The sequence below is a fragment of the Pedobacter sp. NJ-S-72 genome (assembly GCF_053890575.1).
Map to the genome: position 1 here is coordinate 5579635 of NZ_CM132681.1, position 55078 is coordinate 5634712.

The following is a 55078-nucleotide window of genomic DNA, read 5'->3' on the forward strand; positions in this document are numbered from 1 at the left end:
CTCAGGACTATATCAAAGAGAAGTTAGGATTAACAGCTGAAAAACCAATTAACTTTGTATTCCATGGGGGATCAGGTTCTTCTCAGGAAGAAATCAGAGAAGCTATCTCTTACGGTGCGATCAAAATGAATATTGATACTGATATGCAATGGGCGTTATGGGAAGGCGTATTGGATTATTACAAAGCTAATGAGGCTTATCTTCAGGGACAAATCGGAAATCCTGATGGAGATGATAAACCTAACAAGAAATATTATGATCCTCGTGTTTGGTTGCGCAAGGAGAAGAAGCATTTGTTAAACGTTTAACTCAGGCTTTTGAAGATTTGAACTGCAGAAACGCAAGTGATAAATTATAAATAAAGAGAATTCTTTAGAAAGCGCTTCAGGTTAATCCTGAGGCGCTTTTTTCTTGAAGGTATTTTTTATGTTTCCTGTTTAAACTGCATTTTAATTAAGAACTTTAGGTAAAAAAATAATATGGGATCCACAGGAAAGAAACATAATTTATTTGAGACTTTCTCAAATGCAGCAACGAAGTTTACAGGCAGTTCTTCTGCTTTTATCATTGCTTTGCTCATCGTCATTGTATGGGGGATCAGCGGCCCGCTTTTCCATTATTCGGAGACCTGGCAGCTGGTCATCAATACGGGGACAACAATTATTACTTTTTTAATGGTTTTCTTAATTCAGAAAGCTCAGAATAAGGACGGTAAGGCTATACAGCTTAAATTAAATGAGCTATTAGCTGCACATGAACGGGCAAGTAAACCGGATGGTTGATATTGAAGACCTGACAGAGGCCGAATTAGATCAGTTACATAAGTTCTATGTCACATTATCGGCTCTTGCAAAACAAGAAACCGATATTCATTGTTCTCATTCTATTGATGCTGCGCAAGAAGTAAACTTGATTAAATCGAAGCATCTGTTTAAACCTAAGCACCATGGAACTACTTCAGGTAAATAAAATCAGAACACAGGAAGAACTGGAAAGTGCATTCGCGATCCGCAAACAGGTATTTGTGGAAGAACAGGGATGTCCACCAGAGCTGGAATGGGAAAATGAAGATGTTTCTCATCATTTCCTGGCTTTAATGGATAATCATCCTTGCGGGGCTTGCCGTTGGCGGAAAACTGACAAAGGATATAAATTGGAACGTTTTGCTGTGTTAAAAGAATACAGACGTAAACGTGTAGGACAAGCTCTTGTAGCCGCTGCTTTGGCTGATATACCAGATAGTGCCAATGCAATCTATTTAAACGCGCAGGTGGAAGCTGTGAGCTTGTATGCTAAGTTTGGCTTTGCAGTTGAAGGTGAGCAGTTTGAAGAAGCCGGTATACAGCATCTGCGAATGGTTAAGAGATAAACTGAAAAAACTGATGAGGGGTGTGTGATTTACATCCCTTTAAAAACTTCTGATGACAATAGGATAGCCTGCTGCCATTTATCCATATTCAGGGTCAGTGTTTCTCCTTGTTTTTCCAGATAGGCAATCAATCCTTCGGTAGCCAGGTTACCAGTTAAATCATCGGCAGCCATCGGGCATCCTCCAAATCCTTTTAAGGCACTATCAAAACGTCTGCACCCACTATGGTAAGCTGCTTCAATCTTCTTGTTACGCGTATCGGGAGTGCTGTGTAAATGCAGCCCTATTTCTGTCTGTGGGAAACTACTGACCAGCAATGGAAGTAATTCTTTGATTTTTTCTGGTGTAGATACGCCGGTGGTATCTGATAAGGAAAGTATTTTAGTCCCTCTTTCTACCAGGGCAGAGGCCCATTGTTCTACAATTTCGGTATGATAAGCGTCTCCATAAGGATTTCCAAAACCCATAGACAAATAAACTACAGCTGTTTTTTGATGTTTGTAACACAACTCCAGCATTTGTTCTACTGTTGCTAAAGAATCTTTAATACTGGAATTTGTATTCCTTTGCTGAAAAGTTTCAGAGATAGAAAATGGGAATCCTACATAAGCTATTTCCGGGAAGAGCATGGCGTTCTCAGCACCCCGAAGATTGGCAACAATAGCCAGTAATTTACTTTTGGTATTACTAAGGTCCAATTGTGCTAGGACTTCTTTAGTATCAGTAAGCTGAGGAATAGCCTTTGGCGATACAAAACTGCCAAAATCTATTGTATCAAAACCAACCTGCAAGAGTAAATTGATATAAGCTGCTTTTAAATCAGTTGGAATAAAATCATGGATACCCTGCATGGCATCTCTTGGACATTCGATTAATTTGATAGCTTTCTGACTCATATTCTTAAAACCCCTTATTTGATTGTAATGGGCTCAATGTAAGGAAAAATACGAAATAAGAGAAATGGGGCAGCTTTTCAAGATGAAAAACTGCCCCATTATTTTAAATTGTTTTTTAGCGTCTGTTTTGATTTATTGAAGTATCAGTTCAATTACCGGAATAGAGAAATCTGGTTTTTTAGCTGGTAAGGTAACCACAATATCATTTGATCCTTTTTCTTTATACAAGAGTTCAGAACTATCATTCAGGAACTGGGCATATTTAATTTTACCATTATAGCCCGGTAAAGTCAGTTTACCATTTGATGGATACTCGAAAAGATGTACATATAATCGTTTTGTTTTTGGATTATAGGTGAGTTTAGTGTTCTCTGGTGTATTGTATCCGTCTGGTGCATAAGTACAGTTGTAAACAGACTTGTCATTGGCATGCATCCACCGGCTTAAACTATCCAGGGCATTGGTTGCCCTGTGGTCAAATTCTCCTCTGGCTGTAGGACCAACATTCAGGACAGGTTACCGCCATTACTGACCGAAGTAATGAGCAGATCTAATAACTGTCTATGTGTCTTCCATGTATTTTCATCGCGGTGATATCCCCATGAACCTGAAAATGTCTGACAAGTTTCCCAGGTTTTTCCTTTGTATTTGGCAAGCTCTGCAGTCCCAACCTGTTCTGGTGTTTCGAAATCGGCACCATCTTTATATTCACCAAGGTCTAACCTGTTATCTACAATAATACCCGGTTGTAATTTTCTGATCATTTTAAGCAATTCAACAGAAGCCCAGTCATCTTTGCCTTTACCTCTGCCATTTGGTTTAGGGAATGAGAAGTCCAGCCAAAGGATATCTATCTTTCCGTATTTAGTTAACAGTTCAGTGATCTGATTACGCATATAGGCACGATACTTAGCCATGTCTCTGCCTTTATTTAAGCGGGCATAAGCTTCGTCACTTTTGTCTTTTTTAGTCAGTGGGTGGTTTTCATCCATTGTGTAATCAGGATGGTGCCAGTCTAAAAGCGAGTAATAAAAACCAACTTTGATACCTTCTGCTCTGAAAGCATCTACATATTCTTTCACCAGGTCACGTTTAGCTTGTGTATTGGTTGCTTTGTAATCCGTAAATTTTGTGTCAAACAGACAAAAACCCTCATGATGTTTGGTAGTCAGGACTGCATATTTCATACCCGCTGCTTTAGCTTGTTTAGCCCATTTCTTTGGTTCAAATAAATCCGGGTTAAACTGATCAAAGTATTTTTGGTATTGCTCATTGGAGAGTCCTTCCATACTTTTTACCCATTCATGTCTGGCTGGCTGCGCATAGAGGCCCCAGTGGATAAACATTCCAAAACGGTCTTGTGTCCACCATTCCATACGTTTTTGTTTTTGTGCTGCGGTTTCGTTACCAATCATCTTTTGTGCAAAGAGACTTGAAGAGGTAACCAGGATAAGCAGTAGTAATAGCTGTAGTTTTTTGGTTATCATTTTCTGAGGTTTAGGTTCTGTATGATAGGTTGTTTAATGTAAAATGATTTAGCTTCCTTACAAAAGAAAAGAAATCTGACCTGAAATGATTAATGGAAATTAGCTAAATGATGAGCTTTTTTGTGATGCATATAATCTTCTCTGAAGACTGGGGGATACCCGCAAAAAAAAAAAAACCTCCTTCTGTTTAATCAGAAGGAGGATTTTAATAGAATGTATTTTACTTATGCGTGTTTCTTTCCTAAGTCAATTACAATTGGAGTAGAGATACATAATGAAGAATATGTACCGATAACACGGCCAATTAATAACGCGAAGATAAATCCACGGATACTTTCTCCACCGAAGATGAAGACTACAAGTAATACGAAGAATACTGTTAATGAGGTTAAGATGGTACGACTTAATGTACTGTTTAAAGCGAAGTTGATTAAAGTATTACGCTCTTCACCATATAAGTCATCTTTACCAGTCTCGGCTAATTTCTCACGGATACGGTCAAACACAACTACTGTTTCAGTCATCGTATAAGACATAACCGTTAAGATCGCAGCGATGAAATCCTGACCAATCTCTAAAGAGAAAGGTACAACACCATCAAGGATCGTATAGAAAGATAGTACCAGTAAAACATCATGGAATAAAGCGATAACCGCACCTAGACCATAGTTTAGTTTCTTGAACCTGATGATGATATAAACAAACATCAGCAGACAAGAGAATAAAATTGCGAAATAAGCACTTGAAACAAGGTCACTTGCAATAATTGGCCCTACTTTCTGGTTACTTTCAATAGTATATTTGCTACCTGTTTTAGCTAAACCAGCTTTTAAGGCATCTTCAACTATTTTATCAGCACCAGCATCCTGGTCAGCAATATGATAAGTAGTTGTGATTTTTAATTCATTATCAGCACCAGCAGTTTTTACCTGAACTTCTTCATTCTGGAAACTTGGAGCCAATTTCTCTTTTACATCTTCAGTATTCATTCCTTTATCGAAATGAACGATGTAAGTTCTTCCTCCTTTAAAAAGTCAATACCTAATCTTAATCCACCGTTTTTGAAGTAGAAAATGATACCTAGGATAATGATGATAGAAGAAATAGTATAATAGATCTTTCTGCGTCCAACAAAGTTGAAAGCGATATTTTTAAAGGCGTGGATCGTTGCTTTGTTACCAAAAGTGATATTAGCATTTTTGCTCAATAATGAATCAAATACTAAACGGGAGATTAATACCGCACAAAACAGAGAAGATAAGATACCGATACATAATGTAGTTGCAAAACCCTGAACCGGGCCGCTACCGAATACGTAAAGAATAACACCTAAAATTAATACCGTAACGTTTGAGTCAATGATAGAAGGCATTGCATGTTTGAAACCTTCACTAATTGCAACAGCTGTTGATTTACCATGATTTAATTCTTCTCTTACACGTTCGAAGATCAGGATGTTCGCATCAACTGATAAACCGATTACCAGGATGATACCAGCAATACCAGGTAAAGTCAGTACAGCACCCAGTTGAAACCAGGATACCCATGATGAACAATAAGTTGATCACCAAAGCAAGGTTAGCTACCCAGCCAGCTTTATTGTAATACAAGGCCATGAATACAAGGATCACAATGAATGCCAATACGAATGACATTAAACCATCGTGAATTGCAGCCTCTCCTAATGATGGACCAACAACAAACTCACCAACAATACGTGCCGGCGCTGGTAATTTACCTGCTTTTAAGATGTTTGCTAAATCCTGTGTTTCATTCACTGTAAAGTTACCAGTGATTGAAGAGATACCATTAGGGATTTCATTCTGAACAGTAGGAGCAGAGTAAACTGCGTTATCAAGAACGATAGCAATAGATTTTTTGTTATTTGGATCAGCAGAAGCTTCTGCTGTGATTTTTTTCCATTTCTGAGCACCGTCACCAGTCATGTACATGGTCACTTCAGGTTTACCTTTCTGATCGTAATCATGGCGGGCATCACTGATTGCTTCACCACCTAAATCAGGTTTTCCATCCGGATCCGGAGCAACAGATTTGATTGCATAAAGTTCAAAAACTTTAGTACCATCCATTGGTCTTACACTCCACATGAATTTGAAACTCTGAGGAACGATTGAAGCGATTTCTGGTCTTCTGAAGTAAGAATTTACTTTAGCAGTATCTTTTTGTGCAACCCATCCAACAGTTGGACCAGGACGTAAAGCAGGCTGTCCTTGTGCATTCTGATAAGTAGGGATATTTAATAAAGCGAACAATGGGTTCGATTTAGAAAGTTCTTTAGTTTTTAAGTCTGTAGAATCTTTTCCTGTAGTTTTCTTAGCTAAATTAGCTAAAGCACTTTTCGCTTTTGCGGCAGTGTCTTTTACAGTGGTTACAGCAGCAGTATCTTTCAACGTAGCAGCAAGAGTCTTGTTGATGTTCTCCATGATAGAGTAAACCTCTTCATTTTGATACACCTGCCAGAATTGTAATTCTGCAGATCCTTGTAGTAGTTTATGAACCCTTTCTTTATCCTGCACACCTGGCATCTCAATCAGGATACGGTTAGTACCTTCTTGTTTCTGCATGTTAGGACTCACTACACCAAATCCGTCAATACGGCTTCTGATAATAATGAATGAGCGGTCAATTGCGCTGGTTGCTTCTTTTGATAAGTAAGATTTAACTTCAGCATTGCTTGCGTTAGCTTTTAACTGCTGTGCATTATCCTGGTTAGAGAAATAATCTGCAAGTTTTACATTCGGGCTGATTTTTTCAAATTCATTAACAAACAAACCGATGAAATCTTTACCACCTGCATTTAACTGCGTTTGAGCAGTAGCTAATGCTTTGTTAAAGTTAGCATCATCAGTATGGTTAGCTAAAGATTTAACCAGTTCACCTAACGAAATTTCCATCGTTACGTTCATACCGCCTTTAAGGTCAAGACCTAAGTTGATTTCTTTCCCTTTACAGAACTGATAGTCAAACCCGAATATCGGATAAACCGGGACAGTTGACATGGAGTCCAAATAAGCTTTTTTCCTTAGCCGGATCGCCTTTAGCATACGCTTTAGCGTCTTTTTCTACCTTCGACGTAACGAAATTGAACGAGAGGGAATACACGCAGACAATACCTAATAGTATTGCCATAAATTTAATGAAACCTTTACCTTGCATTTTTGTTTGTAATTATTTGTCTATGCTGTATATTTTTTTCAACAAGTCGGCAAATCTAATTAATTTTTTAATTAATAGTCAGCCTTATATAATATTTATTGAGGATTGGGAACTATTTTCGAACAAGGGTTGAAATTGTATAACCAATGAGGTTTTTTTCGTCCGGTTCATAGCTGTTGCTACTTTCCTCTTTCCATATATCAGGGTCTATTGCCGGGAAAAATGTATCTGCCTCAAAATGGCCTTTAACCACAGTCAGATAGATTTTATCGGTTATGGCCATCGCCATATTATAGATTTGTGCGCCGCCTACAATAAACACTTCTTCATTCGGATCACAAAGTGCGATCGCAGCATCCAGTGTAGTCACCACTTCGACCCCTGGAATTTCAAGAGAACTATCACGGGTGATTACAATGTTACGGCGATTAGGCAGTGGTTTTCCTACAGAATCGAATGTTTTACGGCCCATAATAACGGTATGGCCACTGGTTGTGTTCTTAAAGTGTTTGAGGTCAGCAGGCAGATGCCATAGCAATTGATTATCTTTTCCTATTCCATTATTTTCAGCAATGGCAACAATGATAGAGACGATCATACGGCAACAGCTCCTTTAATGTGCGGATGTGGTTCGTAGTTTTTAAGATTAAAATCTTCAAACGTGAAGCTGAAAATGTCTTTCACTTCGGGATTAATTTCCATGACAGGTAAAGTTTTGGTATCCCTGCTTAATTGCAGTTTTGCCTGTTCAATATGGTTATTATATAAATGTGCATCACCCAGCGTGTGGATGAATTCGCCATATTTAAGATTACATACTTGTGCGACCATCATCGTTAACAAAGCATAAGAAGCGATATTAAAAGGTACACCTAAAAAATATATCAGCACTGCGCTGATAAAGCTGACAGCTTAATTTACCATCGGCCACATAAAATTGAAATAGGGCATGGCATGGAGGAAGAGCCATCTGATCAATATCAGCTACATTCCATGCAGAAACAATAATCCTTCGTGAATCCGGATTAGTTTTGATCGTGTTGATGACATTACTGATCTGATCGATAAGCCTGCCGTCAGGTGTTGGCCATGATCGCCATTGCGAGCCATAAACCGGTCCTAAGTTGCCTTGCTCATCTGCCCATTCATCCCATATTTTGACATTATTGTCTTTCAGGTATTTGATGTTGGTGTCACCTTTCAAAAACCAGATCAGCTCATGGATGATTGATTTCAGGTGTAATTTTTTTGTGGTCACCATAGGAAAACCTTCCTGGAGGTTAAAACGCATCTGATAGCCAAATGTACTGATGGTCCCTGTTCCCGTCCGGTCGTGTTTCTGTGCCCCATGGTCCAGCACGTATTGCATTAAGTCCAGATATTGTTTCATGTTGGAGGATAATTTCGCTTAAAATACAAAACTAAAACAAATTATATACAAGCTGTTTAAATTTATCAACCGAATTTAGGCAGGAGTTTGAAAATAGACGAATTTAATAGAGTAAAATATTCCTTCCTTTTGTAAGTTTGTGCTCCATACCTTTAAAAACCAGACGATGCTTGCATTTGCCAATGCTAAAATTAATCTCGGCTTAAATGTTATTGAGAAAAGAGCTGACGGATATCATAATCTGGAAACAGTTTTTTACCCGGTAAAGCTATATGATGCATTAGAAATAACTGATGCCGAAGAGACTTCCTGTCAGATCAGAGGAATTGATATTCCTGGCGAAATGACTGATAATATCTGTTTGAAAGCATTTAAATTGCTTCAACAGGATTTTAAGATACCTGCTCAGCAGATTACTTTGTTGAAAAATATTCCTGTTGGTGCGGGGCTTGGCGGAGGGTCTGCGGATGCCGCTTTTTTTAATCAAATTGTTGAATACTAAATTCAAATTAGGTTTAACGATAGAAGCAATGGAAGATTATGCCAGAATATTGGGGGCGGATTGTGCTTTCTTTATCAGGAATGAACCTGTATTTGCGACAGAAAAAGGAGATCATTTCTCTCCATTAACGATAGACCTTTCTAAATACTTCATAGTTTTGGTGAAACCTCCGGTGCATGTAGCTACAACAGCAGCATTTGGTACGCTCAGCCCTGCTTTTCCAGAAACAGGATTGAAGGAACTGATCAAACTTCCTGTAACTGAATGGAAAAATTCTTTGAAAAATGATTTTGAAAAGCCTGTTTTCTCAAAATATCCTGAAATTTCTCAAATAAAAGATCAGCTTTATCACGCGGGTGCTACATTTGCACTAATGAGTGGCAGTGGTTCGAGTGTCTTTGCGATATTTGAGAGGGCAGTAACTTTACCGCAACTGGAAAAAGATAATAAAGTGTTTTACAATATTTAGCTAACAATGGAAATCAACCTAATACGTAAGAGCGGACTATTCAATTTTGAAGCCGAAAATTCGGGAGGAAAAACAGTCGAACTGGATGCAAATCCTAAAATAGGTGGGGAAGGCAAAGGTTTCAGACCCATGGAAATGTTACTGGTTGGCCTGGGCGGATGCAGTGGTATTGATGTTGTCAATGTATTAACTAAACAGAAAGAGCCATTAGACGACATTAAAATCAAAATAAATGCAACACGTAAGGACGAGGAAGTACCTCCGATATTCGATGTGATTGATATCCATTTTAATCTATACGGTAAACTGAATGAACAAAAGGTAGAAAGAGCTTTGGCGCTGACTTTTGAAAAATATTGTTCGGTTTCAAATATTTTAGGCCGTTCGGCCGCTATCAAATTTTCGTACACTATCCATAATTAATATCATGCAAGAAGATAATTTTGAAACCCTGGCCATCCGTTTGCAAGCAGAGCGCAGTCAGTATAAAGAACACTCTGTACCACTTTACTTAACTTAACTTCCAGCTATAAGTTTGACGATTCCGAAGAAATGCGGGCATTGTTTGCGAACGAAAAAGAAGGAAATGTTTACAGCCGTTATGCAAATCCTAATACTTCAGAGCTGATTGAAAAGATGGCAGCACTCGAAGGTGCGGAGACGGGTTGGGTAACTGCTACAGGTATGGCAGCGATTTTTACCACTTTCGCTACTTTTTTAAGTGCAGGAGATCATATTTTATCGAGCCGTTCGGTTTTTGGTTCATCACATCAGTTGCTGAATGGAATTTTTCCTAAATGGAATATTTCCTATACTTATGCTGATCTGGATAAAAAAGAGCAATGGGAAAATGGTATTCAGCCAAACACGAAAATTATTTTTGTAGAAACACCTTCTAATCCGGGAATTGATATTATTGATTTGGAGTGGATAGGACAACTGGCTAAAAAAAAAACATAATATATTACTGATTGTTGATAACTGTTTTGCAACTCCATATTTACAGCAGCCACTAAAAAATATGGTGCTGATTTATCTATACACTCTGCTACGAAATTTATCGATGGACAGGGACGTACTTTAGGTGGTGTAATTTTGGGTTCTGATAAACTGATCAGACAAATTGAAGGTTTCGCAAGACACAGCGGGCCGGCGATGTCACCATTTAATGCATGGATTCTTTCTAAAAGTTTAGAAACACTGGCTGTTCGTATGGACAGACATTGTGAAAGTGCTTTGAAGGTGGCTGAATTTTTAGAAGCACATCCTAAAGTGAAACAGGTTAGATACCCATTTTTACCTTCTCACCCGCAATATGATATTGCTAAAAAGCAGATGAAGCTGGGTGGTGGTATTGTAACGCTGATCATCAATGGTGGTGTAACAGCAGCAGGTAGCTTTATGGATAAACTGAAAATGTTCTCTATTTCAGCAAATCTTGGAGATACACGTTCAATTGCTACACATCCGGCAACGAGTACACATGCAAAATTAACTGAAGAAGAAAGATTGCAGGGTTGGTATTGAGCAGGGAACAGTTCGTCTTTCTATTGGACTGGAACATATCAATGATATTATAGCAGATATTGAGCAGGCATTAGTCTAATCAATTCATACAGATTTTAAAAAGACCTTTAAAAAAAAAAAACATCCTTTTGATTAAAGGTCTTTTTACTTTTTGCCTTTGAATATTTTGCTTTTGAATATACTGATGAGCTTATTCAGAATTTTTTTTTTTCATCTGCTACTTCAAGTCCGCAGGCTTTGGCTTTTTCTTTATATGCTGCGGCCAATACTTTATCTTCAAAACCCGGAACAGAGGTATATAGCTTGTATAATTCAAGGTATGCTAAATTATATCCTTTTTCTACCGCTTTTTTATAACGTTCAAGGGCCAGAGGGATATTTACTTCCATCTCTATTCCATCTTGTGCATAGGTGCCCAGTTGCCAGTAAGCATAACTTTCATCATCGGCAGCAGCTCTCAATAAATAAGGTAATGCGCTAGCCGTTTCATTAAAATAGTTATGTAACCATCCCAATTCAATATTTAAGTTTTCACCTTCTTTTTCTGCGATAGTATAATATTTCAGGGCCAGTTCATAGTCTTCATTATCATCATCGTAATAGTAATTTCCTAGTTTTAATGCAGCAGCAGTATAACCCGCATCAAAGGCTTGCGTGTACCAATGGATCATTTGCACAGTATCGGCAGGAGTACCCATACCTTTTGAATAACAAAGGCCTGTATTGTACATCGCAATAGCGTTACCTGCTTGTGCGGCTCTCAGAAAGAGTTGAAAAGACTCCTGAGGATTTTTATGTTCAGGATACTTGTCGGCATGATCTTCATAAATAACAGCCAGTTCATTCATTGAAAAGATGTGGCCCAAAGTTACGGCCTCCTGAAAGAGTTTTACAGCTTTTGCTGCATCTGTTTTTCTTCCACTCTCCAGCAGTGCTGTTGCTTTATTATAAAGCAAATCTTCAGGAGCAAGACTCTTATATCAATATAATTGTATTTGAGTAGCCTAGCCTGATCGACATCAAAATAATAATACCCTGTATCTTTATTTAAATTGATATAATATTGTAAATTTTGAGGGTCGGCATCAGTTATAATACCAGAATCAATGAGATATACATGATCGCCTTTACAAGCATAACACGAATTCTCTGAACCGTGGGTGCTGATGATAAAATCGTAAGAAATAGTGGGAAGAGATTTTTCAAATACATCAGTAAGACCCCATAAATCACCTTGTTTAACAGCAATTGTAGTATGGTCTAAAGGCTTAATATCATTATAAATCAACTCAATGATTTGTTGATTGAAATTACCCACTGAAAGATAAACCCCGCATTTCTTACCTTTTTTGATTTTGAAAAATGTGCAATATTCATCTTTCATTTCCTCTGGTATTGCCGGATATAAATTCTGAAGCGGTTCGTTTAAAACCAACTGAAACTTTTCAATTTTATCATAATCAAAATCAAGCAGCAGCTCACCCTTATAATTTATTAAGCCTTGTTTTTTCTGCTTTTTGAGGATAAAAACTGTATACAGGTTTTCCTTTATCTTTTCATAACCACTCGTGATCAGCAGTGCCTGATCATTGTATAGCAAATTCTCTGTTGTCTTTTCTTTTTTGGTTATTTCATAGAGATAGGATTCTCCGGGGATACTTAAACCGGTTACAAATTTTGGGTCACATTCAGTCAGGAATACAAAACGATTAGTATAGATTAACTTTTCTGTTTTATCCGGAACAGGAATAGTAAAGGTCGATCCGTAATCATCCGAACTTATAGACTCTTCCTGTTCAAAAGGAAGAAGTATCTCGTTTTTTACATCAATTACTCCCCATTTGTTATTTAGTTTTGCCGTAAAATATCTGCCGTCCGAAACAATATCTATCAGGTCCTGATATTGAAAATCAATAACAACTGATCCTTTTTTATCAATCAGACCATACTGTTCTGCTTTGATCACTGTGGCGTAACCCCCTTCAAAAACAAAGGCGTCATCAAACTGAGACTTGATAATCTCCTGACCACTTTTGTTCACATAGCCAAACTGACCATTGGTGGAGACTACTGCAATATCGTCATAACTGAAATCGTAAATTTTATCATAAACCGGGGCAATCAGGATTTTTCCATCTCCATCTTTTAATCCCATCAGTCCGTTTTCTTCGAAGATCTCGGTATCTTCGGGCTCAGGATGATCAATCATCGCCCAGCCATAATCGTAATCCTCGTAATTTAGCAGTGCTTTAAAATCCTTGAAACCCAGTCCGGTATGTTTGGTGAATAAGGAAAGGTTTAATTGCGGACTATCATCTGCATCTATAGCATTGCTGATAACCGAATTGTTGTGTCTGATGTTTTCCATCCACTCTTGTGCCTGATCAAAATGATTTTCCTCGCTCATATTAAATACATCCGAAGCATTGAGCAGGAAGTAGGGCTGGTCTAATTCATCCAGATATTTAAAGAGACGTTCTTTAGCCAGTTGAAATTTTTCGGGGTTATCAATTAGTTCATCCTGATGTTTTTCGATGAAATTATAAAACCTTTTAAAGTTTTCTATACCTGCCGCAGCGTGATAAAAAAGAACGGGACTATTTTCCGGTTCGTCAGGATTAAGGCTGATATGCACATCAAAACTACCGTCTTCGATGATACGACCATCACTAACCAGTAAAGGGTGAAGCAGGATAGAAAGTTCATAGCCCCATTCCATCATCATCACGCTTTCCTCATTATAAGCATCGGGCTCATTGGTGTTATACAAGTATACTCTGTGGGACATCGGTTAAATTATTTTTTTTCTCTACTTTGGCTAAACTAAAAAAATATCATCTGCTATAGTACTATTATCTCTGATTTTTACTCAGGTAAAAGGACAGTCAATAATTCATCCGCAAGCTAAGTTGAAAGTAGTTGTGCCATCCATTATTGTATTGGGCAATGTTCAGGATGGAGGATCACCGCATATCGGTTGTACCAAAGCATGCTGTAAAGATTTGTTTGAACATCCGGACCCAACCCGTATGGTTTCTTCCTTAGGGGTAATTGACCCTGAAAATAAATTAAACTGGTTATTTGATGCAACACCGAATCTTCCATTTCAGATCAAAGCATTAAAAAAAGCCTCTGAATTTAGCAGTAAAGAAGTTCCGGATGGAATTTTTATTACCCATGCACATATCGGGCATTACGCGGGTTTGATGTACCTGGGCAGAGAGGCGCTTAATGCTAAACAAGTACCTGTTTATGCGATGTCAAAAATGAAGTCTTTTTTAGAACATAATGGCCCCTGGAGCCAATTGGTTAGTTTAGCTAACATCAGTATCAAACCAATTGAAAACGAAAAAGTCAATGTGCTTTCATCCAATATCAAAGTAACAGCCTTTAAAGTTCCCCACCGTGACGAATTCTCTGAAACAGTAGGTTATCTGATCGCGGGCCCTAATAAAAAAGCACTTTTTATCCCTGATATTGACAAATGGTCCAAAGTGGAAAAAAATATTGTTGATGAAATCAGGAAAGTGGATTATGCTTTTATAGATGCTACTTTTTACGATGCCACTGAGATGAACAACAGGCCAATTACTGAAATTCCGCATCCATTAGTTGTGGAAAGTATGGAGTTATTTAAAAATCTTTCCAAACAGGATAAAGATAAAATTTACTTTATCCATCTGAACCATACCAATCCTTTATTGAATCCGGAAAGCGGACAAACGAAAATCGTCCTTAAAAATGGATTTCACATTGCCAGGTATAGTGACGTATTTGAACTTTAAGATTAGCTGATATAATCTCTGTCTTCGTCGCTCAAAGCATTTTTGTTTACTTGCGGAGGATTGACCGGAAGAATATCATCTTCATTTCTGTCATAAGTGCTGATTACAGTTCTTGGACGACCGGCCCAGTAACCCAGCAGAAAACCCGCAAAAGTGCATATTCCGACAACCAGTAATTTAGAAATGTCCTTTTTAACGAATATAAAATCAAATTGAACTGCGTCTGTATTCATCATCAAAAAAATGGTGATTAATACAGTGAGAATGATAATCAGGATGGTTTTAGTACGCATGAGCTTAGAAAGTATAGTTAACAATTAATTCAAAGATAGGATTACGATGGTATTCTTTGTTTACAAACACAAATCTTGTACCTAAATCAACGTTTGGCTGATAACGCAGCAGGTTCATGTTGCCATGTAATTCAAAGCCATAAGTTTTAGGCTGAGATAAATTACTGTCTGAGCCCAGGTTTTCATAATGACAGAACACACCGCCACGGAGATTTCTGATATAAGCCAGCGGGCCGATTTCTGCATCAGGAAAAGCAATAGGAAAACGATAATTCAGGAGCAAAGTGTTTTTAAGCCTGCCTTTTGCTATGATATTATTATACCCATAAACGGTATTGATTTCATTGTTATAGGCGCGGATCCCATTAGCTTCCTGAAAATTGAAATTGGCCAGGAAACTATGATTTCTTGCCCAGTCCGGGAAAATAAAAGAAACCTGCTGCTGCAAATAAATCACCGCTCAGTTGTTTATCGAAAGGCTGACTAAAATAATTGAACTTTAACACCTGTGCCCATCTTGGGGCAATATCTCTTTCAGCAGAACGGATAGTATGTGTAAAAGTGAACCCGGTTTCTAAAGGGAACCTGATAAAAGTCACAAAGTTGGAAGGCATGTTTTGTGCATCGTACCTTTGCGTATAACTTGTTCCTGCATTAACGGAGAAATTATAATTATGATTCTGTGCACTCAGATTAAGCGGGACTATCGCCTGTAACTTCACATAGTTTTCTCTCCAGTCCCCTTGTTTTGTACCCGTGCCCATATTATAAAAAGTTCTGCGCGGTCTGTTTGTGAAACTGACATTGAATATAGGATAAAGACTTTTGAAGCTTGCACCGGCATTATATTCAAATCGGCCAAGATCACGCTGATAGTTTACACCTGCATAAGCATCAAAAGTATTCAGCAGATTATTTGATCTTAATTGTAACCCTCCTTTGTATTCATCTGCAATCACTGGAATTATGCTGTGTATGTTAATCAGGTGGCCTAGTTTCCGGTAAGGAGCAGAAGTAAAGCTGCTATCAGGGATGTTGTCAAATACGTTTCCGGTATTCTCCTGCTTTTCGGCAGCTTCGCCAAAAAAGACAAAGTTGTCTTTACCAGTTTTTTGTTCTTCAATCTTTGTTTTGGTGACTTCATAACCAAACAGATTATAACTATTAAATAAAATGCTGTCCGTTCCGTTAATTACAGAAGGATTGAATGCCCCGTATTTTGACGCGCTCAGGGCATTTATCTTTTTTGAGATGGGATTGATGTCGTAAATGTTGTTGATTCCGTTGTAATGGGCGTTAAACGCGATATGTGAACCAATGAATACCGGTCTGCTTAACTGTTGCTGTGTTTCGCTGATAATTTTTTCTGTCTTGCCCTCATTGTCAACTGTCCAGAGGGCTTTTCCCTTTTCAGTAACACTGATGATATAAGTGATCATGGTTCCTGTACTGTTGAAAGCGGGTGTTTGCAATAACAGGTTTCCAGGGTTCGGATAGCTCCGGATGATTTTTCCGCTGGCAGCATCCATGACAATTAATTGTACTTTGTTGCTCAGATCAATTTCTACTGCAACAATCTTAGATCCATCAGCAGAAAGGGTAGGAGAGAATATTCTGGATCTTTTGCTCAGTTGTCTGACTTTTTTTGTTTGCAGGTTATAAGTGCAAATTACACTATAACTTCTTTGCTGGAACCTGGGGTCATACCTGATCTCATCCCAAGCGACTATATCCTTCGCATAACTGAACCAGGGCTGTTCCTGCTGGCCGATTCCTTGTATTCTGTGCTCTTTTTTATCTTTGTCTATCAAGGTAAAAGCTGCGGGTAAAGCTTTACTTTGTTTAAGTACCAAAATTCTTCCATCGGATATTTGTACCGGAAGGGAATAATCCGTTGCATATTTTACCTCCTGATTAAGCACAGGGTAATCTTTGGAAGGGCTGAGCTGAGCTTGTTTTTCCCAGTCTGCTTTGAGCTTTGCCGAAGTATAGCTGTACCACTGTTTACCTGTTTTACTACTGAATTTTTTTAAGCTTCCAGCGAATGGGTAAATACGCAACGGCCGCTTTTTGATATCTGTAAGGACACTATCGAAGACGAATTTTCCGGAAGCTGCACGAATGTGGGAAGCCAGCAGATAACCGATCTGGTAATAACCCGGAGTTACATCTTTTTGAGAACCGAAATTTGCTTTGCTGTAGGATAAGTTTTTACCCTGTAACAGGGCTGTTCTGTAAGGCATAATCCAGCTGGGCTGACGTCCGCGACCTGCATGTGTAAGAGAGGTTTCATTAGATACAGCGTCTCCTTCAAAAAACCATAGCGGGATACTCACGCCCATCCAGGCAAAGTAAACTTCTTCGGGAAAGGGATAAGGTCTGCCATTGGTTAATTTATCAAACTGGGCTACATGACGAAGAAGCTCGTGAACAGCAAGATTATTCAGCCAGTCCTGGCTGTCAAAAGATTGGGGAGGAGTGGTGTTGAATTCTGATTTTTTAGGGCCAAGCTGAACAAAACCATTGGCAATCACACCCTGATTTTGAAAGATAATAGGAATAGTCGTTTTTTTAACGTTCAGACTGCGCCCAACCTTAGGGAATATATAGCGGATATTATTGGCCATCCGCTGTGCCTCAGATTCCATCTCTACCGGGTAAATTATTTTAAACCCTGAGGTGTTGATTTGTCTCCAGTTTACACTAAATGGGTTCTGTTCTCCCCCAAAAATCTGTGCATATGCCTTACCTGGTATTGATATTGAACTTATTAATGCTAAAATACTGATTATAAGTTTATAGTTTATCTTTTGATGCATTATTTTGTATGACTAAAATAATTGGTTTTTCAGGTGATCTTAATTTGTCTGCTCTTTTGACAATTTGATGAAGATACACTTATTCCTTTCAAAATAAAATGGTTAGCAATAAAATTATTGAGTGCTGAATTAGCTTTTGCTCTGGCGCTTTTTGTAAATAGGATATAAAAATACAGCGCCTAAAATCAGGGCAGATCCCATATAAAATCCAACCGACATCGTTTCCTTGTGGCCAAAGAAAAGGAAGGCCAGGATGATACCGTAAACGGGTTCAAGATTACTGATCAGAGCTACCCGGAAAGCAGACAGGGTACGCATGACTGAGACGCCGGCGATGTAGGCAAGTGCAGTACAAACGGTACCAAGTATCATTAGGTAAATCCAATCCGAAACACTCAGATTGAAACTCTCGTTGAATAAGCTATGGTCAAATAAGCGATAAATTGTAATCCAGAAAAAAGCACCTGAAAGTTCATAGAAACTAATCACTTTGGCATCACTTTTTTGAGCAAAATTTGAATTGATAATGGAGAATAAACTCGAAGCTACGGCCGCGGAAAGACCGAAAATTATGCCTTCTGTATAGTTAGATTCAAAATGAAAGATCAGGTAAATTCCGAAAATGATAACTATTCCTAAAAAAATATCACTGAGCTGTACCGCAGTCTTCTTGATGATAGGCTCAAGGATAGCAGTGAATAAAGTGAAAGAGGACAGGCATACCAGTGTTACTGAAACAGTGGATACTTTGATCGCCTGAAAGAATAAAATCCAGTGGAGGGCAACAATACTGCCGGTGAAAAAGAATTGAAGAAATTCTTTTCGGGTTACTTTAATACTGAATTTAGTGGCTTTAAAATAAATGAGGAGTGTGATACTCGCAATCATGACTCTGTACCAGACCATTTCTACCGGCCCTACTGAAATTAAAGCTCCCAGGATACCTGTAAAACCCCATATGAAAACTGTAAAATGAAGAATAAGCAGATTTCTATTGATCGCAGAAGGGGAGAGCGTCGTCATTATTTTGGTGCTTTTTTTAACAGGTAAAGACCTAGCAAGCCGAAAAATATAGTAGGAATCATTACCGCAAGCAGCAGGGTGGAAATACCACCTTTAAGTGAAAACATTTTAGCGAACTGATTCATTACGATGTACAGGAAACTCAGAATAATCCCTATACCCAGCGGAAGCCCAACACCTCCTCTTACCTTGCGGGAGGATAGGGCAACACCAATAAGTGTCAATACAAATGCCGATAAAGGTTGCAGCCAGCGTTTATACAACTCAAAAAGCAGGTCGTTTTCAATACCTGTTCCTCTTGTCTTTTCTTTCTTAATCTTATCAGAAAGCTCTTTGTTAGGGAGGATTTCGTAAATATTATCATAAGCAGAAAAATCATCCGGACGCATATCCAGTATTGTGTCTTTAGGCTTGTCTATACTCTTAAACATACTTTCTTTCAGTCCATTAACTGTTCTGATAGAGTAGTTGGTTAATTTCCAGCTGTGTTTTACAGAATCCCATTTGATTTGATCAGCAATTATCTTTTTGACCAATACATCACCTCTGAAATTGTCCAGCATAAAACGATATCCTGACTTGGTTTTATTCTCAAAACTTTCCATGTAGATGTAAGTGTTATCATCCAGCTTCATATGAATATTAGGCTTGCTGGTCGGATCATTCTTCTTTACATAGGTGTTTTCAAAGGTATTCTTAAGCTGATTGGTATAGGGGAGTATGTATAAATTAGAGCCCAGGTTAAAGGAAAAGATAATAAAGGCGGAGATGAAATAAGGCAGTAAAAAGCGGTTAAAACTTACACCACCGCTTAAGATGGGGACAATCTCTGTTTGATCAGCCATCTTCGCTGTAAAGAAAATTACGGCAATGAAGTTAATCAACGGAGAAAGCATGTTTACATAAAAGGGGATGGAACCTGCATAATACTGACAGATTACCTCCCACATTGATAACTTGCTTCTTAAGAAGTCATCCATCTTTTCTGACAAATCAAAAATAACAATAATGACCACAAAGACACTCAGGGTATAAATAAATGTACCCAGGTATTTGCCAATAATAAAGCGGTCAATAATCTTAAATCTGCCTTTGAGGATGTTCATTTATAATTTATTCCCTAATATAGTCACCATTTTATTCTTCCATGCGTAAAACTCACCGCTGATAATTTTTTCTCTGGCTTCTTTAACCAGCCACAGATAAAAATGAAGATTATGCAAGGTGGCAATTTGTGCACCCAGCATCTCTTTCGAGTGCATCAAATGTCTCAAATATGCTTTTGAATACACCTGATCAGCATATAAATCACTTTCAGCATCAATAGGAGAGAAGTCGTCTGCCCATTTTTTATTACCAATATTAATGATTCCGTTTCTGGTGAAAAGCATTCCATTTCTCGCATTTCTGGTCGGCATTACACAATCGAACATATCTACACCTAACGCAATATTCTCTAAAATATTGATAGGTGTACCTACGCCCATCAGGTAACGTGGTTTGTCTGCAGGTAAAATGTCACAGACAACTTCAGTCATGCCGTACATTTCTTCTGCTGGTTCTCCAACTGAAAGACCGCCGATAGCATTTCCTTCGCGACCCATTGAAGCAATAAATTCTGCAGATTTCTTTCTTAGATCTTTGTATACCGATCCTTGTACGATAGGGAATAAGGTCTGATCAAAACCATATTTAGGCTCAGTCGTATCAAAACGTGCACAGCAGCGCTTTAACCAGCGGTGTGTCATATTGATAGAATTCGCTGCGTATTTATAGTCACATGGATAAGGTGTACATTCATCAAAAGCCATAATGATATCGGCACCGATGGTACGTTGAATATCCATTGCATATTCAGGAGTAAAAAGGTGTTTTGAGCCGTCAATATGTGATCGGAAAGTTACTCCTTCTTCTTTGATTTTGTTTACTTTACTCAAAGAGTAGACCTGGTAGCCTCCGCTATCTGTTAAAATCGGGCGGTCCCAGCCTATGAATTTATGTAAACCACCAGCACCTTCCAATACGTCAAGTCCTGGTCTTAAATATAAATGATAAGTATTTCCTAAAATAATCTGGGCATCAATATCATTTTTAAGTTCTCGCTGATGAACGGCTTTTACCGTTCCTGCAGTGCCCACAGGCATGAAAATCGGTGTTTGGATATCGCCATGAGCAGTTGTAACTGTTCCTGCCCTTGCTTTTGACTGAGGGTCGTTTGCCTGTAAGGTAAATTTCATAAATGTGTGTACGCTTCAAAAAATCTCGGCAAAAGTATGAAAAAACACCCGGTTCTCGATTTTTTTATCAACATAGGCTACATTACAGATTAAAAATCAGAAATTTGGCGCTTGTCAAAAAAACCATCGTGGAATTAACCTTACTAGAAAGTTGCCTGCTGGGTGCCCTCATTTTTTGTTTTGCCGTTCAGCTTTATTTTAGTCTATCTGTACATTTAAAACTCGCCCTTGTTAAAGTCGAAGAGTTACCCGAAACGGCTTCTAAACCTTTGAGTGTAATTATATGCGCACGTAATGAGGCGGAGAATTTAACTCAATATCTGCCAGCTGTCTTACAACAGAAAATATCCTGACTTCGAAGTTATTGTAGTAAATGACCGCTCATGGGATCAGACTAAAGATGTTTTAAAAGGCTTTGTTGCTCAGTATAAACATCTTAAAGTGGTTACCGTTGCAGAAGGCGAAAAGTTTATTGCGGGTAAAAAATTCGCAGTGACGATGGGAATTAAGGCCGCAGCGCACGAATGGCTGGTATTTACCGATGCAGATTGCGTACCTGCTTCAGAGAACTGGTTGTCTGGCATGCAGCAGCCGGATGATGACGATACTGCAATCATATTGGGTTATTCACCATATATCCGTAAACGTGGTTTGCTGAACAGCCTGATCCGTTTTGAAACCTTTTTTACCGCGGTCAATTATCTTGCTTTTGCGCTTAAAGGAATGCCTTACATGGGTGTCGGACGGAATATGGCGTATAAAAAGTCCCTGTTTTTTAAGAATAAAGGGTTCGCAGCACATATGCATATCCCATCAGGGGATGATGATTTATTTGTGAATGCACATGCTACCCGTCATAATACAGAGATTCGTTTAAACCGGAGTACACACGTATGGTCTGAGCCGAATACAAGTTTCTCAGGCTACCTGAGACAAAAGAAAAGACATTTTGGTGCCGGTAAATTTTACAAGGCCAAACATAAATTTATTTTATCCCTGCAGATCATATTTCAATTTTTGTTTTATGCCCTGTTTATCGCATTAATGTTTTTTAAACCTGCTAATTATCTGGCTGCCGGTGTTTTTGCACTGAGTCTGATCATCAGAAGTTTTATCTATCCCCGTTTGCTTAAACGCTTAAATTACCCCGATTTGAGATGGTGGTTTCCTGTTTTGGATATTCTGCTTTTCATTTTCTTAGTGTTTAACGGCATTCTGTCTATATTTGTTAAAAAAGTAAAGTGGAAATAAGCTCAGCCCTCATACAAAAGTATTTTAAAGATCTCAGTGAAGATCAGATCCGTCATTTTGATCAGTTGTTTGATTTATATAGTTTCTGGAATGCGCAGATCAACGTGATCTCCAGGAAAGATATCGAAGAACTATATGAACGCCATATCCTGCATTCTCTTGGAATTGCTAAATTCTGTACATTCAAACCAGGGGAGAAAGTCCTTGATGTAGGTACTGGAGGTGGTTTTCCTGGTATTCCTTTAGCTATTTTATTTCCTGAAACAGAATTTCACCTGGTGGATTCTATCGGTAAAAAGATTAAAGTAGTGACTGAGGTTGCTGCGGCACTTGGATTAAAGAATGTGAAAGCCTCTCATTTAAGAGCAGAGCAAGTGAGCGATAAGTACGATTTCGTTGTTTCACGTGCGGTAACGCGTCTGATAGATTTCTATCCGTGGATTAAAGATAAATTCAATAAGGACTCAAAAAATGCAATAGCCAATGGTATTTTGTATTTAAAAGGTGGGGAATTAGCTGAAGAGATTAAAGAATCAAGATTAAAAGCAGAATTATATCCTTTATCGGAATATTTTGAAGAGGATTTTTTCGAGACTAAATTTTTGTTGTTTACATCCCGATGTAAACAATGTTTAAATAAATTACCAGTATGGATGGGCTAAGTATTAATTTAGCCCATGAGTTTAATCTATCAAATCGCCCTGACCCTCATTAAGAATGTTGGGTCAGTAACGGCTAAATATTTGCTGGCCCATTTCGGAACTCCTGAAGCTGTCTTTGCTGCAAGCGAAGCCCAGTTAATGCAGGTTGACGGACTTGGTAGTTTCAAAGCTGGCGAAATTCTCCGGACTAATGCCCTTACGCTTGCTGCTGAGCAGTTGGAATTTCTGGATAAACATCAGGTTAAAGTTCTTTTTTTATACCGAAGATGACTATCCTCAGCGTTTAAAGGACTGTAATGATGCTCCTGTTTTGTTATATTATAAAGGAACTGCCAATCTGAACCATCCAAGGATAGTCAGTATTGTAGGCTCCAGAATGGCCAGTCCTTACGGTCAGATGCTCTGTCAGCAGCTTGTCGCTTTACTAAAGGATTATGATGTATTGTATTGATTATTAGTGGTCTTGCTTATGGAGTTGATGTAACTGCTCATCGGCAAAGTTTGTTGCATCACATCCCTACTGTGGGCGTATTAGGTCACGGACTTGACCGTATATATCCCGCTGCTCATCGCCAAACGGCTGATGCTATGCTTAAAAATGGCGGTCTGCTTACTGAATTTCCATTGAATACCATTCCCGAAAAAGCAAACTTCCCTAAGCGGAACCGGGTTATAGCCGGTTTGGCTGATGTTGTGGTTGTTGTAGAAGCTGCTATAAAAGGAGGAGCATTAATCACAGCCGGGATTGCTGATTCTTATCACAGAGATGTCTTTGCTTTTCCTGGCCGAACGACTGATGAATACAGTCAGGGTTGTAACTTTCTGATCAAGACTAATCGTGCGGGAATGATTAGCCAGGCGAAGGATCTGGTCTATTATATGGGGTGGGAACCCGTTGAGCTACCAGGCCATTTAGTAGAGAAGGCTGTTCCTGCAGGTCTTTCTGGTATAGAAATGACATTGGCTAAACTGTTGAAACAGGCTCCTTTAGGTATTGATGAGTTAGGAGTAAAAGCTGGTATTCAACAGAGTAAACTTGCCTTACATTTGCTCAGTCTGGAGATGAAAGGCGTCCTGATTTCACTTCCGGGAAAGATATATCAGTTGATTTAGGGACTATGTGACTCTTGTTTTGCCATATAATATAGATGTGAAGGCTAAGTTGTCTTTGTGTATTCGGAATATAATTTTATTAAATTTATATATTCGAAATTTAATTACGAATATATAATAGAAATAAAATTCTAGGAATCAAGTCGTACTTTTGTAACATGTGGTATAATAATATATTAGAAACTATTGGCAATACACCATTGGTGCGATTGAATAACGTTACGAAAGAAATTCAGGCGACTGTACTGGCAAAGGTGGAGACCACCAATCCAGGGAACTCTATTAAAGACCGTATGGCTTTAAAGATGATAGAAGACGCAGAAAAAAGTGGTAAGCTTAAACCAGGAGGAACCATCATTGAAGGTACTTCGGGTAATACAGGCATGGGCCTGGCTATGGCTGCCATTATCAAAGGATATAAATGTATTTTTACTACAACAGATAAACAATCAAAGGAAAAAGTTGATGCTTTACGTGCTTTCGGTGCAGAAGTAATCGTATGTCCTACTAATGTAGAACCTGAAGATCCTCGTTCATATTACTCAGTTTCTTCTCGTTTAGAGCGTGAAGTTCCGAATTCATGGAAACCTAATCAATATGATAACCTTGCAAATTCAGAAGCTCATTATGAGCAGACTGGGCCAGAAATCTGGGCACAGACTGAGGGTAAGATCACTCACCTTGTAGTAGGTGTTGGAACTGGCGGAACTATATCCGGTACAGGAAGATATTTAAAAGAACAGAACCCTGATATTAAAGTATGGGGAATTGATACTTATGGGTCAGTTTTCAAAAAATACAAAGAGACAGGTGTCCTGGTCCTGGATAAAAATGAGATCTATCCTTATATCACAGAAGGTATCGGCGAAGATTTTCTTCCTAAAAACGTCAACTTTGATATCATTGATCTTTTTGAAAAGGTAACTGATAAAGACGCAGCATTGATGACCCGTGATATTGCCCGTAAAGAGGGGATATTTGTAGGTAACTCTGCTGGTTCTGCAATTGCAGGACTGTTACAGTTGAAAGATAAACTTAAACCAGAAGATGTAGTTGTGGTAATCTTCCACGATCATGGAAGCCGTTATATGGGAAAAATGTATAACGAGGACTGGTTAAGAGAGCGTGGTTTCCTTACGGATGAGAAATTAACAGCTAAATCTATTCTGGCTAAGAAAGAGCAGTCTGAGATTGTAACTATTGATTGTGAAAAAACTATCGTAGAGGCTATCAATACAATGAATATGCTGAATATCTCTCAGATCCCGGTTACACAGCAGGGGATGGTGGTTGGTAAATTAGCTGAGGGAGATATCCTGAAAGCTTTATTAGAAAACCCATCACTTAAATCAGCACCGGTAAAAGAGATTATGTCTGCTACTTTCCCATTCGTAGATATGAATACTTCAATTGATAAGATCTCTGCATTGATTAATAAAGAAAACAGTGCAGTACTGGTTGAAGATGAAAATGGTAATTTCGAAATCATTACTCAGTATGATATTATCAATGCGATCTCGGCTTAGTATTAGCTTTAAGGATTAAATAGCATAAATTTTTATAAAAAAAACAGCTTACCGGATTATCCTGGTAAGCTGTTTTTTTTAAGGATGATTATTGTCTTTTTGCTTTCAATGCTGATTGATAACCCGGATTGACATCAATTTTCGCTCCAGTCAGCAACCATATTTTTGTACCATATTCTCTGGATAATTTATTGCTTACCATACCGATCAGTTCGGCTTTAGTGTAAGCTGGTTTCGTTTTTTCTACCTGTCCCTTATCATCAATGTAGATGATATATTGATATGGAATACGTTCAGGTGCCCATAGAGTAGAGTAAAACTGCTGCTCAAAGAGACCACTCCTGGGAGATTATATTTTTTACCCAAATGATCTATTGCGCCGGCTTCTCCATAATTTTCTGCAAAAATTGTGGTAGCCACACGTTGGTTATGTGGGATCTTGGCATAGGCCTTAGCTGTTATTGCAGTCATTTCCTCCCAGCCAATCATATCTGCATAGTCCTGTGAAGTCGCATGTTTTTTTCCATCTTCCCAATAAAAAAGATTATCCAGATGAACGGCACTGAAGTATTGAACAGCAATGTCAATTGGTAAAATCGGAATTGCTAAAGGCAGGAGTAAAAGATTGGGAAGCATCACCAGACATACAATTGTATATTTCAAAGCTGTATTGATGCGGAGGGTTATAGATTCAATCCCATAAGCACTTAAAGCAAATAGTACGGGATATACGCCAAATGCATAATAGGGTTTCCCTTTAAAATAGATTAGCAGCCCCATGAGTATCAGATAGCTGAAACCAACCCATTCAACTGTTTGAAGTTTTTATGGAAAAATATCAGAAATAAACCTGGCAGCCAGATTAGAAAACCGGTTCCATTTGAAATAAGCTGTGCTTTGATAAAGCCACCTGTTGTATTATGGGTGAGCTGTGTATCTGTAAGCTCTTTCATATGCGTAAGAACGGGCCAGTGGTGCAGATATTGCCAGACGAAGTTTGGAAGAAAAATCAGAAAGGCAAAGATTGCTGCCATATAAACTTGCTTTTTGAACAAGATTTTACGTTCCCTGCTTAATAAAAGGCCGGCAATGATGGCTATGATAATAAATACAATAGCGTATTTGGTGAGTAAGCCAAGGCCAATAACGGGGCCCAGAAAGAGCAGGTATTTGGGTTGTTGTGTTTTGATATATTTAATTAGCAGAAAGTAAGAGATTGTCCACCAGAACTGATCGAATACTACTGGTTGCAATAAATAGCCAGTTGCTAAAAAGCCTGCAGACAAAATAATTGCCATACAGCAGAGTGTTACTGCAAAACATTTTCCTCCGATTTCTTTAACAATAAATCCTGCAGTTAATACTGTTAGTGCTCCAAAGATAGCGGGGATCAAACGTATAGCAAAAGCGCTGTCACCTAAAACATCAACCGAAAATCGAGCCACAAGAGCTATAAATGGAGGTACTTCTGCATAACCAAAATTTAAATGGTTACCGAGTGCAATATGAAGAAATTCATCCCGATGAATACCATAGTTGTTTAATCCAATCAGATGTAAGATAAGACTGACAGCTGCGAATAGAAAAATAAGGAGGTTGGTTTTCTGGGACTTAGAGCTGGAGAGCATAGTGTTTGATTTTTGTTGATAATTAGATGATTAAGCAGTTGTTAAGTTACAAAAAGCAATGAGATTTGCCTGGAACAAAAACACCTGTCTAATTGCTCAGACAGGTGTTTTTGTTCTCTTTATGGGATGCTTAAATTTAACAGGGTTATGCTATTAATAATTTATTTTGCTCGTCCAGACCATAACAGCCCGTCAATGATGAACTTGTTCTGAGTTTCACTGCCAAATGTAGAAGACTTGCCTGCATTAGCTGTGTAATCCATATACTGTTTAAAAGCGGCTTCCTGAGCTTTGGGTGGATGGTCGTCTAAGAAAAGGATAACCTGGTATTTAGCAAGATCAGTTGCATTAACGGGGAATTCCGGGAAAAAAAAAGCCAGGATCTAAATCCTGGCTTTTCGATATCATGTGTTAAATGAATTAGTGTGATGGCGAATTGGCGTCAACACGTTTAATTTGTGCACCCAGTGCGCGCAAACGTGTATCGATGTCCTGGTAACCACGCTCAATCTGTTCGATATTGTATATAGTAGAAGTTCCTTCTGCTGATAAAGCTGCGATTAACAATGAAACTCCAGCCCTGATATCAGGAGAAGTCATACTAATACCTCTTAATTTATATTGTTTGTTGATTCCGTTAACGGTAGCCCTGTGTGGATCACATAAAATGATCTGAGCACCATCTCAATCAATTTATCCACGAAGAATAAACGGCTTTCGAACATTTTCTGGTGAATTAAGATCGAACCCTTAGCCTGGGTAGCAATAACTAATACAATACTCAACAAGTCAGGAGTGAAGCCTGGCCAAGGTGAATCTGCAATAGTCAGGATAGATCCATCAATGAAAGTATCAATGATATAATGTTTTTGAGAAGGGATGTAAATATCATCACCTCTGCGTTCAAAATTGATACCTAATTTTCTGAATACATCAGGAATTACACCTAATTCTTCGTAACACACATTCTTGATTGTAATTTCTGATTCAGTCATAGCAGCAAGGCCGATAAAAGAACCAATTTCAATCATATCAGGTAACATTCTATGTTCAGTACCACCTAGTTTAGTCACCCCTTCGATAGTCAGCAGGTTTGATCCTATTCCGGATATTTTGGCACCCATGCGGTTAAGCATTTTACATAACTGCTGTAAATAAGGTTCACATGCAGCATTGTATATTGTTGTTGTAATTCCTTTTGCAAGTACTGCTGCCATTACAATGTTCGCTGTACCCGTTACAGAAGCTTCATCTAATAAGATATAAGCACCTTTAAGGTTAGTTGCATCTACATTAAAGAAAGATTCTTTAGCGTCATAAACAAACTTGGCACCTAATTTTTCAAAGCCAAGAAAGTGTGTGTCCAATCTTCTGCGTCCTATTTTATCACCACCTGGTTTAGGGATAGCAGCCTGACCGAAACGTGCAAGAAGTGGCCCGACAATCATGATTGAACCTCTTAAACTTCCACCTTTAGATTTAAAAGTAGCTGATTTGAAGAATTCAAGATTAATGTTTTTTGCTTCAAATGTGTAAGTGTCTTTTGATAAACGGTTTACTTCAACGCCCAGATCACCCAGAAGTTCAATCAGTTTATTTACATCTTTGATATCAGGGATATTGCTTACAGTGATTTTCTCTTCTGTTAGTAATACGGCAGATATAATTTGCAGAGCCTCATTTTAGCTCCCTGCGGATGGATTTCACCTTTTAACTTCTTCCCACCTATAATTTCAAATGCGTTCATGTGCTATTAACCTATATTATTTAAATCTGCTCGTTTTAGTGTCTTTGTTTTGGATTGGGATTGCTGCTGCGAGGACGATTATTATTGTTGTTATTATTGTTTTGCCTTCCCTTATTATTATTGTTGTTGTTATTGCGTCCGCGGTTGGTATTGGTAGATGCTCTGTTAACCGGAGGTCTGAATTCTACCTTGTTCAGGTTGATATTCTCTTCCAGCTGTAGTAATCCACCTGATAGCTCACTCAGGTTTTTCAGGATAGTTTCATCAGCCACACTATCTTTATTCCATGTCACATAAGCCATTTTCATAAAGTTAGCAATGCCTTGTACCAATGCTGCTCTGCGTTCTGGTTCTTCTACTGCGATAGCTCTTTCGATCATCACCTCAACAGTTTTACCATAGTGCTTGTATTTGATCCTTTGCTGTGGATAACCGATATGCGAAGGTTTAACCAATGCCATTTCTGGAGTTGGTTTAGGATAAGGACTATCTACGTCGATTTTGTAACCGGAGATAATGTGTAAATGGTCCCATAATTTATGCTTGAAATCGGCAACATCCCTTAGATGAGGGTTTAAAAAACCCATCAGATCTATCACTGCCTGAGCATATTTATTGCGTTCTTCCAGGTCCGGCAGTTCGCAAATGTACTTCACCATGTTCTGTACATTACGTCCGTATTCTGCAAGAATTAACTCGTTTCTTGTGGTATTGTAATCGAAATTCATTCTATTTATTTCTTGTGGTATTCGCTGAAGAAGGATTATAAAGGCTCCTGCGCCTGTTTTTCTGTAATTTGATTTTAAAGATAAACCTTATTTTACAATCCGCAATTTAGCAAATTTTAATAACAATTGCTTGTTTCCTAATCCCTGGAAAAATACCGTCGCTTTTACGTCCGGTAAAGTACCTTCAAGATTGATGATTTTACCGAATCCAAACTTCTCATGTTCCACTTCCATACCGTTCTGAAAAGCGCTTGCTGCATCAGGGGTAAAACCAGGTGTAGGTATGTGCGCAGTTGGCAGCATGGTACTGGTTTTCGGTCGGTCGTGGTGGTACTGTCTGAGTTGTTGAAGATGAGGATGCTGGTTTTGGTTTGCTGAAAGAATCTCTTTGCTGCGACCATGACCTGCGTTCTCCATCAAAACTATCAGACGAAGAAGTTGTTTTAGGTGTTTTTATAACTTCAAGGTCAAGGAACCTGGCACTGATTTCACTAATAAAACGGCTTGGCTCACAATTAGTCAGGGTTCCCCAACGGTAACGTGAAGTTGCATAGGTGAGTGTCAGTTTTTTCTCGGCGCGAGTAATTGCTACATAAAATAAACGGCGCTCTTCTTCCAGATCAGTTCGTGAATTTAGTGACATTTGTGAAGGGAACAGGTTTTCTTCCAGTCCAACCACAAAAACATTTTTAAACTCCAGTCCTTTTGCAGAGTGGATCGTCATCATTGAAACAGTATCTTTTTCTTTGTCGTCTTGTCTGTCATCATTAGTTAACAACGCAATATCCTGCATGAAAATTGCAAGACTACGATCTTCGATATCTTCACGTTCAGCAAATTCTTTAATACCATTCAGCAATTCCTGAATGTTTTCATATCTGCTGCGGCCTTCGACACTGTCGTCTGTATGCAGTTCTTTTAAGATACCAGAATGCTGTGCAATGTATAAAGCCGTTTCGTAAGCATCCAGTTTCTTTGCTTCAGCCTGGAAGCTCTGAATCAGCATCGAGAAATCATTCAGCTGATTGGCAATCCGGCCTGCAATATAAGTTTGCGGTTCACAGACTACCTGCCACATGGTGATATTATGCTGATCAGCGGCTACAATGATTTTATCAACGGTAGTATCACCTAATCCTCTTTTTGGATAGTTAATTACTCTTTTGATAGCTTCTTCGTCACTCGGATTGAAAGTAAGACGGAAATAAGCGATTATTAAATCTTTGATCTCTTTACGCTGGTAAAAAGAAAGTCCGCCAAAGATCTTATAAGGAACGTTTAGTTTTCTCAAACCTTCCTCCATTGCCCTTGACTGGGCATTGGTACGGTAAAGAATAGCGAAGTCGCTATAATTTAAACCTTTAGAAGTTCTGTCCTGTACGATAGATTCGGCAACTATTTTACCCTCTTCGTTATCCGTAAAAGCTCTTGATACTTTTATTTTATCACCAGACTCATTTTCGGAAAATACATTTTTCTCCAGCTGATTTTTGTTGTTGGCAATAATACTGTTTGCGACATCAACAATATTTTGTGTAGAGCGGTAATTCTGCTCTAGTTTATAGACTTTTAAATCAGGATAATCCTTTTCGAAATTTAAGATATTCTGAATATTTGCACCACGGAACCCGTAAATACTCTGTGCATCATCACCTACCACACAGATATTCTGATAAGCTGCGGCCAGTTTTTTTACAATTGTATATTGGGAAAAGTTAGTAGTATCCTGGTACTCATCTACCATCAGGTATTTAAATTTCTGCTGGTATTTATTTAATACATCCGGATGATCCTTTAACAATACGTTAGTTTTGAAGAGCAAATCGTCAAAATCCATTGCACCTGCTTTGAAACAGCGTTTAGTATAAGTTTCATAGATTGAGCCAATCAAAGGACGTTTATTACTAATATCCTCAGCCTGAATCTCTGCACTCTTCATATATTCTACATGGCTAACCAGGTTGTTCTTTGCAGAAGAAATCCGGTTATAAACGAAGTTTGCATTATATAATTTGTCATCCAGCTGCATTTCGCGCAGAATAGATCTGATCAGACTTTTGCTGTCATCAGTATCGTAAATGGTGAAATTGGAAGGATAACCGATTTTTTCTGCTTCTACGCGTAATATTTTGGCAAATACCGAGTGAAATGTTCCCATCCATAGGTTTTTTGCTTCTGTACCAACAACTTTAGAAATACGCTCACGCATATCTTTCGATGCTTTGCTTTGTTGGTAAAGGTTAAAACCAAAATATTAAATGCGTCCACACCTTTTTCAATAAGATGTGCGACCCTGTATGTAATCACCCTTGTTTTACCTGATCCGGCACCAGCGACAATCATTGCTGGTCCTTTAGTATTCTCTACTGCTGCACGTTGCTGAGGGTTTAATCCTGCTAAATAATCCAAATTGAAATAAGATTTTGCTTATGAAAAGGTACAAAAATAACAAAACTATACTTCTTATTTCAATCAGTTCATCTATTTATTTATTTTTTTTTTTTTTGTTAGATGGAGCCTTTGATGATTAAAATAATTATTGCCCTGCGGGTTTAATAATTACTTTAATCATGTCGGGTTCATCTATTTATTTATTGTTTTTTTTTGTCAGATCCGTACATATTTCGTTCGGATCTGACAAGGATGTGAGGCCATCCTTTATTAAGACAACTATTAAGAAATAGAATTTCAATTATTCTATATTTGCCTAAAATCATTTGTTATGCAAGAGATCAAAAAATATGTAGAAGACAACAAACAGCGTTTTTTAGACGAACTGTTTGAATTATTACGCTTTCCTTCAGTAAGTGCAGATCCAAAATATAAAGGTGATGTACTTAAAACTGCTGCTTTTGTTGCGCAGAAGCTGGAAGAAGCAGGTGCCGATAAAGTAGAGATTTGTGAGACTGCAGGTTACCCTATTATATATGGTGAGAAAATTATTGATGCAACACTGCCTACTGTTTTAATTTATGGTCACTATGACGTACAGCCAGCAGATCCATTAGAATTGTGGCATACGCCTCCTTTTGAGCCTACTGTACGGGATGGAAAGATCTACGCACGTGGTGCTTGTGATGATAAAGGACAGTTTTATATGCATGTAAAGGCTTTCGAACTGATGATGAAAACCAATACACTTGCGTGTAATGTGAAATTTATGATCGAAGGTGAAGAAGAAGTGGGTTCAAGTAACCTTGGAATCTTTGTTAATGCTAATACTGAGCGTTTAAAAGCTGATGTTGTGCTGATTTCAGATACTTCAATGATCAGTATGGAAAACCCTTCTATCGAAACCGGATTACGCGGATTAGCGTATATGGAAGTAGAAGTTACAGGTCCAAACAGAGATCTTCACTCAGGTGTTTACGGTGGTGCAGTAGCAAATCCGATTACTATCCTGTGTAAAATGATTGCTTCTTTACATGATGAGAACAATCACATTACCATTCCTGCTTTCTATGATAAAGTTGTAGAATTGACTGAAGATGAAAAAACTGCATTAAATTCAGCTCCTTTTGATCTGAATGACTATAAAAAAGATCTTGATATCAACGCTGAATGGGGTGAAAAAGGATATTCTACTTTAGAACGTACCGGAACAAGACCTACATTAGAAGTAAATGGTATCTGGGGTGGTTATATCGGCGAAGGTGCTAAAACAGTATTGCCTTCAAAAGCAAACGCTAAAATTTCTATGCGTTTGGTGCCTCATCAGAGTTCTGATGATGAAATATCTGCTATCTTCCAGAAACACTTTGAAAGTATAGCTCCTGAGTTTGTTAAGGTAAAAGTAACCGCACATCATGGTGGTGAGCCAGTAGTTACGCCTACAGATAGCGTTGCTTACCGTGCTGCTGAAAAAGCAATTGTAACCAGCTTTGGTAAAAAACCAATTCCTACAAGAGGCGGAGGAAGTATTCCTATCGTTGCTTTGTTTGAAGATGTGTTGGGTATTAAATCTGTATTATTAGGTTTTGGCCTTGATAGTGATGCTTTACACTCACCAAATGAGAAATATGACATCTTTAATTACTATAAAGGAATTGAAACTTTGCCTCTATTCCACAAGTATTTTGCGGAGCTAAGTAAATAATTTTAGATAAATCTATAAACAAAGGGTGGCTAAATGGCTGCCCTTTTGTATTTTTACCCCGTGCCTCCACCTATAAAGAAAACACCTGCCAATCAGGGAAAGCTTATTTTTGATCAGCCTCTTGTACCCAAAGCGACTCCGAAAACAGCTCCAAAACGCAGGAAACCTGTTGCAAAGAAGAAAAAAGGTCTTTCCTTACAATGGAAATTTGTCATTGCAGGATTGTTGCTCATTTTATTTTCTCCATTATATTACGGATATGTCCTTAAGCTTTTCAGCTCCACGACCAGGTGGATACTGGATATAGGAGAAGACCCAAATTATCGTACTTATAAAAGTTATGATATTCAGATTCCTAAACGTTATAGTATTCATGGAATAGATGTTTCTTATTACCAGGGAAAGATTGACTGGAATAAGGTGAAAGCAATGAAAGAGGATGATGTAAGTATTAAATTTGCCTTTATCAAAGCTACAGAAGGTGTGTCCAGTGTTGATCCTTATTTTCAGCGTAATTGGAGAGAAGCGCCTAAAGCGGGGATCATTTGTGGAGCTTATCATTATTTTATCCCTAAAAAATCAGGTTTATGGCAGGCACGGTTTTTCCTGCAAACGGTTAAGTTTGAGGCAGGAGAGATTTACCTCCGGTTATAGATATTGAACAACTTAGCGGAGTATCGCCAGAGAAAATGCGGATGGAACTGAAAGATTTTATCCAGCATGTAGAGAAGAAAACTAAGGTGAAACCTATTATTTATTCGGGACTGGTGTTTTATAAGGATTACCTGAAAGGACATTTTGATGGTTATCCTTTATGGATCGCACATTATTATAAACCAGAATTAAAAGCCGGAGTAAATACAAAATGGTCTTTCTGGCAGCATTCAGATAAGGCCAGGATTACCGGGATTAATCATGTAGTGGATTTTAATGCTTTTAGAGGAGATAGTTTGGCTTTTCAGCAAATGCTGATTCAATAGGGGCCGGTTTATCATAAAAAATAGCATCTTTAAATATGTCCGCAGAACTTGATAACTTTTATCTGAAAAAAGAAGAACCAGTGCGTAGCTGCCTGCTTGCCCTGCGGGAAATTATCCTGAAACAAGACAAGGACATTTCTGTGGCCTTGAAATATGGAATGCCATTCTTTTGTTATAAGGGAAAGATGTTTTGTTATTTATGGGTACACAAAAAGCTACATCATCCTTATATAGGTATAGTTGAAGGTAAAAGATTAGCTCATCCGGATTTGATCATTGAAAAAAGATCAAGAATGAAAATCATGCTGTTCAATGCTGCGGACGATCTGCCCATACAAACAATAAATGTAATTTTGAAACAGGCTATTGATCTTTACAAGAATGGAGTGGTGAAAATTTAATCTTGTTGTAAATCAAACGTTTGCGCAGTCTTATTATCACGATATATCTCCTCGTTTTTCTAAATTATAGATTATAAATCTAAACCTGTACTTATGAAAACTTTATCTAAAACAATTCTTCCGCTTAGTCTTTCTTTCTATGCGTTTCTGCTCTTTGCAGGCTGTTCAAAATCAGCAGTTTCTCCATCTGGCAAATCCGCAGATCAAACAGCTGTAACTGCTGTCACAGGAGAAAATGCAGCGCCTTCTCAACATTTTGTTTTTCTCTTTCCCTTCGGATGCAATCCTTAAAATGCAGAAAATTAAGATCACTAAAACTGCTAATAAGGAGTATTTCTCTGTGAACAATTTTTCGGGGGGATATAATGGCCTTCAGCAAACACCGGATAAATCTTTTGGCACTCCAAATATCTTAATTGCTTCATTGTGGGATCCTAATACTGCCGGGAAGATCTATTCGAGAGTTGCCTATACAGGTGCAGGAACTGTTTCAAGCCGTTTTGGCGGGGAAGGCGACGGTTATAAAACTATCAATCCATACAAATGGGTGAAAGATATCTGGTATAATATAGCTATCCGGTCATGGAAGTTAAACGGAGAGCTTTTCATTGGTACTTTTATCCAGAACCTGTCCACTGGTAACTGGTTTCATACTTCGACGCTTGCTATTCCGGAAAGAACAACATTTCTTGGATCAGGAAATGATGCTTTTCTTGAAAATTGGGATGGAACCAATGCTGCTGATGACGGACGTTATGAAAGGAAAGCATTTTTTAAAGATTGCTGGAACCTGAACACCAGTAATCAATGGCAAAAAACACAGCAGCAGATCTTTTAGTGCAAATGCGAATGATGCTGGCAGAAATGGAATTTATGACAGAAGTTTCAACGCCGGATACGATGCAGTAGAAGATGCTTATTTTATGGAGCATGGCGGGAGTGTAAAACCATCAGCAGCATTTGGGACTGGCAGAACATTAGCTTTACCCGTACAGACTAATCAGGGCGATCAGCCTGTATTAACGGTCGGTTCAGTTTACGGGGTTACAGCTAAATACAGTGCAGGCGCTGTCACTGTAGACTGGAAAGTAACGGCTAATCTAAGCCCTCAGTTTTCTTCGAAAGTAGAAATACTGAATGCATCCGGTTCAGTAGTACAAACGATTAATGAGATACTGCCAGAGAAAAGAAAGGCTATCATTAATATTGCTTTAGGGAGTGGTCAAAATACCGCTAGGGTAACGATTTACCGATATTTTTAATGGTGTATCTATACCAGTTACTGTAAATATTCTATAGTATTGCAGCGGCACTGGTTTTTGCTGGTGCCGCTGTATCTTATTTGCTATCAGAATATGTGTTTATGAAAAGAGTTATATTCCTGATCATTGGTTTGGTTCTATCCGCCGGGCTTCATGCTCAAACAAAATTTGATGCTATCAAAGAAGGTGATCTGATTTTTCAAACCTCGTTATCAGCACAGAGTAAAGCCATTCAGCTGGCTACAAAATCCAGGTACTCTCATTGTGGTATCATTTTTAAAGATAAAGGGGGATATTATGTGCTGGAGGCTGTCAGTAAGGTTAAGTGTACACCGTTGGCACAGTGGATAGCAAGAGGGAAAGACAAGGGATTTGTGATTAAAAGACTTAAACATACTGATCAGGTTCTTAATCCGGCAACGTTGATGAAGATGAAACAGTCCGGTCAGTTTTTCAGTGGCAAAGATTATGATCTTACCTTTGAATGGTCGGATGATAAGATTTATTGTTCTGAATTGATATGGAAAATATATCAACAGGCGACAGGGCTTCAGATAGGTAAACTGGAAAAACTACGTGATTTTGATTTAACGAATGATATCGTCCGGAAAAAGATGAAATCAAGATATGGGACTCAGATTCCATTGAATGAAACTGTCATTTCTCCGGCTTCAATTTTCAATAGTAAATTACTCAGAACTGTTAGTTTGAACTAAAAATTTTTGCTGTTAATTTCTTATCCTGGAAATAGATGATCGCTTATAAAGAATTTCTCCCTGTTCCTGAATTAAGGGATCGGATAGAGTGCTACTGGAAATTTACAGTTGGTGCTGATCTGACAACTCCTTTACTCCATGTTTTTCCACCTGAAGGTTGCTGTAACCTGCTTTTTGTCAGTTCTGCTGAAAGGCGTTTTATGCTGTTTGCAGGTCCTTCTACTGTAGTTAGAGAAATTACGATACAACCTGGCACTGTATTCTTTGGTATCCGGATCAAAGGGGGTGCTCTGAATGGCTGTATCCTGCTGATCTTTTGTCTTGCAAAGACCAGAGTATTTTTATACCCGCTATAGAAGTCTCAGCATGGCAACAGGATTTATTAAATCGTATCTCCTTCGGATTTGAAGATATATCCATCCCTGATAACGCTTTGCTTAGGATGAAACAGCAGATTGTTTTTGCTGTTGATCTGCATGTGGCGAAAAGTATACAGCTGATTATTGATTATGCGGGTGGTATTACGGCAAAGGAAGTAGCCAGCCAGGTATGTATCAGTCCTCGTCATCTGGAAAGAAAATTCCTCAAAGCAACGGGTATCACTATGAAACAATTTTCACAGCTCAGACGGTTGCGAAAAGCTATTGTTGATTTGTGCGTTGCGCAAAGGAGCAAGGCCGAAATGATAACAGATAGGGGATACGCAGATCCTGCCCATTTCTATAAATCCTTTCGTAATATCTCAGGTTATCCATTGAGTAAGTTTCAGCAGCATTTAAAGCTTATTGAAAATCAACTGATTTAGAAAGTCGGTTTTTTACACCTCTGATCATCGGGTATTAATTAGTTTTACGGTATCAAATAAATCTCTTAAAAAATGAAGAAATACCTTATTATTCCTTGTCTGTTATTCGCTTTGAATGTTGCTGCTCAAAACCCCGTGGCTGTGCAAAAGGAAAAAATGAAAGATGCTAATTTGCTTGCTGGAACCTGGACTGGCGAAGGATGGATGATGATGCAGGACGGTGTAAAACATCCATTCAACCAAACAGAGGTTGTAACCACTCAAATGGATGGAGGTTTATTAACAATTGCCGGGAATGGTAAAGACCAGAAAACTGGTAAATCTATCCATAGTGCTTTCACCATTTTTACTTACGATAATGCAAAACAGAATTATCGATGGACGGCTACAGCATTTGGTTATGTAGCCGATATTACACCTGAAGTAAAACCCGGCAGTTTAGTATGGAGCCTTCCCGGAAGGGGCGGACTACACTCGTTTTACCATTAATTACACGGCTAGTGAATGGACCGAAAAGGGAGAAATTTCTACTGATAATGGACAAAGCTGGGTTCAGAACTTTGAGATGCATCTTAAAAAATAATTGTACTAATTTATCGTGCGTTCTATTAGGGCTGGATTTTTTCCGGCCCTAAAGTATAATGTCAAATTCCTTTTGGAGTAGTCTATTGAAAGCTGTCTCACCGGCTATTGGCTCTTCTGTTTTAACTCCGTTCGAGGTCACAATAAACTTTGCCTGGGTAATTGTTTTTCTGCCGGTTTCAGTTAGTAAAGAACAAACCATGTTTTTCGTGAAATTGGAATCAGGTGATAACTGCTGGAAATAACAACTATGTGTGAAGTCTTTTAATAAAAGAGGAGTAAGCGTGAAGATGTAGCAGGGGATGTACACTGCCAGTGTTTCATCATATTTTTCAACGAGGTAATAATATTCGTCATTTTTTGTCAGTTTGAACTGACCGCAAGCCTCAGTATGATAGCTTTCTTCGAGAACTTTGACAGGTTCAGAGATGAAATCTCCAAAACCGACATCCACTAAGTAAGTATCTCCTTCGAGTCTGACCAGTAAAGCCATATGGCTTGTTGACGGGGAGTATGTTTTTGGTGTCAGAATGATATACTTTAGCACTTATAATTTGTACATCAAAACCTATCTGTACAAGAAGCTGCTGGAAGTTACCGTTTAATTCATAACAGAAGCCACCTCTTTGATGAAGTACTATCTTTGTATATATCTTTTCTTCATCAAGTACTATCCATACCTTTTGATGAATGTCCAGGTTTTCAAAAGGAACGTTCAGTAAATGAGCTTTCATTAGTCCTGTGAGTGATTTTAAATCAGCAGCAGGTTTTCCTTTATAATGTATTCTATCAAGATACTCCTGTATTTGCATATTCCTTATATTAAATTTGGTCTTTTTATCCTTAGAACCGAAGTTAGCAAAACCTTAAATATTTGTATTTGCGGATAGGAAGTTAATTGACAAATTCGTGTAATTTTATATTCAGGATTTTACCAGATGAAAGAAACGGGAAAAACATTAGTCTTCAATAAACTGCTTGATCAGATATCACTATCTTGGGTTACCTGACGAGTCTATTGAAGATGTAGCAAATCTTGCTGAGTTTTTTGCAAGTGATCTTTCTTCGTTTGTTTCCGGTCAGCACTTATTGGTTAATGGAGGAGCGACAAATTAACTACACAAAAACAATTAAGCAAAAACCCCTTTAAAGAGCTTTTTGCTTAATTGTTTTTATTTAATCCGCTATGAATTAAAAAGGATCAATACTAGCGTCTAATATCCGGTTCCAGTCTGTATGACGTTTAAGGTAAGCTACAACCAGCGGACATAAAGGAATTAGTTTATAACCGTTTTCTTCCATATAGGCCAGTGTTTTTTCTATCACTGCTGTTGCAGCACCTTTGCCTTTCAATTCTTCTGGTGCTTCTGTATGAATGAGCCAGATCTTTTTACTTCTCTCTCTTTATAATCTATAAATGCGGTGTAATCACCTACCTTAAGCTCGAAACGGTTTGCGTCCTGATTCTTAACCAGGGGTAAACTTATATATTCTTCATTCATATCTTTCTGTAATTAGTTCAAAACACCAAATTTACCACCATTGAAATCCTCAATTGCCTGATGAATTTCTTCTTGTGTATTCATTACAAAGGGGCCGTAACTTACAATTGGTTCATCGATAGGTTCACCACTTAATAACAAGATAACACTTTTCTGATTTGCTTTGATATGGATATCTTCTCCATTGTTCTCAAATAATACAAAACTATGTTCTGTAGCTATTTCTCCATTGACTATAATACTACCATTTACTACCAGCAAAGCTGTATTGTGTCCGTCGTCAATTGTAGTAGTCAGTTCTCCACCTTCATTCAGTTTAATATCGAACACATTTACCGGAGTATAAGTTTCAGCAGGCCCGTCAACTCCATTAAAGGTTCCGGCAATTACATTACTGTACCTGCTCCGTTTGATAACTCTACTTTACCCATTCCGGCAGCCTTTAGTTCCTGGTAATGTGCAGGAACTGATTTATCTTTTTTAGGAAGATTTACCCATAACTGAACCATTTCAAAAGGGCCTCCTGTTTTAGAGAATGTTTCTTCGTGGTACTCTTTATGCAGGATTCCTTCACCAGCTGTCATCCATTGGACGTCACCAGCGTTAATAATACCACTATTACCAGCGCTATCGTTATGTGCCACGCTACCTTTGTAAGCAATGGTTACAGTTTCAAAACCTTTATGCGGATGCACATCTACTCCTCTGATATGATCTGAAGGACCAAAATCGTATTCTGCATTGAAATCCATTAATAAAAACGGGCTGATCCTTCTTTTAGAAATATCCGCTCCAGGTATATAATTAAATACTCTGAATCCGTCACCCACCATGCCTGGCTGAGCAGGTTTTGTCACGATTTTTTCAATTAGCTTATTCATTTTATTTCTCCTTTTTTTTAACCTGTCAGAACATCTTCGTTTAAAACATTTTAACAACAAGATGTTCTGATTTTTGTTATACAAATATACCTCAGTCAAGGCCCTGATAAGTTGATGTAGGATAAGAAGTGACACACCCAAACAGAATTGTTTTTATCTTTGTTTTATGAATCTGGAACCTAATAGTTTAATCCACGCGTCTTCACCTTATCTTTTGCAGCATGCTTATAATCCTGTAAACTGGTACGAATGGGGTGAGGAAGCATTAACAAAAGCGAAACGCGAGAACAAACTGATCCTGGTTAGTATCGGTTATTCTGCCTGTCACTGGTGTCATGTGATGGAACGTGAGAGTTTTGAACTGCACGAAGTAGCTGAGGTGATGAATAAACATTTTGTTTGCATCAAAGTAGACCGCGAAGAAAGACCTGATATTGATCAGATATATATGCTGGCAATTCAGCTCATGACGGGTAGTGGGGGCTGGCCACTCAACTGTATCTGTTTACCAGATCAGCGTCCGATTTATGGTGGCACTTATTTCAAAAAGGATGATTGGATCAATATTTTATTAAACGTTGCAGATTTATGGGACACAGAGCCTGGTAAAGCAGAACAATATGCGGTTCAGTTAACAGAAGGCATTCGTAATTCAGAAAAGGTCATCCCTAATATTAGAACTACACCTTATACTGAAAAGGATTTACAAGACATTACTGCACCCTGGAAACGTAACTTCGATATGATTGAAGGTGGGTATAACAGGGCGCCTAAATTCCCTTTACCAAATAACTGGCAGTTTTTATTACGTTACAGTCATTTAATGAATGAGAATGCAACACATGTAGCTACTTTACTAACACTTGAAAAGCTGGCCTTTGGTGGTATTTATGATCAGATTGGCGGTGGTTTTGCAAGATATTCTGTAGACGGTAACTGGCACGTTCCGCATTTTGAGAAAATGCTTTACGATAATGCACAGCTGATTGGTTTATATGCTGAAGCCTTTCAGTTTCCGGGAATAAATTATTTAAAGAGGTAGCAATAGAGTCAATTACCTGGATAGAGCGGGAAATGACATCTCCTGAAGGGTTATTTTATTCTGCATTGGATGCTGACAGTGAGGGCATAGAAGGTAAGTTTTATGTATGGGATTTACTGGAGTTTGAAAAGATTCTCGGCACTGATGCTGCACTGATGGCAGAATATTTCAACGTGACGCCTTATGGTAACTGGGAAGAAGAAGAGGTTAATATTCTTTTAAGGAAGTATACACCTGAAGAATATGCTGAGCTTAAAAATATTCCGATTGACGATTTCATTGTAAAACTGAATCTGGCTAAAGAAAAATTACTGGCAGTACGTGTTAAAAGAATGCATCCTGGTTTAGATGATAAATGTCTTACAGCATGGAACGCGATGATGATCAAAGCGCTTGCCGAAAGCAGCCAGATTTTTGATCGGGAGGATTTTTATCTGGCTGCTAAAAAAGCAGCTGATTTTATTCTTTCCAATAATATGAGTACTGAAAGTGGCGGATTATATCGGAATTACAAACATAATAAAGCTTCAATTACCGGATTTCTGGATGATTATGCTTTTTTTATCTCTGCATTGATTGCTTTGTATGAAGCAGATTTTGAGGACCGCTGGTTGCTGGAGGCTAAACGACTAACGGAATGGGTATTGAGTAATTTCCGTGATCTGGATAGTCCGATGTTATTCTATACTCCTGCAAATGGAGAATCTCTGATTGCCCGTAAACATGAGATTATGGACAATGTGATCCCTGCTGCTAACTCTGTAATGTCGCAGAATCTGAAACACCTGGGGCTGTTATTTGATGAAATCCGTTATACCGATAAAGCAGATGCAATGCTGGCTGCGGTACATCCTCAAATTAAAACCTATGGCTCTGCATATTCCAACTGGGCCATCCAAATGATGAACGAAGTGTTTGGAATCAATGAAATTGCCTTAACAGGTAATTCCGTAAATCAGATCAGGAAAGAGCTGAGTAAGAGATATATCCCGAATAAAATTATCTTAGCAGGAACAAATTCTGTACTTCCTTTGTTAAAAGATAAGCAAAGCATTGAAACAAAAATCTATATTTGCCGAAATAAATCATGTCAGCTGCCAGTAACAACAGTTGAAGAAGCATTAAAATTAATTAACTAAATAAGATTCCAATGAGTATTAAACCCAATACAGTAGTTTCATTAACGTACGAATTGCATACGACTAATGAAGAGGGACAACAAGTTTTCGTAGAAAAAGCTGATGAGCAAAATGCATTGGTCTTCTTATACGGTGCAGGTATGATGTTACCTAAATTTGAAGAGCATTTAACTGGATTAAATGTTGGTGATGAGTATAAATTTGAATTAAGTGCTGCTGATGGTTACGGAGATTTAGATCCGGGAGCTTTCGCTGACTTACCAAAAGATATGTTCAAAGATGTTGACCTGCCTAACGTAGGTGATGTTATTCCTTTACAGGATAACGAAGGAATCATTTCAGAGCTGGTGTTACTGCGGTACACGATACAACTATCTCTGTAGATCTTAACCACCCAATGGCTGGTAAAAACCTGATCTTTGGTGGTAAAATCCTTTCAGTACGTGAAGCAACTGAAGAAGAATTAAGTCACGGTCATGCACATGGTGCTGACGGACATGCAGGACACTAATCCTGATAAATTATAATAAAAAAAAGGTGCAGAAATTAATTTCTGCACCTTTTTTATGTCTGGTGAATTCCGATTCTCTTAGAATTTAAACAGCTTTTAGTTCTTTTTAACAGCGAGGTTACACTTCTCGCAGATTCCATAAGCAGTAGTAGTTACCGTCTTTGCGGTGAAACCTTTTGGCATAGTGCTATGCGGAACGATAACATCCAGGCAGTATATTTTATTACAGTTTGTGCAGTTAAAATGAATGTGTTCATCATGGTGATGATCTTCAGAGCAGGAAGATGAGCAAATTGCATAATTAGCCGTTCCGTTCATATCATATCCATAATCCGATGCAGAATCCCTTTATCTTCATAAATGTTCAATATCCGGTAAAGTGTTACCCTGTCAATTTCTTTACCCAGTTTTTTTTCAAGTTCAGGCTGTGAAATGGCGACAGTATCTAAAGCTATTTCTTCTAAAACACGAACCCTTTGTTTGGTATGTTTTAGTGAGTGTTCTTTTAATATGCTGGTAGGGTCGATTTTCATATTTGTTAGATTGACTTTGCATTAACTAAAGCTATTGGTGGATTATCCATTGCATTTCCAGTGCTTAGCTTTAACATTCCTTTGATTGTTATTGTTTGATATGTGAATTTAATCGGTTCAGCAAGCTCAACCATTACCATAATCGGTACGCCATTTTTCCCGCAGAAGTAACATTGGTTAATCGGCAGGGTGGATAGCATAAACTTTGTTTGTTTCATCCCATCTTTAATCGGGACTAAATATCCTTCAAGTTCAAATGGCTTATTTGCATACTTTTTAATATCAGCATTATAATAGGAAACATCTCTGTGTATCCTTCACAATTTTGAAATCCACACTTCCAATGACATCCCAATTGGTAGAGGTAATCTGGTCATTCGGGTTATGCTGAGCTTTCACCGCGAAACCTGAAAGTAATAAAAATATAATGATCAGTTGTTTCATTTATTTTATTTTTTTGTCAGATGGAACCCGACATGATTAATATTTAGTTTTTAGACAATATCTTAGAAATATTTGACCGGTAAGCCTGCAATGCCGGAATAATACCTGCAAATATACCAATCGCTAAGCCGGCAGCAAATAAATAAATTTCATCCTTCATGAATATAAATCCGCTTAGCTTTGCCTGGCTGCTTTCCTGGTAATTTCCAATCAGCTGAAGCACTAAATGGCCTAATACGATACCGATAATTGTACCGGCTAAAGTAAGCAGGATTCCTTCGAAAATCACTATGCAGAACAATTGTCCTCTTGATGCACCCAGTGTACGCATGATTGCCAGATCGTAATTCCTTTTTTTTTAAAGAGTTATATAAATTCACAAATACACTGATTGCAGCAATTAGCATAATCAATGCGGCAAACCATTGCAGGGTATCTACACCAACGCCAATCAGGGAAAACAGGCGGGTGCTTTCCATAGCGGGGGAGGCTGCCTGCAAATTTGTAGATTGATTTACCATCCTCGGAAACATGACAACAGACATTGGTGACCGGTATTGAATAAGTAAGGCAGTTATTTCTTTTTCATCATTAGAATGGGTTTGATCTGGTCTTTGATTTTCGGCTTCGTGGTGTTTGTGGTCAGCTCCATTATGATGATGTTCTTTGGCCTCTTCTTTTTCGTGATCCTCATGCATCTTCCATACGCTGGAAATATTTGTCAGGATAAGGTTATCAGTTACATTTCCCTGCGAGGTTAAAATGCCTACAACTTTATAAGCATGTGTTTTATGGATGTCTGAACTGCCTGTTAGTCCATGAGCACCAAAAAAAGTATCTCCAATCTTTAATTTCTGATTGATTAGCAGCTACACTTGATCCAATCGTGACTTCAAAATCTGCTGACCAGAATTTACCAGTACTTGTTTTTAACTTATAAATGCTGACAAAATTACTGTCCGTACCCACAATCCTGATTCCCTGGTAATTATCGCCCTGCGCTAAAGGAACGGCTCTTTTGACAAAGGGGCTATGTGCTAATTCCTGTGCTGCTTTAAGCGGGATATTGCCTGTAGGAAAATCGATATAATAAATACTGCTCAGGATAAGTTGCAACGGGCTTCCTTTCGCACCAACTACCAGGTCAATGTCTTTAGAATTATTATCTAGTTTTTCACCAATTTGGGTAGATGCCAGCAGTAAAATTGTCAGAATACCTGTGCCGAATGCGATGAGTATAATGTTTAATGCGGAGGATAATGGTTTAGACCATAAACTTTTCCAGCTGATTTTTAATGGGCTCATTTTAATTCGTAAGTATTAGTGAATGCATCTTTAACTCTTTTATCGTGGGTAGCCACAATTAATGTGGCCTGGTTTAAGCCTGATTGCTGCATTAATAGTTCAAGCACTGCATTTGCATTTTTATCGTCAAGGCTGGAAGTAGGTTCATCAGCAATTAATAAAACAGGCTTGTTGATCACTGCTCTTGCTATGGATACCCGCTGGAGTTGTCCCTGGCTTAACTCACTGGGATAAGTATCTTTTTTATCGGCTATGCCTAAAGACGTCAGCACCTCATTTACCCTTTTATGGTCTTCTGGAAGACGGGCAAAACTTTGTGCCGTCACGAGGTTCTCTGTAATAGTCAGGCTTTTGATCAGATGTGGACGCTGGAATATAATTCCAATATTTCTGCCCCTGAACTGATCGAGTGCCTTGGAAGAAAGTGAATATAAGCTGGTGCCATCCATATTTACCTCTCCCGCGACAGGCTTTAATATCCCTGTAAGGATATGCAGCAGGGTAGTTTTTCCGCTTCCGGATTCCCCTAAGAGTAACCATTGCTCACCGTTATTGATTTTCCCAGTCTTTAAATTCAATGCGCCCTGCATTGCTATAACTGTGTGAAACTGATTTAATGGATATCATTTGTATTTATCGTTTTATAGGATCTCTGCCTGTATTGTTTAACAAAAGTAACAAATGCAAGTCTATTGCATATAGTATATATGTAAAGAGTTTGCTACTACTTTTATTAATATATTTATAATTATTCTGACTTTCTAATAGTAGATGCAATTTAATTGCATTTGTTATTGTGTTTGGTATATTTGCAACCGTATTGCATTAGTTATTATCTTAATTAAAGCTGTTTACGCTGATATTACCATTAAACACACACATAAAATGAAAACGAAATTATTACCTGTAACCGTACTCAGTGGATTCCTTGGAAGTGGGAAAACAACTTTATTGAATCATATTCTTCATAATAAGCAGAATCTGCGTGTGGCATTGATTGTCAACGATATGGGAGAGATTAACATTGATGCAAATGCTGTTCAGCGTGATAATATATGTTGTCCAGAACAGAAGAAAAACTGGTAGAAATGAGTAATGGTTGTATTTGCTGTACGCTTCGTGAAGATCTGATGGCTGAAGTTGAAAAACTGGCTAAAGAAAACCGATTTGATTATCTGATCATTGAAAGCACAGGTATTTCTGAACCGGTGCCGGTAGCACAAACTTTCAGTTATGTAGACTTAACCATGAATATTGACCTGAGTAAGTTTAGCAAGCTGGATACGATGGTGACGGTTGTGGATTGTTTTAATTTTAAGAAGGACTTTGGTACGAATGAATTACTGATTGACAGGGAATGGGTGGATGATACTGCGGATCAACGGACAATTGTCAACCTTTTAACAGATCAGATTGAATTTGCGAATGTGATTATCCTGAATAAAACTGATTTGATTTCTGCTCAGGATTTATTGCTTTTAAAAGCGGTTATCCGAAAGCTGAACCCTTCGGCTAAACAAATTGATACCTCTTTTAGTAAGGTAGATCTTAAGAAATATTAAATACAGGTTTGTTTGATTTTGATGAGGCCTCACAAGGTGCAGGATGGATCAAAGAGCTGAATACTGAGCACGAGCCCGAAACTGAAGAATATGGCATTAGCAGCACGGTATTCCGTTCTTCCAAACCTTTTCATCCAGAACGCTTATGGAGTTATCTGAATGAACAGTTTCCTCCAAATGTGATCAGAACTAAAGGGTTATTCTGGATTGCACCTATGCCAGACCGGGCGCTGAACTTTTCTCAGGCTGGCGGATCTTTGCGAATTGAAAGTGCGGGGACCTGGTGGGCGAGTATGCTACCCTCAGAAAGACTCAATTACCAGGATTTTACAGAAAACAGAAAAGAAATTGAGGGTCGCTGGGATGAGCACTATGGGGACAGGATGAATGAGCTGGTATTTATCGCTCAGGATCTTCAAAAAGAACAGTTGCATCAGGAATTGAATGCTTGTCTGATTACTGACGAGGAAGGGCTTCAATACCAAAATAAAGAGCTGTTTGTTAATCCTTTCGAACATGTGATTCAGTAAAAGAGGATTATATTTAATAATTAATGCAATTTAGTTGCAACTAATAATGTTAATTGTATATTTGGACTTCATTATTTAGTTAATAGGGAAGCACCAGTAACGGATTCATCACCCGTTACGGTGCTTTTAAATTTTAAAGCTAATTGATATCTGCAAATAGTATAATTTGATTTCTTTTTGGTTAATATCAGTAATGAGATGTATATTAGGAACCTGATCAATTCTTAAAATCACCATGACAAAAAAGATAACCACTATTCTGTTTTTAACCTTTTCTGTTTCTCTGAGTTCCTTTGCGCAGCAGTTTAAGGTAGCTTATTCTCCGGTTTCACTTAACAAGTCCTTTTCTGGGAAAGTTTTTCTGTACTTATCAAAGAAAAATACAGAACCATTAACAGCCTCAATTGGCGTAGAACTGTTAACTTGTTTTGCTGTTGATGTCAAAGGAATCAAGCCGGGAGAAAACATTGTGATTGACGATAAGGCAACAGCTTATCCAGTTGTACCTTCGGATATAGAACGGGGAGATTATTATATTCAGGCAGTATGGGATTTAAATCTGGGCGGAAGGGCGATCGCGGCAAGTCCCGGTAATGTATTCAGTAAACCACAGAAGATATCAATTAATAAAGACCGCAATCAGTCTTTTTCTATACTGGCAGATCAGGTAGTTCCTGAACAGGCATTTATAGAATCTGAATTTATAAAAGAGCTTAAAGCCCCTTCAAAATTATTAAGTGATTTCTATCATAAAGAATTTTCGATCAATGCAGCTGTTCAATTACCGCTGGAGTATAATAAAAATCCGGAGAAAAAGTTTCCGGTAGTATTTGTTGTGTTCGGTTATGGGGCTGATTACCATCATCTTATTGGGAGCGCAGGTATAAAGCAGATCTCGCTTGGCTCTGAGCCAGTCATCAGGGTGTTTCTGGATGGGAATTGTTCGTTAGGACATTCTGCTTATGCAAATAGTGAAAAAATAACGGCCCGTGGGGCGATGCGCTTACTCAAGAGCTTATTCCTTTGCTGGAACAAAAATATCGTTGTAACGGGGCCAGGATGCTGATGGGGCATAGTAGTGGTGGTTGGTCAGTATTGTGGCTGCAAACACATTATCCTAAATTATTTTTAGCCACGGCTTCCAGCAGTCCTGATTATGTGGATTTCCGGAATTTTTCTAAGGTTAATTTTTATCAGGACAGTAATATGTATGCTGATAAAAGGGGGCATCTTTATCCCGGTGGGACAGTTGCTGGAAGGTTCCCCTTTGCTTATCTGAAAGACATGTACCAGGTGGAAAATGTGATCTCAAGAGGGGAGCAGCAACGCTCTTTTGAAGCTGTTTTTAGTAAAAAAGGGAAAGATGGTTTACCTGAGTCAATTTGTGATTATAAAACTGGTAATATCAATCACCCTGTTGCCGAAAACTGGAAAAAAAAAATATGATATTTCTTTATATCTGAGAAATAACTGGAAGGAGTTGAAAAGTGATCTGGATGGAAAAATAAGGGTATCAGTAGGTGACGATGATAACTTTCTGCTCAACTACCCGGTAAAGTTATTTGAAGAAGAAATGAAAGTGATAAATGCTTCTGTGATGTTTCAATATTATCCGGGAGATCACTTTACAGTAAGCACAAAAGAATATATGGCTGGTACTTTAGGTTTTCTGGAAGGAAAATATAAAGAATGGCTGATTAAAAATAAGGCTGGCGGGAAATAATAAGCTTGTTTAGAAAATTAAAGGAGGTCTGATGATGGTTTCATTCATTCAGACCTCCTTTTTTTTAGTAGTTCTCCAGGAAGTCTTCTCCCTTTTGAGTAATTGTTGCGGAGGGATGGGCGCTATCCGGATGAATAAGAATATAGCCCAGTCGCTCTAGTTCTTCATAAGCATCTTCCATTCCTCCAAGAATAGAAGAGCTGACTTGCTGTTCAACTGTTTCCAGTATTGATTTGATTTCTTCTTTTTTTCCATACCTAAATTTAATAAATTTTTACATAAGGGTATCCGTTATTTTGAGACTGTTAGTAAAATCTTTTTATTTTTGCAGCTAAAAAACATATCCTAATCCTTTATTCCTCTTTCTATTACTGTTCCTTTTTGCTTGTCATTCTAAGCCTGTACCACATGGACACGGCGCTAACTCAACTCAGGATACTGTTGCGGTACCGGAAAATTCAAAGGATACTATGAAATCTGCTGCGGCTGACGCTAAAACGATTATATCGCGTAAAGAAGTCCCGGTTTTGTGTTATCATCAAATCAGGGACTGGAAAGCTTCAGACTCGCAAAGGGCCCATGACGATATTATTCCTCCGGCTAATTTCAGAGAACATATCAAAATGCTTGCAGATAGTGGTTACCATACCATTTTACCTGATGAATTATATGATTATCTGAATTATGGTAAGAAATTACCTGCTAAACCTATTATGATAACTTTTGATGATACTGATCTGGATCAGTATACAGTAGGTGCTTCGGAATTAAAAAAGTATGGATTTAAAGGAGTGTTTTTTATTATGACTGTTTCTATCGGCAGACCCAGATATATGAGTAAAGCACAGATTAAGGAGCTGTCAGATCAGGGACATGTGATTGCCAGCCATACCTGGAACCATAAGAACTTTGCGCAGTTTACGGATGAAGACTGGGATATTCAGATTGACAAGCCTACACAGACACTGGAAAAATTAACCGGGAAAAAAGTACAATACTTTGCCTATCCTTATGGCGTTTTCAAAGCGGCGAATCTGCATAAATTAAAAGAACATGGTTTTAAAGCCGCATTTATTCTGTCCACTCCAATGGACCCGGTGAATCCGATTTATACGATCAGAAGAATTATTGATCCGGGACGTTATACCGCTAAAAATCTTTATAATAGCTTACAGAAGAGTTTTAACAAGAAGAAGGATTTAGCAGTAGCAGCTAAATAGAATGTATGATGAGTGTATAAAAAAGGGTGTCCGAAATTTTCGAGGGCACTGAAAAAGTCCTTTAGATTTAAAGGTTAAAAAGCGAGCAGAAAAACTAAGGTTTACTGCTCGCTTTTTTTTATCTTAAAGTTCGATTTAGAAATGCTTTTAGATGTTAGCTCAACAACAAGAACTTCAGTTCAGTTCCTTTTCGAGGTTATATGACCTGATCATTCCCAAGGACAATCTGCTTCGCAAGATCAGCGAACTGATAGATTTCACCTTTATCTACGAAGAACTGCTGGACAAATACTGTTCAAATAATGGGCGTATGTCGGAAAGTCCCGTGCGCATGTTCAAATACCTGTTGTTGAAAACAATCTATACTGTTTCGGACGTTGATGTGGTTGAGCGCTCGCGCTACGATATGTCCTTCAAATATTTCCTTGACATGGCTCCTGAGGATGAAGTTATCAATTCCAGTTCATTGACTAAGTTCCGAAAGCTCCGTTTGAAGGATACAGATTTATTGAACCTGCTGATCGGAAAAAAACGGTCGCTATAGCCCTTGAAAAGGGTATTATTAAGTCCAGATCTATTATTGTTGATGCTACCCATTCTCTGTCCAGATCAAATCCATATTCCGTAGTTGAGGTGCTGAGAGAACGCTCAAAGTTGTTGCGAAAAGCGGTTTACAGTATAGATGAAGAGATGAAAGAGCGCATGCCGAAAAAGAACGATTCGGCTGAGCTGGAAAAGGAATTGGCTTACTGTAAGGAGCTTGAAAAGCTTATTGAATCAGATCATACATTAAGTTCAATTCCAGCGATCAAAGAGAAGTTAAATCTATTGAAAGAGACTGTGGAAGATACACAGGAAAACTATACGCTCTCTAAAGATACGGATGCCAGAACCGGTCATAAATCAGCTGACAGCAAATTCTTTGGCTACAAGACCCACCTGGCCATGACAGAGGAACGCATCATTACAGCTGCAGTGGTCACCTCTGGTGAAAAAGGTGATGGCCCTGAACTGCCAATGCTATTGGAAATAAGTCAGGATAATGGAATCGAGGTAGATACGATAATCGGTGATTCAGCTTATTCCGGTAAGGAAAACCTTATACTGAAAGACAACGACGATCAGAACATAAAGATAGTAGCAAAGCTGAACCCTTCAATAACCCAGGGGTTTAGAAAGGAAGAAGACAAGTTCGATTATAATAAAGATGCTGATATGTTTGTATGTCCCGCCGGACACATGGCCATCCGAAAAGCGCGGCAGGGGAAGAAGAATATTGGTCAAAATCAATCGTACACTTACTATTTTGACGTTGAAAAATGTAAGACCTGTCCATTAAAACAGGGGTGTTATAAACCTGGAGCTAAGGCAAAAACTTATGCAGTAACTATAAAATCAACCATACATCAGGAGCAACAAGCTTTCCAGCAAACAGATTACTTTAAAGAAAAGGCCAAACATCGATATAAAATCGAAGCGAAAAATAGTGAGTTAAAAAATGTACATGGTTATGGACGGGCGCACACTATGGCATGGCATTACAAATATGCAGATGCAGGGAGCAATCGCCATATTCACTGTTAATTTAAAGAGAATCATCAAATTAACCACCTAAGTCTGTAAAACCGAAAGGAAACGGGCTATCAGACCAGTTATCGCCCTTTTTTAGCGCCAGTTCATCCGCAGGTATTACTCACGATTCCATAGCCAATAAAAAAAGCGATTAAGTAAAAATCATGTTTTACTTAATCGCTTTAGAATGTTACCCATTAAAGAGGAACTTTTTCAGTGCCCTCAAATTTTCGGACACCCCTTTTTTATAAGATTATGTTATTCGCTTATTTATACATTTCTGCTCTTAACTGTGCTACATCTTCACTATTGATATAATCATCATAAGTCATCATTTTATCAATTGATCCGTTAGGAGTCAGTTCGATTACTCTGGTTGCTACAGATTCAGTTAATGCATGATCCCGTGAAGTAAACAGAGCCGTTCCTTTGAAATCTTTAAGACCATTGTTCAATGCAGTGATTGATTCCAGATCCAGGTGATTCGTTGGCTCATCAAATAACAATAAGTTAGGTTGTCTTAACATCATCTGAGAGAACATACAACGCATTTTCTCACCTCCGGATAATACTTTACAGTTCTTTAATACTTCTTCTCCGGAGAACAGCATTCTGCCAAGGAAACTTCTGACAAACTGCTCATCTTTATCCGTATCAGAGTACTCTCTTAACCAATCAACAAGGTTCATGTCTTTTCCTGCAAAGTAAGCCGTATTATCATTCGGAATATCAGCGATGTTAATCGTTACACCATATTTGAATTCACCAGTATAGTTTGTATCACGGCCTGTTAATACATTATAAAATGCAGTAGTCGCTAAACTGTTCTGAGAAACAATCGCAATTTTATCGCCTTTGTTTACCATGAAGTTAACGCCTTTGAACAAGACTTCTCCATGACTGCTTAATGCAAGGTTTTCTACCTGAAGTATCTGATCACCCGCTTCTCTGCCACCTACATTATTAAACATAATAGCAGGGTACTTACGGCTTGATGGTTTAATTTCTGTAAGGTCAATCTTATCAAGAGCTTTCTTACGCGAAGTTGCTTGTTTTGATTTCGAAGCATTCGCACTGAAACGCTGGATAAATTCCTGCAATTCCTTTACTTTCTCTTCTAGTTTTTTATTCTGATCACCACGTTGTTTTAAAGCAAGCTGACTTGACTCATACCAGAACGTGTAGTTACCAGAGTAAGTAGTCATTTTGCTAAAGTCAATATCCACGATATGGGTACAAACAGCATCTAAAAAGTGCCTGTCATGGGATACAACTAATACGGTACTTTGATAATCAGCGAGGAAATTTTCTAACCAGGCAATAGTTTCTATATCCAGATCATTCGTTGGCTCATCCAGCAGCAGAATATCAGGATTACCAAAAAGAGCTTGCGCCAAAAGCACACGTACTTTTTGTTTACCATCCAATTCTGTGATTTGTTTATGGTGGAATTCTTCTTTAATTCCAAGATTGCTCAACATGGTCGCTGCATTGCTTTCCATATTCCAGCCATCCATTTCTGCGAATCTGTTTTCCAGTTCACCGGCACGTTCACCGTCTTTATCAGAGAAATCTTCTTTCAAATAAATTGCATCTTTCTCCTTCATGATGTCATACAATTCTTTATGACCGATCATAACGGTTTCAAGAACTGAGAAATCATCATACTCATGGTGATTTTGTTTTAAAACCGCCATACGTTCCCCTGGCGTAAAAGCTACGCTTCCAGAGGTCTGATTAACTTCACCAGACAGGATTTTTAAGAAAGTTGATTTACCCGCGCCATTCGCTCCAATTACACCATAGCAGTTGCCTGGAGTGAATTTTAGGTTAACATCTTCAAATAAGGTACGTTTTCCGTAACGCAGGGATAAATTAGAAACTGAAATCATATTGCACAAAAATAAGCCGCAAAGGTAACGATAATTTAATAAAATGTTTTGTACAGAGGGGATTATTAGGTGAATTCGTCGTAAGATTTAAGGTAATATTCACCTTATAAACTGACAACATGTTTAAAATGTTATTTTTGTAATAATTATGGAAAGTGAAATAAATATACTTAGTTCTATTATACAGCGCAGACGGAGCATTTTCCCGCCAAGTTATACACAGGAGGAAATTCCTGAAGCTTTGATCACCCAGGTATTGGAAAGCGCAAATTATGCACCTACGCATAAATTAACACAGCCCTGGAGGTTTATCGTTTGCCGTAACGAAGGAAAACGTAAACTGGGAGAAGAGCTTGCACGTTTTATATAAACAGGAGACGCCGGAGGCACAGTTCCTTCAGAAGAAATATGATGGTATAGTGGAGAAGGCGATACAGTCAAGTTGTGTCATAGTGCTTAATGCACAATTGCATCCTGATGTTATTCCTGAATGGGAAGAGATTGCGGCTTTTGCCTGTGCGGTACAGAATATGGCATTAACTGCCGAAGCATTAAAGATTGGTGCTTAGGAGTTCACCGGGGATGATTAGCCAGCTGAATGACTATTTAAAACTGGAACCGAACGAAAAGTGTTTTGGATTGTTTTATATGGGCTTCCACAATGAGGAGCCCCGTTTACCAAAACGTACGCCAATGGCAGAAAAAGTAAGATGGATAAATGATTAACATGGAAGGATTAAAAGCTAAATTA

The 55078-nt window shown here is 38.3% G+C and carries 68 protein-coding genes and 9 pseudogenes (2 of these 77 running past the window's edge); 43 read left to right on the forward strand and 34 right to left on the reverse strand.

The annotated features are described in order from the left end of the window. From fbaA to ACWYN3_RS36665, 4 genes and pseudogenes are all read left to right on the forward strand, one after another. Window positions 1-358: pseudogene (gene fbaA / locus ACWYN3_RS36650) on the forward strand (class II fructose-bisphosphate aldolase) (it extends 697 nt beyond the left edge of the window). Window positions 359-479: 121 nt separating this feature from the next. Continuing rightward, the gene (locus tag ACWYN3_RS36655) at window positions 480-782 is read left to right on the forward strand and encodes a low affinity iron permease family protein (RefSeq protein ID WP_456218595.1); all 303 of its coding nucleotides are present in this window, start codon (window positions 480-482) and stop codon (window positions 780-782) included. Further along, entirely contained in the window at window positions 754-969 is a 216-nt protein-coding gene (locus ACWYN3_RS36660; protein WP_456218596.1) for a low affinity iron permease family protein, read from the forward strand. The genes ACWYN3_RS36655 and ACWYN3_RS36660 overlap by 29 nt, the downstream gene beginning before the upstream one ends. Next, window positions 947-1369: a GNAT family N-acetyltransferase gene (locus tag ACWYN3_RS36665; protein ID WP_456218597.1), complete on the forward strand. Its 423-nt coding sequence runs from the start codon at window positions 947-949 to the stop codon at window positions 1367-1369. The genes ACWYN3_RS36660 and ACWYN3_RS36665 overlap by 23 nt, the downstream gene beginning before the upstream one ends. Window positions 1370-1398: 29 nt before the next feature. Here ACWYN3_RS36665 and ACWYN3_RS36670 read toward each other — a convergent pair whose 3' ends face one another. From ACWYN3_RS36670 to ACWYN3_RS36700, 7 genes and pseudogenes are all read right to left on the reverse strand, one after another. After that, the gene (locus tag ACWYN3_RS36670; protein ID WP_456218598.1) at window positions 1399-2265 is read right to left on the reverse strand and encodes a hydroxymethylglutaryl-CoA lyase; all 867 of its coding nucleotides are present in this window, start codon (window positions 2263-2265) and stop codon (window positions 1399-1401) included. A 132-nt stretch (window positions 2266-2397) separates the two neighbouring features. Further along, a complete protein-coding gene (locus ACWYN3_RS36675) occupies window positions 2398-2700 on the reverse strand; it encodes a hypothetical protein (protein ID WP_456218599.1) in 303 nt (100 codons plus the stop codon). Between the two features lie 71 nt (window positions 2701-2771). Continuing rightward, window positions 2772-3752 (reverse strand): alpha-L-fucosidase, encoded by a 981-nt coding sequence (locus ACWYN3_RS36680; RefSeq protein WP_456218600.1) that lies wholly within the window; start codon window positions 3750-3752, stop codon window positions 2772-2774. Between the two features lie 224 nt (window positions 3753-3976). Then, a complete protein-coding gene (secF, locus tag ACWYN3_RS36685; protein ID WP_456218601.1) occupies window positions 3977-4741 on the reverse strand; it encodes a protein translocase subunit SecF in 765 nt (254 codons plus the stop codon). After that, window positions 4738-6817 (reverse strand): annotated as a pseudogene (gene secD / locus ACWYN3_RS36690) (protein translocase subunit SecD). The gene secF and the pseudogene secD overlap by 4 nt, the downstream one beginning before the upstream one ends. A 224-nt stretch (window positions 6818-7041) precedes the next feature. Beyond that, window positions 7042-7527, reverse strand: coding sequence for a dihydrofolate reductase (locus tag ACWYN3_RS36695; protein WP_456218602.1), 486 nt, complete (start codon window positions 7525-7527; stop codon window positions 7042-7044). Beyond that, window positions 7524-8319: pseudogene (locus ACWYN3_RS36700) on the reverse strand (thymidylate synthase). Before ACWYN3_RS36700 ends, ACWYN3_RS36695 begins: the two are co-directional and overlap by 4 nt. A 166-nt stretch (window positions 8320-8485) precedes the next feature. Here ACWYN3_RS36700 and ACWYN3_RS36705 point away from each other — a divergent pair. The 5 genes and pseudogenes from ACWYN3_RS36705 to ACWYN3_RS36725 all read left to right on the forward strand — a co-directional run bounded on the left by ACWYN3_RS36705 (window position 8486) and on the right by ACWYN3_RS36725 (window position 10896). After that, complete coding sequence (locus tag ACWYN3_RS36705) at window positions 8486-8821, forward strand: 4-(cytidine 5'-diphospho)-2-C-methyl-D-erythritol kinase (RefSeq protein ID WP_456218603.1); 336 nt, start codon at window positions 8486-8488, stop codon at window positions 8819-8821. After that, window positions 8811-9290 carry a 4-(cytidine 5'-diphospho)-2-C-methyl-D-erythritol kinase gene (locus ACWYN3_RS36710; protein ID WP_456218604.1) on the forward strand — a complete coding sequence of 160 codons (480 nt, stop codon included), beginning with the start codon at window positions 8811-8813 and terminating at the stop codon, window positions 9288-9290. Before ACWYN3_RS36705 ends, ACWYN3_RS36710 begins: the two co-directional genes overlap by 11 nt. 6 nt (window positions 9291-9296) lie before the next feature. Beyond that, window positions 9297-9713 (forward strand): OsmC family protein, encoded by a 417-nt coding sequence (locus ACWYN3_RS36715; RefSeq protein ID WP_456218605.1) that lies wholly within the window; start codon window positions 9297-9299, stop codon window positions 9711-9713. Window positions 9714-9842: 129 nt separating this feature from the next. After that, a pseudogene (locus ACWYN3_RS36720) lies at window positions 9843-10817 on the forward strand (trans-sulfuration enzyme family protein). 22 nt (window positions 10818-10839) lie between these two features. Then, the gene (locus tag ACWYN3_RS36725) at window positions 10840-10896 is read left to right on the forward strand and encodes a hypothetical protein (protein WP_456223280.1); all 57 of its coding nucleotides are present in this window, start codon (window positions 10840-10842) and stop codon (window positions 10894-10896) included. Between the two features lie 115 nt (window positions 10897-11011). Here the strand turns inward: ACWYN3_RS36725 and ACWYN3_RS36730 are convergent, their stop codons facing one another. Continuing rightward, on the reverse strand, window positions 11012-11773 hold the full coding sequence (locus ACWYN3_RS36730; protein ID WP_456218606.1) for a tetratricopeptide repeat protein: 762 nt from the start codon (window positions 11771-11773) through the stop codon (window positions 11012-11014). After that, window positions 11707-13605 carry a WG repeat-containing protein gene (locus ACWYN3_RS36735; RefSeq protein WP_456218607.1) on the reverse strand — a complete coding sequence of 633 codons (1899 nt, stop codon included), beginning with the start codon at window positions 13603-13605 and terminating at the stop codon, window positions 11707-11709. Before ACWYN3_RS36735 ends, ACWYN3_RS36730 begins: the two co-directional genes overlap by 67 nt. Window positions 13606-13726: 121 nt before the next feature. On the opposite strand from ACWYN3_RS36735, the gene ACWYN3_RS36740 reads away from it, so the two are divergent. Next, window positions 13727-14602, forward strand: coding sequence for an MBL fold metallo-hydrolase (locus tag ACWYN3_RS36740; protein WP_456218608.1), 876 nt, complete (start codon window positions 13727-13729; stop codon window positions 14600-14602). A gap of 2 nt (window positions 14603-14604) precedes the next feature. Here ACWYN3_RS36740 and ACWYN3_RS36745 read toward each other — a convergent pair whose 3' ends face one another. From ACWYN3_RS36745 to tgt, 6 genes are all read right to left on the reverse strand, one after another. After that, entirely contained in the window at window positions 14605-14895 is a 291-nt protein-coding gene (locus ACWYN3_RS36745) for a LapA family protein (protein WP_456218609.1), read from the reverse strand. A gap of 4 nt (window positions 14896-14899) precedes the next feature. After that, on the reverse strand, window positions 14900-15352 hold the full coding sequence (locus ACWYN3_RS36750; protein ID WP_456218610.1) for a hypothetical protein: 453 nt from the start codon (window positions 15350-15352) through the stop codon (window positions 14900-14902). Next, window positions 15294-17714 carry a TolB family protein gene (locus ACWYN3_RS36755; protein ID WP_456218611.1) on the reverse strand — a complete coding sequence of 807 codons (2421 nt, stop codon included), beginning with the start codon at window positions 17712-17714 and terminating at the stop codon, window positions 15294-15296. Before ACWYN3_RS36755 ends, ACWYN3_RS36750 begins: the two co-directional genes overlap by 59 nt. A gap of 129 nt (window positions 17715-17843) precedes the next feature. Then, window positions 17844-18737, reverse strand: a complete 894-nt coding sequence (locus tag ACWYN3_RS36760; protein WP_456218612.1) for a DMT family transporter — start codon at window positions 18735-18737, stop codon at window positions 17844-17846. Then, the gene (locus tag ACWYN3_RS36765) at window positions 18737-19843 is read right to left on the reverse strand and encodes an LptF/LptG family permease (protein ID WP_456218613.1); all 1107 of its coding nucleotides are present in this window, start codon (window positions 19841-19843) and stop codon (window positions 18737-18739) included. The genes ACWYN3_RS36760 and ACWYN3_RS36765 overlap by 1 nt, the downstream gene beginning before the upstream one ends. Further along, a complete protein-coding gene (gene tgt, locus ACWYN3_RS36770) occupies window positions 19844-20974 on the reverse strand; it encodes a tRNA guanosine(34) transglycosylase Tgt (protein ID WP_068402527.1) in 1131 nt (376 codons plus the stop codon). It lies immediately after the preceding gene. A 104-nt stretch (window positions 20975-21078) separates the two neighbouring features. Between tgt and ACWYN3_RS36775 the strand changes: the two genes are divergently transcribed. From ACWYN3_RS36775 to ACWYN3_RS36805, 7 genes are all read left to right on the forward strand, one after another. Continuing rightward, entirely contained in the window at window positions 21079-21327 is a 249-nt protein-coding gene (locus ACWYN3_RS36775) for a hypothetical protein (RefSeq protein WP_456218614.1), read from the forward strand. 10 nt (window positions 21328-21337) lie between these two features. Further along, window positions 21338-22225, forward strand: coding sequence for a glycosyltransferase (locus ACWYN3_RS36780; protein WP_456223281.1), 888 nt, complete (start codon window positions 21338-21340; stop codon window positions 22223-22225). Then, a complete protein-coding gene (rsmG, locus tag ACWYN3_RS36785; protein ID WP_456223282.1) occupies window positions 22222-22887 on the forward strand; it encodes a 16S rRNA (guanine(527)-N(7))-methyltransferase RsmG in 666 nt (221 codons plus the stop codon). The genes ACWYN3_RS36780 and rsmG overlap by 4 nt, the downstream gene beginning before the upstream one ends. A 15-nt stretch (window positions 22888-22902) precedes the next feature. Continuing rightward, window positions 22903-23157: a helix-hairpin-helix domain-containing protein gene (locus ACWYN3_RS36790; RefSeq protein WP_456218615.1), complete on the forward strand. Its 255-nt coding sequence runs from the start codon at window positions 22903-22905 to the stop codon at window positions 23155-23157. After that, window positions 23078-23338, forward strand: a complete 261-nt coding sequence (locus ACWYN3_RS36795; protein WP_456218616.1) for a DNA-processing protein DprA — start codon at window positions 23078-23080, stop codon at window positions 23336-23338. Before ACWYN3_RS36790 ends, ACWYN3_RS36795 begins: the two co-directional genes overlap by 80 nt. Then, entirely contained in the window at window positions 23335-24000 is a 666-nt protein-coding gene (locus tag ACWYN3_RS36800; RefSeq protein WP_456218617.1) for a DNA-processing protein DprA, read from the forward strand. The genes ACWYN3_RS36795 and ACWYN3_RS36800 overlap by 4 nt, the downstream gene beginning before the upstream one ends. 158 nt (window positions 24001-24158) lie before the next feature. After that, complete coding sequence (locus ACWYN3_RS36805; protein WP_456218618.1) at window positions 24159-25526, forward strand: pyridoxal-phosphate dependent enzyme; 1368 nt, start codon at window positions 24159-24161, stop codon at window positions 25524-25526. A gap of 243 nt (window positions 25527-25769) precedes the next feature. On the opposite strand, the gene ACWYN3_RS36810 is transcribed toward ACWYN3_RS36805, so the two are convergent. The 5 genes and pseudogenes from ACWYN3_RS36810 to ACWYN3_RS36830 form a co-directional block, all read right to left on the reverse strand. Continuing rightward, entirely contained in the window at window positions 25770-26306 is a 537-nt protein-coding gene (locus ACWYN3_RS36810; protein ID WP_456218619.1) for a hypothetical protein, read from the reverse strand. Between the two features lie 5 nt (window positions 26307-26311). After that, the gene (locus ACWYN3_RS36815) at window positions 26312-27154 is read right to left on the reverse strand and encodes a glycosyltransferase family 39 protein (RefSeq protein WP_456218620.1); all 843 of its coding nucleotides are present in this window, start codon (window positions 27152-27154) and stop codon (window positions 26312-26314) included. Between the two features lie 420 nt (window positions 27155-27574). Further along, window positions 27575-28901, reverse strand: a pseudogene (gene murA / locus ACWYN3_RS36820) (UDP-N-acetylglucosamine 1-carboxyvinyltransferase). A 35-nt stretch (window positions 28902-28936) separates the two neighbouring features. Further along, window positions 28937-29629, reverse strand: a complete 693-nt coding sequence (locus ACWYN3_RS36825) for a DUF4290 domain-containing protein (RefSeq protein ID WP_354302823.1) — start codon at window positions 29627-29629, stop codon at window positions 28937-28939. A gap of 87 nt (window positions 29630-29716) precedes the next feature. After that, window positions 29717-32038 (reverse strand): annotated as a pseudogene (locus tag ACWYN3_RS36830) (ATP-dependent helicase). 313 nt (window positions 32039-32351) lie between these two features. Here ACWYN3_RS36830 and ACWYN3_RS36835 point away from each other — a divergent pair. From ACWYN3_RS36835 to ACWYN3_RS36885, 11 genes are all read left to right on the forward strand, one after another. Next, on the forward strand, window positions 32352-33725 hold the full coding sequence (locus ACWYN3_RS36835) for a dipeptidase (RefSeq protein ID WP_456218621.1): 1374 nt from the start codon (window positions 32352-32354) through the stop codon (window positions 33723-33725). A 33-nt stretch (window positions 33726-33758) separates the two neighbouring features. Continuing rightward, window positions 33759-34379, forward strand: a complete 621-nt coding sequence (locus ACWYN3_RS36840) for a GH25 family lysozyme (protein WP_456218622.1) — start codon at window positions 33759-33761, stop codon at window positions 34377-34379. A gap of 35 nt (window positions 34380-34414) precedes the next feature. Continuing rightward, on the forward strand, window positions 34415-34705 hold the full coding sequence (locus tag ACWYN3_RS36845; RefSeq protein WP_456218623.1) for a GH25 family lysozyme: 291 nt from the start codon (window positions 34415-34417) through the stop codon (window positions 34703-34705). A gap of 35 nt (window positions 34706-34740) precedes the next feature. Then, window positions 34741-35106, forward strand: a complete 366-nt coding sequence (locus ACWYN3_RS36850) for a DUF1801 domain-containing protein (protein ID WP_456218624.1) — start codon at window positions 34741-34743, stop codon at window positions 35104-35106. A gap of 93 nt (window positions 35107-35199) precedes the next feature. After that, window positions 35200-35397, forward strand: coding sequence for a hypothetical protein (locus ACWYN3_RS36855; RefSeq protein WP_456218625.1), 198 nt, complete (start codon window positions 35200-35202; stop codon window positions 35395-35397). Window position 35398: 1 nt separating this feature from the next. Next, complete coding sequence (locus tag ACWYN3_RS36860; protein ID WP_456218626.1) at window positions 35399-35944, forward strand: DUF3472 domain-containing protein; 546 nt, start codon at window positions 35399-35401, stop codon at window positions 35942-35944. An 85-nt stretch (window positions 35945-36029) separates the two neighbouring features. Further along, entirely contained in the window at window positions 36030-36368 is a 339-nt protein-coding gene (locus ACWYN3_RS36865) for a hypothetical protein (RefSeq protein ID WP_456218627.1), read from the forward strand. Window positions 36369-36469: 101 nt separating this feature from the next. Further along, window positions 36470-37084 carry a YiiX family permuted papain-like enzyme gene (locus tag ACWYN3_RS36870; protein ID WP_456218628.1) on the forward strand — a complete coding sequence of 205 codons (615 nt, stop codon included), beginning with the start codon at window positions 36470-36472 and terminating at the stop codon, window positions 37082-37084. Window positions 37085-37119: 35 nt separating this feature from the next. Continuing rightward, window positions 37120-37440, forward strand: coding sequence for a DUF6597 domain-containing transcriptional factor (locus ACWYN3_RS36875; protein WP_456218629.1), 321 nt, complete (start codon window positions 37120-37122; stop codon window positions 37438-37440). Continuing rightward, window positions 37401-37889: a helix-turn-helix transcriptional regulator gene (locus ACWYN3_RS36880; RefSeq protein WP_456218630.1), complete on the forward strand. Its 489-nt coding sequence runs from the start codon at window positions 37401-37403 to the stop codon at window positions 37887-37889. The genes ACWYN3_RS36875 and ACWYN3_RS36880 overlap by 40 nt, the downstream gene beginning before the upstream one ends. 72 nt (window positions 37890-37961) lie before the next feature. After that, the gene (locus ACWYN3_RS36885) at window positions 37962-38378 is read left to right on the forward strand and encodes a hypothetical protein (RefSeq protein WP_456218631.1); all 417 of its coding nucleotides are present in this window, start codon (window positions 37962-37964) and stop codon (window positions 38376-38378) included. Between the two features lie 142 nt (window positions 38379-38520). Here ACWYN3_RS36885 and ACWYN3_RS36890 read toward each other — a convergent pair whose 3' ends face one another. Continuing rightward, window positions 38521-38964, reverse strand: a complete 444-nt coding sequence (locus tag ACWYN3_RS36890) for an arylamine N-acetyltransferase (RefSeq protein ID WP_456218632.1) — start codon at window positions 38962-38964, stop codon at window positions 38521-38523. Next, a complete protein-coding gene (locus ACWYN3_RS36895; RefSeq protein ID WP_456218633.1) occupies window positions 38894-39283 on the reverse strand; it encodes an arylamine N-acetyltransferase family protein in 390 nt (129 codons plus the stop codon). Before ACWYN3_RS36895 ends, ACWYN3_RS36890 begins: the two co-directional genes overlap by 71 nt. 166 nt (window positions 39284-39449) lie before the next feature. On the opposite strand from ACWYN3_RS36895, the gene ACWYN3_RS36900 reads away from it, so the two are divergent. Continuing rightward, a complete protein-coding gene (locus tag ACWYN3_RS36900) occupies window positions 39450-39587 on the forward strand; it encodes an SDR family oxidoreductase (RefSeq protein WP_456218634.1) in 138 nt (45 codons plus the stop codon). Window positions 39588-39662: 75 nt separating this feature from the next. Here the strand turns inward: ACWYN3_RS36900 and ACWYN3_RS36905 are convergent, their stop codons facing one another. The 4 genes from ACWYN3_RS36905 to ACWYN3_RS36920 are packed head-to-tail and all read right to left on the reverse strand — an operon-like array spanning window position 39663 to window position 40854. Further along, window positions 39663-39824 carry a GNAT family N-acetyltransferase gene (locus ACWYN3_RS36905; RefSeq protein WP_456218635.1) on the reverse strand — a complete coding sequence of 54 codons (162 nt, stop codon included), beginning with the start codon at window positions 39822-39824 and terminating at the stop codon, window positions 39663-39665. Then, on the reverse strand, window positions 39821-39973 hold the full coding sequence (locus ACWYN3_RS36910; protein WP_456218636.1) for a hypothetical protein: 153 nt from the start codon (window positions 39971-39973) through the stop codon (window positions 39821-39823). The genes ACWYN3_RS36905 and ACWYN3_RS36910 overlap by 4 nt, the downstream gene beginning before the upstream one ends. A 12-nt stretch (window positions 39974-39985) precedes the next feature. Next, entirely contained in the window at window positions 39986-40303 is a 318-nt protein-coding gene (locus tag ACWYN3_RS36915; protein WP_456218637.1) for a pirin-like C-terminal cupin domain-containing protein, read from the reverse strand. A gap of 56 nt (window positions 40304-40359) precedes the next feature. Then, window positions 40360-40854: a pirin family protein gene (locus ACWYN3_RS36920; RefSeq protein WP_456218638.1), complete on the reverse strand. Its 495-nt coding sequence runs from the start codon at window positions 40852-40854 to the stop codon at window positions 40360-40362. A 166-nt stretch (window positions 40855-41020) separates the two neighbouring features. On the opposite strand from ACWYN3_RS36920, the pseudogene ACWYN3_RS36925 reads away from it, so the two are divergent. Further along, window positions 41021-43035: pseudogene (locus ACWYN3_RS36925) on the forward strand (thioredoxin domain-containing protein). Window positions 43036-43046: 11 nt separating this feature from the next. Further along, window positions 43047-43546: pseudogene (locus ACWYN3_RS36930) on the forward strand (FKBP-type peptidyl-prolyl cis-trans isomerase). A 96-nt stretch (window positions 43547-43642) separates the two neighbouring features. Here the strand turns inward: ACWYN3_RS36930 and ACWYN3_RS36935 are convergent. The 7 genes from ACWYN3_RS36935 to ACWYN3_RS36965 all read right to left on the reverse strand — a co-directional run bounded on the left by ACWYN3_RS36935 (window position 43643) and on the right by ACWYN3_RS36965 (window position 46406). Then, a complete protein-coding gene (locus ACWYN3_RS36935) occupies window positions 43643-43864 on the reverse strand; it encodes a hypothetical protein (RefSeq protein WP_456218639.1) in 222 nt (73 codons plus the stop codon). Further along, a complete protein-coding gene (locus ACWYN3_RS36940; RefSeq protein WP_456218640.1) occupies window positions 43861-44079 on the reverse strand; it encodes a hypothetical protein in 219 nt (72 codons plus the stop codon). The genes ACWYN3_RS36935 and ACWYN3_RS36940 overlap by 4 nt, the downstream gene beginning before the upstream one ends. A 5-nt stretch (window positions 44080-44084) precedes the next feature. Beyond that, window positions 44085-44297, reverse strand: a complete 213-nt coding sequence (locus ACWYN3_RS36945) for a hypothetical protein (protein ID WP_456218641.1) — start codon at window positions 44295-44297, stop codon at window positions 44085-44087. 70 nt (window positions 44298-44367) lie between these two features. Then, window positions 44368-44523: a hypothetical protein gene (locus ACWYN3_RS36950; protein ID WP_456218642.1), complete on the reverse strand. Its 156-nt coding sequence runs from the start codon at window positions 44521-44523 to the stop codon at window positions 44368-44370. A 43-nt stretch (window positions 44524-44566) separates the two neighbouring features. Then, window positions 44567-44854: an FtsX-like permease family protein gene (locus ACWYN3_RS36955; RefSeq protein ID WP_456218643.1), complete on the reverse strand. Its 288-nt coding sequence runs from the start codon at window positions 44852-44854 to the stop codon at window positions 44567-44569. 458 nt (window positions 44855-45312) lie between these two features. Beyond that, window positions 45313-45828, reverse strand: a complete 516-nt coding sequence (locus ACWYN3_RS36960; RefSeq protein WP_456218644.1) for an ABC transporter permease — start codon at window positions 45826-45828, stop codon at window positions 45313-45315. Next, window positions 45825-46406, reverse strand: coding sequence for an ABC transporter ATP-binding protein (locus ACWYN3_RS36965; protein ID WP_456218645.1), 582 nt, complete (start codon window positions 46404-46406; stop codon window positions 45825-45827). The genes ACWYN3_RS36960 and ACWYN3_RS36965 overlap by 4 nt, the downstream gene beginning before the upstream one ends. Window positions 46407-46713: 307 nt before the next feature. Here ACWYN3_RS36965 and ACWYN3_RS36970 point away from each other — a divergent pair, with 307 nt between their 5' ends. The 8 genes and pseudogenes from ACWYN3_RS36970 (at window position 46714) to ACWYN3_RS37005 (ending at window position 52478) form a co-directional block, all read left to right on the forward strand. Next, entirely contained in the window at window positions 46714-46914 is a 201-nt protein-coding gene (locus ACWYN3_RS36970) for a GTP-binding protein (RefSeq protein WP_456218646.1), read from the forward strand. A gap of 2 nt (window positions 46915-46916) precedes the next feature. After that, window positions 46917-47390 carry a GTP-binding protein gene (locus ACWYN3_RS36975; RefSeq protein WP_456218647.1) on the forward strand — a complete coding sequence of 158 codons (474 nt, stop codon included), beginning with the start codon at window positions 46917-46919 and terminating at the stop codon, window positions 47388-47390. An 8-nt stretch (window positions 47391-47398) separates the two neighbouring features. After that, window positions 47399-47920, forward strand: coding sequence for a CobW family GTP-binding protein (locus tag ACWYN3_RS36980; RefSeq protein WP_456218648.1), 522 nt, complete (start codon window positions 47399-47401; stop codon window positions 47918-47920). A 235-nt stretch (window positions 47921-48155) separates the two neighbouring features. Then, complete coding sequence (locus tag ACWYN3_RS36985; protein ID WP_456218649.1) at window positions 48156-48986, forward strand: hypothetical protein; 831 nt, start codon at window positions 48156-48158, stop codon at window positions 48984-48986. After that, window positions 48944-49366 (forward strand): alpha/beta hydrolase-fold protein, encoded by a 423-nt coding sequence (locus tag ACWYN3_RS36990; protein WP_456218650.1) that lies wholly within the window; start codon window positions 48944-48946, stop codon window positions 49364-49366. The genes ACWYN3_RS36985 and ACWYN3_RS36990 overlap by 43 nt, the downstream gene beginning before the upstream one ends. Then, window positions 49338-49643: a hypothetical protein gene (locus tag ACWYN3_RS36995; protein ID WP_456218651.1), complete on the forward strand. Its 306-nt coding sequence runs from the start codon at window positions 49338-49340 to the stop codon at window positions 49641-49643. Before ACWYN3_RS36990 ends, ACWYN3_RS36995 begins: the two co-directional genes overlap by 29 nt. A gap of 470 nt (window positions 49644-50113) precedes the next feature. Then, entirely contained in the window at window positions 50114-50863 is a 750-nt protein-coding gene (locus ACWYN3_RS37000) for a polysaccharide deacetylase family protein (protein ID WP_456218652.1), read from the forward strand. Between the two features lie 151 nt (window positions 50864-51014). Next, window positions 51015-52478 (forward strand): annotated as a pseudogene (locus ACWYN3_RS37005) (IS1182 family transposase). A 223-nt stretch (window positions 52479-52701) separates the two neighbouring features. Here the strand turns inward: ACWYN3_RS37005 and ACWYN3_RS37010 are convergent. Then, a complete protein-coding gene (locus ACWYN3_RS37010) occupies window positions 52702-54327 on the reverse strand; it encodes an ABC-F family ATP-binding cassette domain-containing protein (RefSeq protein ID WP_456218653.1) in 1626 nt (541 codons plus the stop codon). 148 nt (window positions 54328-54475) lie between these two features. Here ACWYN3_RS37010 and ACWYN3_RS37015 point away from each other — a divergent pair, with 148 nt between their 5' ends. The 4 genes in view from ACWYN3_RS37015 to ACWYN3_RS37030 are tightly spaced (each overlapping or abutting the next) and all read left to right on the forward strand, a layout consistent with a single transcriptional unit that may run on beyond the window. After that, window positions 54476-54697, forward strand: coding sequence for a nitroreductase family protein (locus ACWYN3_RS37015; protein WP_456218654.1), 222 nt, complete (start codon window positions 54476-54478; stop codon window positions 54695-54697). Continuing rightward, window positions 54681-54896, forward strand: coding sequence for a hypothetical protein (locus ACWYN3_RS37020; protein WP_456218655.1), 216 nt, complete (start codon window positions 54681-54683; stop codon window positions 54894-54896). Before ACWYN3_RS37015 ends, ACWYN3_RS37020 begins: the two co-directional genes overlap by 17 nt. Beyond that, a complete protein-coding gene (locus ACWYN3_RS37025; RefSeq protein ID WP_456218656.1) occupies window positions 54889-55053 on the forward strand; it encodes a hypothetical protein in 165 nt (54 codons plus the stop codon). The genes ACWYN3_RS37020 and ACWYN3_RS37025 overlap by 8 nt, the downstream gene beginning before the upstream one ends. Continuing rightward, window positions 55046-55078 carry the start of a 3-oxoacyl-ACP synthase gene (locus ACWYN3_RS37030; protein ID WP_456218657.1) on the forward strand. It continues 435 nt past the right edge of the window, so the window shows 33 of its 468 coding nt (coding positions 1-33); its start codon is at window positions 55046-55048; its stop codon lies beyond the right edge, outside the window. Before ACWYN3_RS37025 ends, ACWYN3_RS37030 begins: the two co-directional genes overlap by 8 nt.

Coding starts and splice junctions, on each gene's coding strand:
- ACWYN3_RS37000 (WP_456218652.1), top strand. CDS start 50,114: ATGAAATCTGCTGCGGCTGACGCTAAAACGATTATATCGCGTAAAGAA.
- tgt (WP_068402527.1), bottom strand. CDS start 20,974: ATGAAATTTACCTTACAGGCAAACGACCCTCAGTCAAAAGCAAGGGCA.
- ACWYN3_RS36735 (WP_456218607.1), bottom strand. CDS start 13,605: ATGTCCCACAGAGTATACTTGTATAACACCAATGAGCCCGATGCTTAT.
- ACWYN3_RS36805 (WP_456218618.1), top strand. CDS start 24,159: ATGTGGTATAATAATATATTAGAAACTATTGGCAATACACCATTGGTG.
- ACWYN3_RS36845 (WP_456218623.1), top strand. CDS start 34,415: ATGCGGATGGAACTGAAAGATTTTATCCAGCATGTAGAGAAGAAAACT.
- ACWYN3_RS36705 (WP_456218603.1), top strand. CDS start 8,486: ATGCTTGCATTTGCCAATGCTAAAATTAATCTCGGCTTAAATGTTATT.
- ACWYN3_RS36670 (WP_456218598.1), bottom strand. CDS start 2,265: ATGAGTCAGAAAGCTATCAAATTAATCGAATGTCCAAGAGATGCCATG.
- ACWYN3_RS36875 (WP_456218629.1), top strand. CDS start 37,120: ATGATCGCTTATAAAGAATTTCTCCCTGTTCCTGAATTAAGGGATCGG.
- ACWYN3_RS36810 (WP_456218619.1), bottom strand. CDS start 26,306: ATGGGGCTGCTAATCTATTTTAAAGGGAAACCCTATTATGCATTTGGC.
- ACWYN3_RS36860 (WP_456218626.1), top strand. CDS start 35,399: ATGCAGAAAATTAAGATCACTAAAACTGCTAATAAGGAGTATTTCTCT.
- ACWYN3_RS36940 (WP_456218640.1), bottom strand. CDS start 44,079: ATGAAAATCGACCCTACCAGCATATTAAAAGAACACTCACTAAAACAT.
- ACWYN3_RS36665 (WP_456218597.1), top strand. CDS start 947: ATGGAACTACTTCAGGTAAATAAAATCAGAACACAGGAAGAACTGGAA.
- ACWYN3_RS36870 (WP_456218628.1), top strand. CDS start 36,470: ATGAAAAGAGTTATATTCCTGATCATTGGTTTGGTTCTATCCGCCGGG.
- ACWYN3_RS36920 (WP_456218638.1), bottom strand. CDS start 40,854: ATGAATAAGCTAATTGAAAAAATCGTGACAAAACCTGCTCAGCCAGGC.
- ACWYN3_RS36790 (WP_456218615.1), top strand. CDS start 22,903: ATGAGTTTAATCTATCAAATCGCCCTGACCCTCATTAAGAATGTTGGG.
- ACWYN3_RS36970 (WP_456218646.1), top strand. CDS start 46,714: ATGAAAACGAAATTATTACCTGTAACCGTACTCAGTGGATTCCTTGGA.
- ACWYN3_RS36955 (WP_456218643.1), bottom strand. CDS start 44,854: ATGCGTACACTGGGTGCATCAAGAGGACAATTGTTCTGCATAGTGATT.
- ACWYN3_RS36680 (WP_456218600.1), bottom strand. CDS start 3,752: ATGATAACCAAAAAACTACAGCTATTACTACTGCTTATCCTGGTTACC.
- ACWYN3_RS36910 (WP_456218636.1), bottom strand. CDS start 39,973: ATGAATGAAGAATATATAAGTTTACCCCTGGTTAAGAATCAGGACGCA.
- ACWYN3_RS36865 (WP_456218627.1), top strand. CDS start 36,030: ATGGAGCATGGCGGGAGTGTAAAACCATCAGCAGCATTTGGGACTGGC.
- ACWYN3_RS36950 (WP_456218642.1), bottom strand. CDS start 44,523: ATGAAACAACTGATCATTATATTTTTATTACTTTCAGGTTTCGCGGTG.
- ACWYN3_RS36835 (WP_456218621.1), top strand. CDS start 32,352: ATGCAAGAGATCAAAAAATATGTAGAAGACAACAAACAGCGTTTTTTA.
- ACWYN3_RS36795 (WP_456218616.1), top strand. CDS start 23,078: ATGCCCTTACGCTTGCTGCTGAGCAGTTGGAATTTCTGGATAAACATC.
- ACWYN3_RS36960 (WP_456218644.1), bottom strand. CDS start 45,828: ATGAGCCCATTAAAAATCAGCTGGAAAAGTTTATGGTCTAAACCATTA.
- ACWYN3_RS36945 (WP_456218641.1), bottom strand. CDS start 44,297: ATGAAACAAACAAAGTTTATGCTATCCACCCTGCCGATTAACCAATGT.
- ACWYN3_RS36655 (WP_456218595.1), top strand. CDS start 480: ATGGGATCCACAGGAAAGAAACATAATTTATTTGAGACTTTCTCAAAT.
- ACWYN3_RS36885 (WP_456218631.1), top strand. CDS start 37,962: ATGAAGAAATACCTTATTATTCCTTGTCTGTTATTCGCTTTGAATGTT.
- ACWYN3_RS36760 (WP_456218612.1), bottom strand. CDS start 18,737: ATGACGACGCTCTCCCCTTCTGCGATCAATAGAAATCTGCTTATTCTT.
- ACWYN3_RS36825 (WP_354302823.1), bottom strand. CDS start 29,629: ATGAATTTCGATTACAATACCACAAGAAACGAGTTAATTCTTGCAGAA.
- ACWYN3_RS36985 (WP_456218649.1), top strand. CDS start 48,156: ATGACAAAAAAGATAACCACTATTCTGTTTTTAACCTTTTCTGTTTCT.
- ACWYN3_RS36855 (WP_456218625.1), top strand. CDS start 35,200: ATGAAAACTTTATCTAAAACAATTCTTCCGCTTAGTCTTTCTTTCTAT.
- ACWYN3_RS36675 (WP_456218599.1), bottom strand. CDS start 2,700: ATGCATGCCAATGACAAGTCTGTTTACAACTGTACTTATGCACCAGAC.
- ACWYN3_RS37015 (WP_456218654.1), top strand. CDS start 54,476: ATGGAAAGTGAAATAAATATACTTAGTTCTATTATACAGCGCAGACGG.
- ACWYN3_RS36850 (WP_456218624.1), top strand. CDS start 34,741: ATGTCCGCAGAACTTGATAACTTTTATCTGAAAAAAGAAGAACCAGTG.
- ACWYN3_RS36660 (WP_456218596.1), top strand. CDS start 754: ATGAACGGGCAAGTAAACCGGATGGTTGATATTGAAGACCTGACAGAG.
- ACWYN3_RS36935 (WP_456218639.1), bottom strand. CDS start 43,864: ATGAACGGAACGGCTAATTATGCAATTTGCTCATCTTCCTGCTCTGAA.
- ACWYN3_RS36840 (WP_456218622.1), top strand. CDS start 33,759: ATGGCTGCCCTTTTGTATTTTTACCCCGTGCCTCCACCTATAAAGAAA.
- ACWYN3_RS36895 (WP_456218633.1), bottom strand. CDS start 39,283: ATGCAAATACAGGAGTATCTTGATAGAATACATTATAAAGGAAAACCT.
- ACWYN3_RS36815 (WP_456218620.1), bottom strand. CDS start 27,154: ATGCTCTCCAGCTCTAAGTCCCAGAAAACCAACCTCCTTATTTTTCTA.
- ACWYN3_RS36765 (WP_456218613.1), bottom strand. CDS start 19,843: ATGAACATCCTCAAAGGCAGATTTAAGATTATTGACCGCTTTATTATT.
- ACWYN3_RS36890 (WP_456218632.1), bottom strand. CDS start 38,964: ATGGCTTTACTGGTCAGACTCGAAGGAGATACTTACTTAGTGGATGTC.
- ACWYN3_RS36745 (WP_456218609.1), bottom strand. CDS start 14,895: ATGCGTACTAAAACCATCCTGATTATCATTCTCACTGTATTAATCACC.
- ACWYN3_RS36695 (WP_456218602.1), bottom strand. CDS start 7,527: ATGATCGTCTCTATCATTGTTGCCATTGCTGAAAATAATGGAATAGGA.
- ACWYN3_RS36975 (WP_456218647.1), top strand. CDS start 46,917: ATGAGTAATGGTTGTATTTGCTGTACGCTTCGTGAAGATCTGATGGCT.
- secF (WP_456218601.1), bottom strand. CDS start 4,741: ATGAATACTGAAGATGTAAAAGAGAAATTGGCTCCAAGTTTCCAGAAT.
- ACWYN3_RS36715 (WP_456218605.1), top strand. CDS start 9,297: ATGGAAATCAACCTAATACGTAAGAGCGGACTATTCAATTTTGAAGCC.
- ACWYN3_RS36755 (WP_456218611.1), bottom strand. CDS start 17,714: ATGCATCAAAAGATAAACTATAAACTTATAATCAGTATTTTAGCATTA.
- ACWYN3_RS37010 (WP_456218653.1), bottom strand. CDS start 54,327: ATGATTTCAGTTTCTAATTTATCCCTGCGTTACGGAAAACGTACCTTA.